This window comes from Nonomuraea sp. NPDC049637, assembly GCF_040675235.1.
Taxonomy (GTDB): Bacteria; Actinomycetota; Actinomycetes; order Streptosporangiales; family Streptosporangiaceae; genus Nonomuraea.
The window spans coordinates 1-55,900 of the sequence record NZ_JBFAOM010000003.1 but is presented as its reverse complement, the minus strand read 5'-3'; the positions used below and the strand labels follow the sequence as shown (position 1 = coordinate 55,900).

The 55,900-nt window shown below is 73.1% G+C and carries 50 protein-coding genes and 1 pseudogene (1 of these 51 cut by a window edge); 16 read left to right on the top strand and 35 right to left on the bottom strand.

Annotation, left to right across the window (positions count from 1 at the left end):
* The 3 genes in view from AB0J71_RS05005 to AB0J71_RS04995 are tightly spaced (at most 49 nt apart) and all read left to right on the top strand, a layout consistent with a single transcriptional unit that may run on beyond the window.
* On the top strand, window positions 1–353 hold the 3' portion of the coding sequence (locus AB0J71_RS05005; protein ID WP_352320700.1) for a hypothetical protein. The gene continues 25 nt to the left of window position 1, outside the view; the window shows 353 of its 378 coding nt (coding positions 26–378); its start codon lies beyond the left edge, outside the window; it ends in the stop codon at window positions 351–353.
* A gap of 49 nt (window positions 354–402) precedes the next feature.
* Entirely contained in the window at window positions 403–981 is a 579-nt protein-coding gene (locus tag AB0J71_RS05000; RefSeq protein WP_352320698.1) for a helix-turn-helix domain-containing protein, read from the top strand.
* A 42-nt stretch (window positions 982–1,023) separates the two neighbouring features.
* A complete protein-coding gene (locus AB0J71_RS04995; protein ID WP_364412834.1) occupies window positions 1,024–1,758 on the top strand; it encodes an SDR family oxidoreductase in 735 nt (244 codons plus the stop codon).
* A gap of 1 nt (window position 1,759) precedes the next feature.
* Here AB0J71_RS04995 and AB0J71_RS04990 read toward each other — a convergent pair whose 3' ends face one another.
* The 7 genes from AB0J71_RS04990 to AB0J71_RS04960 all read right to left on the bottom strand — a co-directional run bounded on the left by AB0J71_RS04990 (window position 1,760) and on the right by AB0J71_RS04960 (window position 9,629).
* Complete coding sequence (locus AB0J71_RS04990) at window positions 1,760–3,055, bottom strand: MFS transporter (RefSeq protein ID WP_352320694.1); 1,296 nt, start codon at window positions 3,053–3,055, stop codon at window positions 1,760–1,762.
* 67 nt (window positions 3,056–3,122) lie between these two features.
* Window positions 3,123–3,512, bottom strand: coding sequence for a D-ribose pyranase (gene rbsD, locus AB0J71_RS04985; protein WP_352320692.1), 390 nt, complete (start codon window positions 3,510–3,512; stop codon window positions 3,123–3,125).
* Window positions 3,509–4,453 carry a substrate-binding domain-containing protein gene (locus AB0J71_RS04980; RefSeq protein ID WP_352320690.1) on the bottom strand — a complete coding sequence of 315 codons (945 nt, stop codon included), beginning with the start codon at window positions 4,451–4,453 and terminating at the stop codon, window positions 3,509–3,511. The genes rbsD and AB0J71_RS04980 overlap by 4 nt, the downstream gene beginning before the upstream one ends.
* An 18-nt stretch (window positions 4,454–4,471) precedes the next feature.
* Window positions 4,472–5,449: an ABC transporter permease gene (locus tag AB0J71_RS04975; RefSeq protein ID WP_352320688.1), complete on the bottom strand. Its 978-nt coding sequence runs from the start codon at window positions 5,447–5,449 to the stop codon at window positions 4,472–4,474.
* Window positions 5,439–6,941: a sugar ABC transporter ATP-binding protein gene (locus AB0J71_RS04970; protein WP_364412832.1), complete on the bottom strand. Its 1,503-nt coding sequence runs from the start codon at window positions 6,939–6,941 to the stop codon at window positions 5,439–5,441. The genes AB0J71_RS04975 and AB0J71_RS04970 overlap by 11 nt, the downstream gene beginning before the upstream one ends.
* Window positions 6,938–7,945, bottom strand: a complete 1,008-nt coding sequence (locus AB0J71_RS04965; protein WP_364412829.1) for a LacI family DNA-binding transcriptional regulator — start codon at window positions 7,943–7,945, stop codon at window positions 6,938–6,940. The genes AB0J71_RS04970 and AB0J71_RS04965 overlap by 4 nt, the downstream gene beginning before the upstream one ends.
* A gap of 163 nt (window positions 7,946–8,108) precedes the next feature.
* Window positions 8,109–9,629, bottom strand: a complete 1,521-nt coding sequence (locus AB0J71_RS04960) for an N-acetylmuramoyl-L-alanine amidase (protein WP_364412826.1) — start codon at window positions 9,627–9,629, stop codon at window positions 8,109–8,111.
* A gap of 228 nt (window positions 9,630–9,857) precedes the next feature.
* Between AB0J71_RS04960 and AB0J71_RS04955 the strand changes: the two genes are divergently transcribed.
* Window positions 9,858–11,831 carry a family 10 glycosylhydrolase gene (locus AB0J71_RS04955; RefSeq protein WP_364412823.1) on the top strand — a complete coding sequence of 658 codons (1,974 nt, stop codon included), beginning with the start codon at window positions 9,858–9,860 and terminating at the stop codon, window positions 11,829–11,831.
* Between the two features lie 4 nt (window positions 11,832–11,835).
* Here AB0J71_RS04955 and AB0J71_RS04950 read toward each other — a convergent pair whose 3' ends face one another.
* The 3 genes from AB0J71_RS04950 to AB0J71_RS04940 form a co-directional block, all read right to left on the bottom strand.
* A complete protein-coding gene (locus tag AB0J71_RS04950) occupies window positions 11,836–12,324 on the bottom strand; it encodes a cupin domain-containing protein (protein ID WP_352320678.1) in 489 nt (162 codons plus the stop codon).
* Between the two features lie 4 nt (window positions 12,325–12,328).
* A complete protein-coding gene (locus AB0J71_RS04945; protein ID WP_364412820.1) occupies window positions 12,329–12,934 on the bottom strand; it encodes a TetR/AcrR family transcriptional regulator in 606 nt (201 codons plus the stop codon).
* A gap of 76 nt (window positions 12,935–13,010) precedes the next feature.
* Complete coding sequence (locus tag AB0J71_RS04940) at window positions 13,011–13,415, bottom strand: ATP-binding protein (protein ID WP_364412817.1); 405 nt, start codon at window positions 13,413–13,415, stop codon at window positions 13,011–13,013.
* 119 nt (window positions 13,416–13,534) lie between these two features.
* Between AB0J71_RS04940 and AB0J71_RS04935 the strand changes: the two genes are divergently transcribed.
* Entirely contained in the window at window positions 13,535–14,383 is an 849-nt protein-coding gene (locus AB0J71_RS04935; RefSeq protein WP_364412814.1) for a helix-turn-helix transcriptional regulator, read from the top strand.
* Window positions 14,376–14,594, top strand: a complete 219-nt coding sequence (locus AB0J71_RS04930; protein ID WP_364412812.1) for a DUF397 domain-containing protein — start codon at window positions 14,376–14,378, stop codon at window positions 14,592–14,594. The genes AB0J71_RS04935 and AB0J71_RS04930 overlap by 8 nt, the downstream gene beginning before the upstream one ends.
* Window positions 14,595–14,599: 5 nt before the next feature.
* Here AB0J71_RS04930 and AB0J71_RS04925 read toward each other — a convergent pair whose 3' ends face one another.
* The 6 genes from AB0J71_RS04925 to AB0J71_RS04900 form a co-directional block, all read right to left on the bottom strand.
* Window positions 14,600–16,021 (bottom strand): aspartate aminotransferase family protein, encoded by a 1,422-nt coding sequence (locus AB0J71_RS04925; protein ID WP_364412809.1) that lies wholly within the window; start codon window positions 16,019–16,021, stop codon window positions 14,600–14,602.
* Complete coding sequence (locus tag AB0J71_RS04920; protein ID WP_364412806.1) at window positions 16,018–17,388, bottom strand: MFS transporter; 1,371 nt, start codon at window positions 17,386–17,388, stop codon at window positions 16,018–16,020. The genes AB0J71_RS04925 and AB0J71_RS04920 overlap by 4 nt, the downstream gene beginning before the upstream one ends.
* Window positions 17,385–18,137, bottom strand: a complete 753-nt coding sequence (locus AB0J71_RS04915) for a TetR/AcrR family transcriptional regulator (protein ID WP_352320664.1) — start codon at window positions 18,135–18,137, stop codon at window positions 17,385–17,387. Before AB0J71_RS04915 ends, AB0J71_RS04920 begins: the two co-directional genes overlap by 4 nt.
* A 61-nt stretch (window positions 18,138–18,198) precedes the next feature.
* The gene (locus AB0J71_RS04910) at window positions 18,199–18,618 is read right to left on the bottom strand and encodes a hypothetical protein (protein ID WP_352320662.1); all 420 of its coding nucleotides are present in this window, start codon (window positions 18,616–18,618) and stop codon (window positions 18,199–18,201) included.
* 31 nt (window positions 18,619–18,649) lie between these two features.
* Window positions 18,650–19,306 (bottom strand): response regulator transcription factor, encoded by a 657-nt coding sequence (locus AB0J71_RS04905; protein ID WP_364412803.1) that lies wholly within the window; start codon window positions 19,304–19,306, stop codon window positions 18,650–18,652.
* Window positions 19,307–19,353: 47 nt separating this feature from the next.
* Window positions 19,354–21,441 (bottom strand): sensor histidine kinase, encoded by a 2,088-nt coding sequence (locus AB0J71_RS04900; protein ID WP_364412801.1) that lies wholly within the window; start codon window positions 21,439–21,441, stop codon window positions 19,354–19,356.
* Between the two features lie 177 nt (window positions 21,442–21,618).
* Between AB0J71_RS04900 and AB0J71_RS04895 the strand changes: the two genes are divergently transcribed.
* Window positions 21,619–22,263, top strand: coding sequence for a hypothetical protein (locus AB0J71_RS04895; RefSeq protein WP_352320656.1), 645 nt, complete (start codon window positions 21,619–21,621; stop codon window positions 22,261–22,263).
* Here AB0J71_RS04895 and AB0J71_RS04890 read toward each other — a convergent pair.
* The 9 genes from AB0J71_RS04890 to AB0J71_RS04850 form a co-directional block, all read right to left on the bottom strand.
* Window positions 22,260–24,452, bottom strand: coding sequence for a sensor histidine kinase (locus tag AB0J71_RS04890; RefSeq protein ID WP_364412798.1), 2,193 nt, complete (start codon window positions 24,450–24,452; stop codon window positions 22,260–22,262). The genes AB0J71_RS04895 and AB0J71_RS04890 overlap by 4 nt on opposite strands.
* Window positions 24,449–25,702 carry a histidine kinase gene (locus tag AB0J71_RS04885; RefSeq protein ID WP_364412796.1) on the bottom strand — a complete coding sequence of 418 codons (1,254 nt, stop codon included), beginning with the start codon at window positions 25,700–25,702 and terminating at the stop codon, window positions 24,449–24,451. Before AB0J71_RS04885 ends, AB0J71_RS04890 begins: the two co-directional genes overlap by 4 nt.
* Window positions 25,703–25,732: 30 nt before the next feature.
* Window positions 25,733–26,911 carry an ABC transporter permease gene (locus AB0J71_RS04880; protein WP_352320651.1) on the bottom strand — a complete coding sequence of 393 codons (1,179 nt, stop codon included), beginning with the start codon at window positions 26,909–26,911 and terminating at the stop codon, window positions 25,733–25,735.
* Window positions 26,911–27,597, bottom strand: a complete 687-nt coding sequence (locus AB0J71_RS04875) for an ABC transporter ATP-binding protein (RefSeq protein ID WP_352320649.1) — start codon at window positions 27,595–27,597, stop codon at window positions 26,911–26,913. The genes AB0J71_RS04880 and AB0J71_RS04875 overlap by 1 nt, the downstream gene beginning before the upstream one ends.
* A complete protein-coding gene (locus AB0J71_RS04870; RefSeq protein WP_364412793.1) occupies window positions 27,590–29,350 on the bottom strand; it encodes a peptidoglycan-binding protein in 1,761 nt (586 codons plus the stop codon). The genes AB0J71_RS04875 and AB0J71_RS04870 overlap by 8 nt, the downstream gene beginning before the upstream one ends.
* 7 nt (window positions 29,351–29,357) lie before the next feature.
* On the bottom strand, window positions 29,358–30,242 hold the full coding sequence (locus tag AB0J71_RS04865) for a hypothetical protein (RefSeq protein ID WP_364412790.1): 885 nt from the start codon (window positions 30,240–30,242) through the stop codon (window positions 29,358–29,360).
* A 33-nt stretch (window positions 30,243–30,275) separates the two neighbouring features.
* On the bottom strand, window positions 30,276–31,181 hold the full coding sequence (locus tag AB0J71_RS04860) for a hypothetical protein (protein WP_352320644.1): 906 nt from the start codon (window positions 31,179–31,181) through the stop codon (window positions 30,276–30,278).
* Window positions 31,178–31,501: a PadR family transcriptional regulator gene (locus tag AB0J71_RS04855; protein ID WP_189651648.1), complete on the bottom strand. Its 324-nt coding sequence runs from the start codon at window positions 31,499–31,501 to the stop codon at window positions 31,178–31,180. The genes AB0J71_RS04860 and AB0J71_RS04855 overlap by 4 nt, the downstream gene beginning before the upstream one ends.
* 75 nt (window positions 31,502–31,576) lie before the next feature.
* Complete coding sequence (locus AB0J71_RS04850) at window positions 31,577–34,105, bottom strand: glycoside hydrolase family 9 protein (protein ID WP_364412787.1); 2,529 nt, start codon at window positions 34,103–34,105, stop codon at window positions 31,577–31,579.
* Between the two features lie 184 nt (window positions 34,106–34,289).
* On the opposite strand from AB0J71_RS04850, the gene AB0J71_RS04845 reads away from it, so the two are divergent.
* Entirely contained in the window at window positions 34,290–35,495 is a 1,206-nt protein-coding gene (locus AB0J71_RS04845) for a helix-turn-helix domain-containing protein (protein ID WP_352320639.1), read from the top strand.
* Window positions 35,496–35,540: 45 nt separating this feature from the next.
* Here AB0J71_RS04845 and AB0J71_RS04840 read toward each other — a convergent pair whose 3' ends face one another.
* Together AB0J71_RS04840 and AB0J71_RS04835 are read right to left on the bottom strand one after the other, a co-directional pair.
* Window positions 35,541–36,395 (bottom strand): SGNH/GDSL hydrolase family protein, encoded by an 855-nt coding sequence (locus AB0J71_RS04840; protein ID WP_364412784.1) that lies wholly within the window; start codon window positions 36,393–36,395, stop codon window positions 35,541–35,543.
* Between the two features lie 108 nt (window positions 36,396–36,503).
* Window positions 36,504–37,634, bottom strand: coding sequence for an alkaline phosphatase PhoX (locus AB0J71_RS04835; protein ID WP_352320724.1), 1,131 nt, complete (start codon window positions 37,632–37,634; stop codon window positions 36,504–36,506).
* Between the two features lie 229 nt (window positions 37,635–37,863).
* Here AB0J71_RS04835 and AB0J71_RS04830 point away from each other — a divergent pair, with 229 nt between their 5' ends.
* Window positions 37,864–39,834: a hypothetical protein gene (locus AB0J71_RS04830; RefSeq protein WP_364412781.1), complete on the top strand. Its 1,971-nt coding sequence runs from the start codon at window positions 37,864–37,866 to the stop codon at window positions 39,832–39,834.
* Here AB0J71_RS04830 and AB0J71_RS04825 read toward each other — a convergent pair.
* From AB0J71_RS04825 to AB0J71_RS04810, 4 genes are all read right to left on the bottom strand, one after another.
* Window positions 39,824–40,432, bottom strand: a complete 609-nt coding sequence (locus tag AB0J71_RS04825; protein ID WP_364412779.1) for a GNAT family N-acetyltransferase — start codon at window positions 40,430–40,432, stop codon at window positions 39,824–39,826. The two genes, AB0J71_RS04830 and AB0J71_RS04825, sit on opposite strands and share 11 nt — an antisense overlap.
* Window positions 40,429–41,913, bottom strand: coding sequence for an APC family permease (locus AB0J71_RS04820; RefSeq protein WP_352320632.1), 1,485 nt, complete (start codon window positions 41,911–41,913; stop codon window positions 40,429–40,431). The genes AB0J71_RS04825 and AB0J71_RS04820 overlap by 4 nt, the downstream gene beginning before the upstream one ends.
* Window positions 41,914–41,968: 55 nt before the next feature.
* Window positions 41,969–42,601: a GPP34 family phosphoprotein gene (locus tag AB0J71_RS04815; protein ID WP_364412776.1), complete on the bottom strand. Its 633-nt coding sequence runs from the start codon at window positions 42,599–42,601 to the stop codon at window positions 41,969–41,971.
* A gap of 201 nt (window positions 42,602–42,802) precedes the next feature.
* The gene (locus AB0J71_RS04810) at window positions 42,803–43,312 is read right to left on the bottom strand and encodes a hypothetical protein (protein ID WP_352320628.1); all 510 of its coding nucleotides are present in this window, start codon (window positions 43,310–43,312) and stop codon (window positions 42,803–42,805) included.
* Window positions 43,313–43,535: 223 nt separating this feature from the next.
* Here AB0J71_RS04810 and AB0J71_RS04805 point away from each other — a divergent pair, with 223 nt between their 5' ends.
* Together AB0J71_RS04805 and AB0J71_RS04800 are read left to right on the top strand one after the other, a co-directional pair.
* Window positions 43,536–45,155, top strand: a complete 1,620-nt coding sequence (locus tag AB0J71_RS04805) for a carbamoyltransferase C-terminal domain-containing protein (RefSeq protein ID WP_352320626.1) — start codon at window positions 43,536–43,538, stop codon at window positions 45,153–45,155.
* Window position 45,156: 1 nt separating this feature from the next.
* Complete coding sequence (locus AB0J71_RS04800; protein ID WP_352320624.1) at window positions 45,157–45,951, top strand: N-acetylmuramoyl-L-alanine amidase; 795 nt, start codon at window positions 45,157–45,159, stop codon at window positions 45,949–45,951.
* Here AB0J71_RS04800 and AB0J71_RS04795 read toward each other — a convergent pair.
* Window positions 45,948–46,577, bottom strand: coding sequence for a TetR/AcrR family transcriptional regulator (locus AB0J71_RS04795; RefSeq protein WP_364412773.1), 630 nt, complete (start codon window positions 46,575–46,577; stop codon window positions 45,948–45,950). The genes AB0J71_RS04800 and AB0J71_RS04795 overlap by 4 nt on opposite strands.
* A 100-nt stretch (window positions 46,578–46,677) precedes the next feature.
* Between AB0J71_RS04795 and AB0J71_RS04790 the strand changes: the two genes are divergently transcribed.
* The gene (locus AB0J71_RS04790) at window positions 46,678–47,778 is read left to right on the top strand and encodes a serine hydrolase domain-containing protein (RefSeq protein WP_364412770.1); all 1,101 of its coding nucleotides are present in this window, start codon (window positions 46,678–46,680) and stop codon (window positions 47,776–47,778) included.
* A 32-nt stretch (window positions 47,779–47,810) separates the two neighbouring features.
* On the opposite strand, the gene AB0J71_RS04785 is transcribed toward AB0J71_RS04790, so the two are convergent.
* Window positions 47,811–47,996, bottom strand: coding sequence for a hypothetical protein (locus AB0J71_RS04785; RefSeq protein WP_352320620.1), 186 nt, complete (start codon window positions 47,994–47,996; stop codon window positions 47,811–47,813).
* Between the two features lie 197 nt (window positions 47,997–48,193).
* Here AB0J71_RS04785 and AB0J71_RS04780 point away from each other — a divergent pair, with 197 nt between their 5' ends.
* From AB0J71_RS04780 to AB0J71_RS04770, 3 genes are all read left to right on the top strand, one after another.
* The gene (locus tag AB0J71_RS04780) at window positions 48,194–49,153 is read left to right on the top strand and encodes a nitronate monooxygenase (RefSeq protein ID WP_364412767.1); all 960 of its coding nucleotides are present in this window, start codon (window positions 48,194–48,196) and stop codon (window positions 49,151–49,153) included.
* A 33-nt stretch (window positions 49,154–49,186) separates the two neighbouring features.
* Window positions 49,187–50,071, top strand: a complete 885-nt coding sequence (locus AB0J71_RS04775) for a hypothetical protein (protein WP_364412764.1) — start codon at window positions 49,187–49,189, stop codon at window positions 50,069–50,071.
* Between the two features lie 67 nt (window positions 50,072–50,138).
* Window positions 50,139–50,957, top strand: a complete 819-nt coding sequence (locus AB0J71_RS04770; protein WP_352320612.1) for an SAM-dependent methyltransferase — start codon at window positions 50,139–50,141, stop codon at window positions 50,955–50,957.
* Here the strand turns inward: AB0J71_RS04770 and AB0J71_RS04765 are convergent.
* On the bottom strand, window positions 50,951–52,108 hold the full coding sequence (locus tag AB0J71_RS04765; protein ID WP_364412761.1) for an FAD-dependent monooxygenase: 1,158 nt from the start codon (window positions 52,106–52,108) through the stop codon (window positions 50,951–50,953). The genes AB0J71_RS04770 and AB0J71_RS04765 overlap by 7 nt on opposite strands.
* Window positions 52,109–52,206: 98 nt before the next feature.
* Complete coding sequence (locus AB0J71_RS04760; protein ID WP_352320609.1) at window positions 52,207–55,296, bottom strand: BTAD domain-containing putative transcriptional regulator; 3,090 nt, start codon at window positions 55,294–55,296, stop codon at window positions 52,207–52,209.
* A 293-nt stretch (window positions 55,297–55,589) separates the two neighbouring features.
* On the opposite strand from AB0J71_RS04760, the pseudogene AB0J71_RS04755 reads away from it, so the two are divergent.
* Window positions 55,590–55,900: pseudogene (locus AB0J71_RS04755) on the top strand (hypothetical protein); the annotation flags it as partial.

The window sequence follows — 55,900 nt, the reverse complement described above, 5'->3', positions numbered from 1 at the left end:
AACTGCAGGAAGCTCTGGACGAGGCGTTCCGCGGACGGGACCGGGTGGCGATGCGCGAGGTGTACGCACGGGTCTCCGCGCACGTGCACATCCCCGCCGACATGCTGGCCCATCTCAACGAGCTGCCCGAGGGCAGCTACTCCAGGGAGGAGATGGCCGAGGCGATCAACGACGTCATCAGGCGGCGCGGCGAGCAGGACAGCCTGGGCCTGCTGAGCATCCCGCGGCAGCGGCCGGTGGAGGAGACCGCCGCCGCCGAGCGGGCCGTCGCCGACGACACGCCGCTGGAATCCCTCAACCCGCCCGGCAACCCGCCGGACGACGGCCAGGCCCCGGAGTTCCGTGAACCGTAGAGGCTCATCAAACTAGACCGTTCGTTCTCAAATGTGGTAGCTTCGCCGCGTGGCACGGAGCAAGGAGTTCGATCCCGAGGTCGCGCTCGACCGCGCGCTCGACCTGTTCTGGGAGCGCGGTTACGAGGCGACCTCGATGGCCGACCTGGTGGAGCGGCTGGGGCTGGCGCGGGCCAGCATCTACGGCACCTTCGGCGGCAAGCGGGAGCTCTACGTCAAGGCGCTGGAGCGCTACCTGGCCCGGCGCAACGTGGTCGAGCCGCTGGCCCAGCCGGGGCCCGCGGTGCCGGCCGTACGCGCCTTCCTCGACGCGTACGTGGCCGAGATCCTCGCCGACGAGCTGCGGCGCGGCTGCATGGTCGTCAACACGGCCGTGGAGTTCGCCTCGCGCGACGCCGAGCTGGCCCGCCGGGTGACGGCGAGCTGGGCCGAGCTGGAGACCGCGCTGGCCGCCGCGCTGGTGCGCGCCCGCGCCCAAGGGGAGATCCCCGAGTCCAAGGACCCCTACGCGCTGGCCAGGTTCCTGCTCGTGCTGCTCCAGGGGCTGCGCGTGCTCGGGCGGGCCGACCCCGACCCGCGCCGGCTGCGCGACGCGGTCGAACAGGCCATGGTCGCCGTACAAATTTGAGACCGATCGTTCTAGGAGTTTGTGGTGTTCGAAGGAAAAGTCGTGCTTGTCACCGGGGCCACCGGGGTCGTGGGCCGGGCCGCCGCGCTGGCGTACGCCAGGAAGGGCGCGTCCGTGCTGGCCGCCGGGCGGGACACCGCGCGGCTCGGCGCGGTGGTCAAGGAGATCGAGGCGGCGGGCGGCCGGGCTTCCGGCTTCACCGCGGACGTCACCGACTCGGCCTCCGTCGCCGCCATGGTGCAGGCCGCCGTCACCCGCTACGGCGGGCTGGACGTGGCGCTGAACGCCGCGGGCGTCTTCGGCATGCTGGCCCCGGTGGCCGACTACGACGAGGACACCTGGGACACCGTGCTCGCGGTCAACCTCAAGGGCGTGTTCCTGTCGATGAAGCACGAGATCGCCTACATGCGCGATCACGGCGGCGGCGTGATCGTCAACGTGGCCAGCAACCTCGGCGCCCACTGGCGTCTGCCCGGGGCCGCCGCCTACGCCGCCTCGAAGGCCGCGGTGAGCCACCTGACCCGCACCGCCGCCCGCGACCACATCGCCGACGGCGTGCGCGTCAACGCCGTCAGCCCCGGCCCCGTCGACTCGCCCATGTCCACGCGTCCCGGCGAGACGCCCGCCGAGCGCGACGAGCGCATGCGGCACGCCCTGCCCATCGGCCGCGTCGCCGCCCCGGAGGAGATCGCCGCCGCCGCGCTGTGGCTGTCCTCGCCGGAGTCCAGCTTCGTCGTCGGCCAGGACCACGTGATCGACGGCGGCGCCACGGCCTGACTCAGCCGGCGGCCACGGGCGGGCGGGTCTCCTTCATGGCCAGCACCGCCACCAGGCTGATCAGCCCGACGCCGGCCATGTACGCCGACACCGACAACGACGTGCCGGTCGCCTCGTGCAGGGCCGTCGCCACCAGCGGGGCGAACCCGCCGCCGAGCAGCGCGCCGACCGCGTACGAGAAGGAGACCCCGCTGTAGCGGTAGCGCGGCTCGAACATCTCGGCGAACAGCGCCGACTGCGGCCCGTACGTCGCGGCCAGGCCCACGTTGAGCACCACCACGGCGACCACCATCAGCGCCGCCACCTTGGTGTCCACCAGCAGGAAGAACGGCACGGCCCAGACCACGAGAAGCACCGAGCCGGCCAGGTAGACCGGCTTGCGGCCGATCCGGTCCGACCAGATCGCCGTGGCCACGATCCCGGCCAGCCAGGTCAGGCTGCCGACGATCACCACGACGAGCATGAGGTTCCTGCTCACCTTCAGCACCTGGGTGCCGTAGGACAGCAGGTAGGCGAGGAACACGTAGCCGATCGCGGTGTTGGCGACGAAGCTGGCCGAGGCGATCAGCAGCGACCGCGGCCGCTCGCGGAAGACGTCGAGGACGGGCCGCCTGCTGCGGGCCTGCTCGGCGGACAGCGCCCGGAACACCGGCGTCTCGGTCACCCGCAGCCTGATGAACAGCCCGACCGCGACCAGCACGACGCTGAACAGGAACGGCAGCCGCCAGCCCCAGCTCGCGAACTGCGCCTCCGACAGCCCGGCCGTCACCGCGACGTACACCAGTTGCGCCAGGATCAGCCCGGCGGGCACGCCCACCTGGGAGTACAGCCCGTACCGGCCGCGCCTGCCGGGCGGGGCGTGCTCGACGGCGAGCAGCGCCGCGCCGCCCCACTCGCCGCCCGCGCTGAGCCCCTGGAGCAGCCGCAGGACCAGCAGCAGGATCGGGGCCGCCACCCCGATCCGGTCGTAGGTGGGCAGCAGCCCGACGCCGACCGTGGCCGCGCCCATCAGCAGCAGGGACGCGACCAGCATCGCCTTGCGCCCGAGCCGGTCGCCGAAGTGCCCCCACACCAGGCCGCCCACGGGCCGGGCCAGGAACCCGACGCCGAGCGTGGCGAACGCGGCCAGGGTGCCCGACGCGGGCGAGAGCGGGGAGAAGAACTGGGAGCCGAAGACCAGCGCGGCGGCCGTGGAGTAGATGAAGTAGTCGTACCACTCGATCGTGGTGCCGACCGCGCTCGCCATGGCGACGCGACGGAGTTGGGCGGGGTCCGGCTCTGCTGCCTCGTGGGTCATGGCGCCTCCCTCGACGCCAGAGTAGATCTTCCTCCGCCCGCTTCCCAGCGGCCCGGGGCAGGCGTCCCTAGAACGCCACCCCGCACCGCAGGATCACGTTCGCGTACGGCGTGGCCTCTCCGGTGCGGACGGCCAGCCGCACCCCCGCCGACAGCCGCTTCAGCTCCTCGTGCGGCACGTACGCCAGCCCCGGCAGCCGGGCCGCGAGCAGCTCGGCGCAGCCGGGGTTGCCCGCGCGCACCTCCTCGGCCGCCGTGGCCCCCTCGACGACGAGCTCGGCGAGCAGCCCGCCGAGCACGTCGGCGAAGGCCGGGATGCCCGGCAGGAAGGCCAGGTCGACGACCCGCACGCCGGGCGGCACGGGCATCCCGCTGTCACAGACCAGCACCTGGTCGGTGTGGCCGAGCCGGGCCATGGCCCCCGCCAGCTCGGCGTTCAGAATCCCCGCGCGTTTCACTGGAAGTCCGCGACGTTCTCCTTGGTCGCCACCTTGACGGGCACGGCCACCGTCTTGTCGATGGTCTCGCCCTTGGCGGCCTTGACCGCGGCCTGCACCGCCTGCTGGCCGAGCAGCGACGGCTGCTGGGCGACGCTGGCGGCCAGCGTGCCCGCCTGCACCGCCTTCAGGCCGTCGGGGGTGCCGTCGAAGCCGACGACCTTGACCTGCCGGCCGGCCTTGGCGCCCAGGGCCTTGATCGCGCCCAGCGCCATCTCGTCGTTCTCGGCGAAGACGCCGGTGATGCCGGGGTTCGACTGGAGCATGTTGGTCATGACGTCGAGGCCCTTGGTGCGGTCGAAGTCGGCCGGCTGCTTGGCCACGACCCTGATGTTCGGGTACGCGGCGATGCCCTCGGCGAAGCCCTGGCCCCGGTCGCGCGAGGCCGACGTGCCCGCCGTGCCCTGCAGCACGACCACGCTGCCCTTCTCGCCGAGCTGCTTGGCCAGCTCCTGGGCGGCCAGCTTGCCGCCGGCCACGTTGTCGGAGGCCACGGTCTGGGCCACCTCGGCGCCGTTGACGCCGCGGTCGGCCGCGATCACCGGGATCTTCACCCGGTCCGCCGCCTTGACCGCCGGGGCCGCCGCGTCGGAGTCGACCGGGTTGACGATGATCGCCTTCATGTTCTGGCTGGTGAAGTTCTGGACCTGGTTCACCTGCTGGGAGGCGTCGTTCTGGGCGTCGGTGACGGTCAGCGTGACGCCCTCCTTCTTGGCCTCCGCCTCCGCGCCGCTGCGCAGCTGCACGAAGTAGGGGTTGTTCAGGGTCGACACCGACATGCCGATCTTGATGTCCCCGCCCCCCGAGGACGAGCCTCCGGAGCCGCCGTCGCCGGAGGAGCCGCAGGCGGCCAGGCCGAGCGTGAGCGCGGCGCCGGCCATGACAATCGCGGGAATCCGCATGATCTTTACTTCCTTTTCCTAGTTCGTTCCCCTGCGCCGCAGGGTGTCGACGAGGACCGCGAGCGCGATCACCACGCCGATCACGACCTGCTGCCAGAACGCCGAGACGGACAGCAGGTTCAGCCCGTTGCGCAGCACGGCGAGGATGAGCGCGCCGACGAAGGTGCCGAGCGCCCTGCCCTTGCCGCCGGACAGGCTCGCGCCGCCGATGACGACGGCCGCGATCGCGTCCAGTTCGTAGCCCGCCGCGGCCTGCGGCTGCGCCGAGGCCAGCCGGCTGGCCAGGACGATCCCGGCCACCGCCGCGAAGGCGCCGGACAGCGCGTACGTGATGAGCTTCTGCCGGTTGACCTTGATGCCGGACAGCCGGGCGGCCTCCTCGTTGCCGCCGATGGCGTACATGGCCCGGCCCGGGTACGTGCGGTTGAGCACCACGGCCGCGATCACGCCCATGACCAGCATCACCAGCACCGGGATCGGCAGGTAGTCGCCGAGCGTGTCGCCCAGGTGCGAGACCGAGTCGGGCATCGCGATCGGGCTGCCCTGCGAGATGACCAGCGCCAGGCCGCGGGCGATGCCCAGCATGGCCAGCGTGGCGATGAACGGCGGCAGCTTGCCGTACGCGATCAGGGCGGCGTTGACCAGGCCGCACACGACGCCGACGGCCAGCGAGACCACGACGGCGACCGGCCAGGGCAGCCCGGCGCTGGTGGCGGTCCAGGCCAGCACGATCGCCGACAGCGCGGCGACCGAGCCGACGGACAGGTCGATGCCGCCGGTGACGATCACGAACGTGGCCCCGAAGGCCAGGATCGCGGTGACGGCCGCCTGGACGCCGACGTTGAGCAGGTTCGTCACGCTGAGGAAGTCGGAGGACAACAACGACAGCGCCACGACCAGCACGACGAGCGCGGCGAGCGCGCCGTTCTCGGCGAACCAGGCCGCGGCGGGCGACCGGCGGCCGGTGAGCTTGTTCGGAACGGTGCTACTTGGCACGGGGACCCTCCACATCCGTGACCGCGAGGGCCATGACGTCGTCTTGCGTGGCCCCGGCCGCGGGCAGCTCGCCGACGAGCCTGCCGCGGGCCATGACCAGAATGCGGTCGCTCATGCCGAGCACCTCCGGCAGGTCGCTGGAGATCATGAGCACGGCGTGCCCGGAGGCGGTGAGCGCGTTGATGAGCTGGTAGATCTCGACCTTGGCCCCGACGTCGATGCCGCGGGTCGGCTCGTCGAGGATGAGCACGCCCGCGTCGGCGACCAGCCACTTGCCGATGACGACCTTCTGCTGGTTGCCGCCGGACAGCGTGCGGACCTCCTGGTCCAGGCCGGTCATCCGGATGCCGAGCTGCTCGGCCACCTTCCCGGCGGCCCTGCGCTGGCCGGCGCGGTCGACGAAGCCGGCGCGAGTGGCGGCGCGCATGGTGACCAGGCCCAGGTTCTCGGCCACGTCCGCGCCGAGCACCAGGCCCTGGCCCTTGCGGTCCTCGGGGACCAGGCCGAGCCCGGCCTCCATGGCGGCGTGCACGTCGCCGGGCGCGAGGCGGGTGCCGCGGACGACCACCTCGCCGGTGTCGTAGCGGTCGGCGCCGAAGACGGCCCGCGCGACCTCGGTGCGGCCGGCGCCGACCAGCCCGGCGACCCCGACCACCTCGCCCGCGCGCACCTCGAACGAGACGTCGTCGAAGACGCCCCTGCGGCCGAGGCCGGAGACCTTGAGCAGGGCCTCGCCGCGTTCGGCGGCCTGCCGCGGGAACTGCTGGCCGATCGGGCGGCCCACCATGAGCCTGACCAGCTCGTCCTGGGCGGTGTCCGCGGGGATCTCGGTGACGGACCGGCCGTCGCGCAGCACGGTCACCCGGTCGCCGATCTCGGCGATCTCCTCCAGGTGGTGGGTGATGAACACGATCGAGACGCCCTCGTCGCGGAGCTGGCGGACGATCGTGAACAGCTTGGCGACCTCGCCGGAGGTGAGCACGGCGGTGGGCTCGTCCATGATGAGCACGCGGGCGTCGAGCGCGAGCGCCTTGGCGATCTCCACCATCTGCATGCGGGCGATGCCGAGCCGGGAGATCGGCGTCGTCGGGTCGACGTCCACGCCGACGCGGTCGAGCAGCGCCTTGGCCTGCCGTTCCATGCGCTTCTTGTCCACCAGCCCGAAGCGGCGCGGCGGGCGGCCGAGCGCCAGGTTCTCCGCGACGGTGAGCTGGGGGACCAGGTTGAACTCCTGGTAGATGGTGGCGATGCCGAGCCGCTGGGCGTCGCCCGCCGACCGGATGTCCACCGGCTGCCCGTCAACGGTGACGTGCCCGCCGTCCGGCCGGTACGCGCCCGACAGGATCTTGATCAGCGTGCTCTTGCCCGCGCCGTTCTCGCCGAGCAGGACGTGCACCTCGCCGGCGCGCAGGCTCAGATCGACGCCGTCGAGTGCCACGACGCCGGGGAAGACCTTGCGCAGGCCCTCGGCCTTGAGTATCTCCGCGCTCACTCCATGATCCCTTTCCGCTCGCATGATCGGCGAATCACCAGGCGCGCCGGCAGGACGTGCGAGTCGGCCGCCTGCCCGCTCTGGATCCGGCCGATCACGAGCCGCACGGCCAGGCGCCCCATCTCGGCCGTCGGCTGGGCGATGGCGGTGATCGGCGGGGCGGTGTGCTTGAACCAGGTCACGTCGTCGAAGGAGGCGACGGCCACGTCGGCGGGGATGCGCAGGTTCCGGGCCTGGATCTCCTCCAGGCCGCCGAGCGTCATCAGGTTGTCGCCGAAGAAGATCGCCTCGGGCGGCTCGGGCAGGTCGAGCAGCTCGGCGGTGATGCGCCGGCCGCTGCCCTCGCGGAAGTCGCCGGGGCGCACGTACTCGGGGCGCACCTCCAGGCCCTCGGCGGCCATCGCGGCGGCGAAGGCGGCCGTGCGCTCGCGGCCGGTGGACAGGGTGGCCGGGCCGGAGGCCAGAGCGATCCGGCGGTGGCCCTGCTCGCGCAGGTGGCGGACCAGCTCGGCGATGGCGGCGGCGCCGTCGGAACGCACGGAGGGCACGTCGAGCCCGGAGATCGTGCGGTCGAGGAACACCACCGGCCGGCCGGCCTCGGCCAGCTGCTGCACCAGCGGGGTAACCTCGGCGGTCGGGCAGATCAGCAGCCCGTCGACGCGCTGCTCCAGCAGCGTGCGCACGTAGTGGTCCTGCTGGTCGGCGCGCTCGTCGGCGTTGCCCATGACGACCGTGAAGCCCTCGCGCCTGGCCTCGTCCTCGACGCTCCTGGCCAGCTCGGTGAAGAACGGGTTCAGGACGTCGCCGATGATCAGGCCGATCGTCCTGGTCGCGGTGGTGCGCAGGGAGCGGGCGACGGCGTTCGGCACGTAGTTGAGCGCGCTCATCGCGTCGTAAACCCGGCGCCGGGTCTCCTCGTTGACCGAGGGGTTGTCGTTGAGCACGCGGGAGACCGTGGCGACGGAGACACCGGCCTGTGCGGCGACGTCCTTGATCCTTGCCATCGTTCCTCCGTGTAATCGATTACACGGCAGCTTATGAAATCGATTACATGATTGGCAAAGTGAAATGGCTCACACCCCCGGGGGAGAGGGTGTGAGCCGGTTTCGGTGGCTCGGGCCTTCCGGACCTGCCCGGACCGCGCCCGGACCGCCGGGCCCGGGCCCGTCAGACCTTGCTGATGCGGACCGCGTCGGCGATGACGAGGCCCGTGCCGGCCGTCCACCGGCTGACGCCGACGACGTTGTAGGTGCCGGCGTTCAGCGAGAAGGTGCCGATGCTGCGCCAGCCTCCGCCGCCGGAGCGCTGGTCCACGAAGACGGTCTGGTTGCCGCCCGAGGCCGCCACGATGTACGGCGCCGAGCTGTTGTAGCCCGGATCCGACGGGTACCAGACCTCGACCTTGTACGTGCCCGCGCTGGGGATCGCGGCCTGGTACCAGGCGGGGTCGCTGGCGGCGACCGGGTCGGAGAATCGGTAGTCGGCGCCGTAACGCTGGCTGGAGTAGGCGGAGGTGCCCCAGTTGCCGCTGGCGGTGAACTGGCCGGAGGTGGCGTTGTCCACCGTGGTGGACCACGAGGGCGTGCCGCCGCCGGTCACGTAGTTCATGTACGTGGTCCAGTTCCAGTACGGCCCCGGATCGGTGTGGTCGGCTCCGGGAACCTCGTTGTGCCCGATGATGTGGGCGCGGTCCTTCGGGATGCCGTACTTGTCGCAGATGGCCTTGGTCAGGGCCGCCGACGCGCGGTACATGGCGTCGGTGAACCACGAGGACTCGCTGACGTAGCCCTCGTGCTCGATGCCGATCGACCTGGTGTTGTACGTCCAGTTGCCGGCGTGCCAGGCGATGTCCTTCTCGCGCACCATCTGGGTGATGGCGCCGTTGGAGGACTTCACGACGTAGTGCGCCGACACCTGCGCGGCCGAGTTCTGGAACCAGGAGATCGTCCCGGCGTACGAGCCCTGCGTCACGTGGATGACCACGCGGTCGATCGCGTAGCTCGACGGCCGGCTGGAGGCGGTGTAGTTGCTGGAGCTGGCCGGGACCCAGGCGGCCGGGCCGTAGTCGGTGCTGAGCACGCCGACGTCGCCCTGGGCGCTCAGGTCGCGGGCCTTAGCGTAGTCGCCGCGGTCGGCGGTGACCTCCTGGGGCTTGACCGTCACGCCGCGGGCCGTGATGCCGAGGCCGAGCTGCTCGTAGACCGAGTCGGCGTACAGCCGGGCGATCTCCGGCGAGGAGGCGTTGCCGTACTTGGCGACGGCCTGGTACCAGCGGCCGGCGTCCTTGCGGCCGGCGTCGTCGAGGCCGAGCTCGTCGGCGTAGGAGCGGAGCAGGGCGGCGCCGCCGAGGATGTTGGCGGCGTTGTCGGAGCGCAGCTTCTCGACCGGCAGGCTGGTGAGCTGGGCGGCCTTCTCCAGCGCGTGGGTGGTGGGGTTGCTGACCAGGTGCATCAGGCCGTAGCCGCCGCTGGCGCTGGGCTTGCCCTGGTGGTCGTCGAGGTGGGTCTCGGCGTAGGCGAGCGCGACCAGCAGATCGCGGGGTACGTCGCTGGCCGAGGCGGCCTTGGCGAACGCGGCAGGCAGCGCGGGCTCCCGGGCGGCCTGGGCGGCGGGCTGGCCCGCGGTGATCAGGGCGACGGTCAGGGCGGAGGTGGCGAGGGCAGCTAATCGCGTGCGGGCGAGAATCATGGGGGTGCTCCTCGTTGGGGGGTGACGGGTGGAACGCGGGCGCGGGTCCGCGGCCCCGCGTTTGGCCGCCGAATGCGGCCCAAGGTATGTCACCCCTGACACAATGTCGATAATTGACATTACAGACGTGTTAGGTGAAACTTTCCGCCCGCCGACCGGAGGGTGGCCGGAAAGTTGGGTCCCTGAAAACTATTGCGCTCCGCGATCAGGGGACTGAAACTTCCTTTCGTGACCGCGCTCCTGCGTACCGTCCTGGCGGCGCTCACCGCCGCCGCCGTCACCGCTGTCGTCACCGCCGTGGCTCCCGTCCCCGCCTCCGCCGCCCCCACCTCCTCTTCCGCAGCGGCCGCCTGCGCGACCGACCCCGCGACGCCCAAGCGGCAGCTCCGGGCCATGTGGATCTCCTCGGTGGCCAACATCGACTGGCCGAGCCGCACCGGGCTCAGCGTCTCCGCCCAGCAGGCGGAGTTCCGGGCCTGGCTCGACCTGGCCGTCGCCAAGCGCATGAACGCCGTGATCGTGCAGGTCAGGCCGACGGCGGACGCGTTCTGGCCGTCCCCGTACGAGCCGTGGTCGCAATGGCTGACCGGCACCCAGGGGACGAACCCCGGCTACGACCCGCTGGCGTTCATGGTCGGCGAGGCCCACGCGCGGAACCTGGAGTTCCACGCCTGGTTCAACCCGTACCGGGTCGCCAACAACGACGACCCCACCAAGCTGATCTCCACGCACCCCGCGCGGCAGCACCCCGACTGGCGCTTCGCCTACGGCGGGAAGCTCTACTACAACCCGGGCATCCCGGCGGTACGCGACTTCATCGAGGACGCGATCATGGACGCCGTCACCCGCTACGACGTGGACGGCGTGCACCTCGACGACTACTTCTACCCCTATCCCGTCAGCGGCCAGGCCATCCCGGACTCGGCCGCCTACGCCCAGTACGGCGGCGCGTTCCCGAACGTCGCCGACTGGCGGCGCGACAACGTCAACCTGCTCGTCCGCGAGCTCGGCCAGCGCATCCACACCGCCAAGTCGTGGGTGTCGTTCGGGATCAGCCCCTTCGGGATCTGGCGCAACTCCTCGACCGACCCGCTCGGCTCGCGCACCTCCGGCCTCCAGTCCTACGACGCGATCTACGCCGACAGCCGGCAGTGGGTCAAGCAGGGCTGGATCGACTACCTCGCGCCGCAGATCTACTGGCACATCGGGTTCTCCACGGCCGCCTACGAGGTGCTGACCGCGTGGTGGTCGGACGTCGTGCGCGGCACCCGCGTGCAGCTCGTCGTGGGACAGGCCGCCTACCGGGCCGGCGCCTCGGGCCAGGAGGCCGCCTGGCAGGACCCGGCCGAGCTGAGCGACCACCTGTACGACAACAGGAAACATCCCGAGATCGCCGGTGATGTGTACTTCAGCGCCAAGGACGTCAAGGCCGACCGGATCGGGGCGATCACCAAGCTGGTCGCCGACCACTACGCCAAGCCCGCCCTGCTGCCCGCCCGGGGCTCCGCGGCCGCGCCCGCCGCGCCGGTGATCACCGCGGCCACCGCGGGCTCGAACGGCGTCCAGCTCACCTGGACCGGCTCCGGCACGGCGTACGCGGTCTACCGCGTGGCCGGCACTCCGCCCTCGGCCGATCCGTGCTTCTTCGCCGACGCCCGCAACCTGATCGGCACGACCAGGCAGAAGTCCTACACCGACCCCGGCGGCGGGGCGTCCACCTACTACGTGACCGCGCTGAGCAGGACCCACCAGGAGAGCGCACCGAGCGAGGGCCGGTCGGCGGGCGGCACGGGCGGCTTCAGCGTCGTGATCGACAACGCCGACGCCGGTTTCACCGCCTCCTCCTCCTGGGGCACCTCCAGCTACTCCACCCAGGCCAACGGCGCCGACTACCGCTTCGCCGACCCGGTCGCGGCCAGCGATCCGGCCTGGTTCCGGGCGGCGATCCCGAGCGCGGGCAGCTACCGGGTGGAGGTCTGGTACCCGGCCAACGCAGGCTACAACGGCTCCGCGCCGCACATCGTGGCGGCCTCGGGCGGCAACCAGACGGTCAACGTGGATCAGCGCACCGGCGGCGGGACGTGGCGGGTGCTGGGGACGTACACGCTGGCGGCCGGGACGTACAACGTGGTCGGGGTGAGCCGGTGGACCTCGGCGACCGGCTACGTGATCGCCGACGCCGTGCGCATCACCAAGGTCTGACCCTTCAGGAACGGGCCTTCGCCCAGGCGGGGCTGTCGATGAAGTGGTTGTCGAAGCGGTCCTGCGAGGCCAGCAGCTCTTCGAGCGTGGCCTCGCCGGCCTTGAGCCGGGCCAGCAGGCGGAAGTACTCGAACCGCTCGACGCCCGGCGTGATGACGATCAGCAGGTCGGCCTCGGCGCCGGGGGCCGCGGCGAAGGCGTGCGCCACGTGGGGCGGCACGACGGCGACGTCGCCCTGCTCCAGCGTGATCACCTCGTCGCCGGCCAGCACCTGCGCCCGGCCGTCGAGGACGTAGAACATCTCGGAGGCGGTGGTGTGGGTGTGCGGCACGGCGCCGTCGGCGCCCTCGCCGAGCGTGATGCGCACGGTGCTCAGGGCGCCGCCGGTGGCGCTGGAGTCGAGGAGCATGCGGCCCGTGCTGGGCGGGCCGCCGATGACCTCGGCGTCGACGGAGCGGATGACGGCGGTGCTGCGGGGGTCGATGAGCGACATGGTGTTATCCGTTCTCGGAGAGGGCGCCGCGGAGTGCTGTCTCCACGAGGCGTTCGGCGTAGGCGCGGTCGACGGGGGAGCCGGTGATCAGGACGCGGTAGTACAGGGCCCCGGCGAGCTGGTCGAACAGGGCCTCCACGTCGAGGTCGGCGCGTAGCTGGCCGCGGTCCCTGGCCCGTTCGAGCAGGGCGCGGGCCAGGGTGTTGCGGCGGGCGTACATCTGCCGCTCCAGCTCGCCGACGTCGGCGTGGCGGGCAGCGGCGGCCACGAGCTCGGCCACCGTGCCCGCCGACCCGTCGTCGTCGCCGGGCGCGCGGCCGGCCGCGCGCATCCGGTTGAGCCCGGCCGCGATCTTCTCCAGGTACGCGGGCAGGTCGCGGCGGATGTCGCCGGTGTCGGTGATCTCGTCGTGGTCCTGGAGCCGGTTGACGACGGCCAGGGCCAGGTGGTCCTTGGTCGGCCAGCGGCGGTAGAGCGTGGTCTTGGCGATGCCGGCCCGCTCGGCGACCTCGTCGGGGGACAGGCCGGCGTAGCCGCGCGCGAGCAGCAGCTCGGTGGCGGCCCTGAGCACACCCTCGTCGACGTCACTCCTGCGCGGCCGTCCCACCATGCCCTGCCTCCTTTTCGCTACCTGAGTAGCGTAATCCCGGACAGCAGCATTTCGCAACCCGAGTATCGAAACTCCGCTATCGCGGCAGCAACGCCCACACGACCCGCTCCCCGGCCCTGTCCTGGTAGGTCCCCCACAGTCCGGCGGTCAGCTCGTGCACCAGCCGGAGTCCGCGTCCCGACTCGTCCGCGTACGCCGGCACGCGGGGACGTGGAACGAGACCGTTCCGGCCCGGATCGGTCACGGCCAGCCGCCAGAACCCCGCCTCGGGGGCGAGGGACAGCCGGACCCGCTGTGCCGCCGCGTGCTGCAACGCGTTCGTGACCAGCTCCGAGGCGATCAGCCGCAGGTCGTCCAGGGCGTGGTGATCCGCCCCCAGCCACGCCGCCAGTTCGGTACGCGCCAGCCGGGGCAACATCGCCGGGTCGTCGAGCTCGCCGACCGTCCACACCTTGACGCCCGCATGCAGGGAACTGGACATGATCACCTCCGGGATGGGCGTACAGGCAGAGGTCGCGTGTACGCGGGTTCTCAGGATGCGGTTGATTCGGCTGACCAGCCTCCGGGATCGGCCGTACAGTTCCTTACAGTGAGTACGCCATGGCTCAGCGTGAACGGATGCGGGAAGGGCGTGACATGCCGAAGGAAGAAGAAGCGGAAGCGTGGGCAGAGTACGCCAGACGCCTGCGTGCCTTCCGTACGGACCATGGCTTGAGCCAGGAGCGTCTGGCGGACCGGCTGGCCTACAGCGAGAGCGCGGTCGGGCACGTGGAACGTCTCCTGCGCAAGCCGAGCGAGGACTTCACCCGCGAAGTGGAGAAGGCCCTCGGCCTCAAGGGCCAGTTGACGGAGCTGCTGCCGCAGATCCACGGCGCGCTGGGCCCGCGCTGGTTCCGCGAGTGGCCCAAGGTCGAGGCGGCGGCCCACACCATCAGGACGTCGGAGCCCATGCTGATCCCCGGCCTGCTCCAGACGGAGAGCTACGCCAGACATGTGTTCCTGGGCGAGCCAGGGGTCGTGGAGCAGGAGGCCGAGGAGGCCGTACAGTTCCGGCTGCACCGGCAATCCGTCTTCAGCCGCGCGTCCCCGCCCATGTACTCGGCCCTCGTGGACGAGAGCGTCCTGCATCGGCCGGTCGGCGGCCCGGAAGTGATGAGAGAGCAGCTTGCCAAGCTGCTCGACGTGCTCAACCCGCCCTACGTCACGCTCAGGATCATCCCGTTGAAGGCGGGGCTCACCGTGGGGTGTCTTGGAGCCTTCGAAGTGGCCACCCTCCTGGAGGGAGGCCCCGATCACGCCTACCTGGAAAGCGCCGAGGAGGGGCGGGTGACCAATCGCGCCAGGACGGTTCAAGCGCTTATCGTGCGATGGGAGGCCCTGTCCGGCATGGCGTATCCCGTGGACAGGAGCCGCGAGATCATCCGTGAGGTGATGGAGAGCAATGAGTGACGCGAGCGGTCTCCGTACGGGCGTATGGGTCAAGGCGACGGCGTCGGGGGGAAACGGCGGGAGCTGTGTCGAGGTGATGCGGCGGGCGGATGACGGCGTTCTCGTCAGGGACACCAAGGACCGAGGTGAAGGCCCGGTTCTGGCCTTCACCCGGGAGGAATGGCTCGCCTTCCTCGACGGGGCCGTCAAGGGGGAGTTCGACCTGTCCTGAGCCCGTCAGGAGGCGTACATCACCGACAGGAAGCGGAGCAGGAGGGCTTCCCTGGTCTCGGCGGGGAGGGCGTCGAGGACCGCGTTGACCGTCGCCATCCCCGGCTGGCCCGCGCCCGGACGCAGGTCCACGCCCACCGAGGCGGCCAGTTCGGCGAAGGTCGCGTCGTCCAGGGCGTCCAGGTCGAGGCCGGCGATCAGTTCGACCAGGCCGTCCGGCACCGCCGCGGGGCCGCGACGGCGGGCCTCCGCAGCCGCCTCCGCGATCACCCGCAGCATCGCCTCCACGCCGTTCAGCGTCACGCCGGTGACCGTGACGTGCAGGTTCGCGGGGATCCCTGCGTAGGAGAGCTGCGGCTGCAGGAACCAGCCGCGCTCGCGGGCCGCGTCGGCCAGCACGAACACGTCGAGGTCGTCGCCGGCGAAGGCCACCAGCGAGGACTCGGGCGCGCCCAGGACCCGCAGGCCGGGGATCGCGGCGATGCCCTCCCTGAGCCGGGCCGCCGCCTTGAGGGTGGCGTGGCCGAGCTCCACGTAGCCCTCCCGGCCGAGCGCCTGGAGCGTGGCCCACGCGCCGCCGAGCGGCCCGGCCGACCTGGAGCTCTGCACGGTGGCGTTGATGATCGTGTAGCCGGGCCAGGCGGCCGAGGCGAAGTACGCCCTGCGCCGCGTCGCCGGGTCGGCGAACAGCACCACCGAGGCGCCCTTCGGCGCGTAGCCGAACTTGTGCAGGTCGCAGGAGAGCGACGTGACCCCCGGCACCGACAGGTCGAACGGCGGCACGTCGGCCCCCGCCTCCCGCAGCCAGGGCAGCAGCCAGCCGCCCACGCACGCGTCCACGTGGCAGGGCACGCCCGCCTCCGCCGCCACGGCGGCGACCTGCGCGACCGGGTCGATCACGCCCTGCGGGTACGACGGCGCCGAGACCACCACCAGGACCGTGTCCTCGTCGATCGCCGCCGCGACGTCCTCCACCCGAACCTTGTACGTCTCCAGGTCCACCGGCACGGCCTTGACCCGAAGGCCCAGGTAGTGGGCCGCCTTGTGGAAGGCCGGATGGGCGGTCACCGGCAGCACGAGGTTGGCGCCGGGCCGCCCGGCCGCGTCCCGCGCCGCCTTGACCGCCAGCATGATCGACTCGGTGCCGCCGCTGGTGAAGACGCCGTGGCCGCCGCCGAGCAGGTCGGCGACCGCGCCCACGACCTGCTTCTCCATCTCGACGATGCTCGGGAACGCCGTCGGGTCCAGGCAGTTGACCTCCAGCATCTCGGCGTACGCGCGGGCCGCCGCCTCGTGCACCTCGGGCCGTCCGGTGTCGTAGACGTACGCGGTCACCTGCCCGCCCCGCACCGGCAGGTCGTGCTGTTTCATCCTGGCCACCTCGGACAGCAGGTCCTCGGCGGTTCTTCCGGACAGGGGGAGGGTCACACGGTCTCCTTGGCGGGGGCGGGGGCGGGGTCGAGGGCGAGCCTGCCGTAGCGGACCACGAACGGCAGGCTGATCAGCATGAGCGCGGCGGGCAGCGCGGTGAAGCCGAGCAGCAGCCCGGTCAGCGCGCCGGCCGGCTGGGCGACGGGTGACTCCACGGGCGCGGAGACGAACCCCGACAGCGCCAGGACCAGCGCGAACAGGCCGGGGCCGAGCGCGAGCCCGGCGGTCTCGCCGGCCGTCCACAGGCCGGTGAACGCGCCGGCCTGTGCGTGGCCGGTACGGGCGGCGTCGGCGTGCACGGTGTCGGGCAGCAGCGACAGCGGCAGCAGTTGCAGCGCGGCGTAGCAGACCCCGGCCAGCGCGGTCAGCGCCAGCGTGGCGGCCAGGCTGCCCGCCGCGATGGCGGGGACCAGGGCGAGCGCCACGGCGGCGAACCCGGCCGAGGCGGCCAGGTAGCAGCGCACGGTCCCGTACGCGCGGGCCAGGCGGGCCCAGGCCGGCACGGCGAGCATGCTCGGGCCCACCAGGCAGACGAACATCACCGAGGTCAGCCCGTAGTCGCCCAGCCGGTACGAGGCCACGTACGGGGCGCCCGCCAGCATCACCGCCACCCCGAGCGCCTGCGTGACGAACGCCGCCAGCAGCGCGAAGAACGGCCGGTTGCCCCGGGCCAGCCGGAAGGCCGCCGCCGGGCCGAGCTGCCGGGGCCCCGGACGCGACGACACCCACCGCGTGCCCAGCGTGGCGGCCACCAGGGCGGCGGCCATGACCAGGCCGATCGCGACGCCCATGACCGCGTACCCCGGCCGGCCGCCGCCCGCCAGGTCCACCACGGCGGGGGCCAGGCCGCCCGCGACCAGGATGCCGACGGTCAGGCAGACCACCCGCCACGACATGATCCTGGTCCGCTCGGCCGGGCTCGCCGACATCTCGGCCGGCAGCGCCACGTACGGCACCTGGAAACTCGCGAAGGCGGTCGCGGCCAGCAGGAACGCCACCCCGGACCAGGCGGCCCCCGTGATGCCGCCCGTGATGCCGCCCGTGACGCCGCTGGGCACGGCGAACATCAGCGCGAACGTCACCGGCAGCGTGGCCGCGCCCACCGCCAGCAGCCGCGTCCGGCGGCCGGTGCGCACGGCCTCGCGGTCGCTGGCGGCCCCGACGAGCGGGTTGAGCAGCACGTCCCAGATCTTCGGCGCGACCAGGACGGCCCCCGCGACGGCGGCGGGCACGCCCAGCATGTCGGTCAGGTAGTAGAGCAGCAGCAGGCCGGGCACGGCGGAGAACACGCCGGTGCCGACCGAGCCGACGCCGTAGCCGAGCAGCCGTCCGCGACCGAGCCGGCCGATGTCCGCCGCGGTCATCGCGGGTCGCCGGGCAGGGGGTTTCTGGGCAGGGGGTTTCCGGGCAGGGGGTTTCCGGAGGCGCCAGGCAGAGGGCTTTCGGGGGTGTCGGGTAGGGCGGTTCGCGGGGCGTCTGGAAGGGTTCGCGGGTCGCCGGGGAGGGCGAGGGTGCGGTGGAGGGTGAGGTGGAGGTGGGCGCGGAAGCGGCGCAGCGCGGCCCGGTCGCCCGCGCCCCTGCGGTGGCCCTCGGCGTCGAGCACGCCGCCCTTGGCGAAGCCGTGGATCGACCAGATGACCGTCCACATGGTGTACTCCAGGTCGACCGTGCCGTCGATCACGCCGGCCTCGACCGCCGGGCGCAGCGCGCCGGTGACGGCGGAGACCAGGGGCTGGACGTACTGGCGTTCCAGCTCGGTGATGTCGCTCGCGTCGGAGAGCCAGCGGTGCATCCACAGCGCGGGGATCTCGGGGTTGTCCGCGCAGAAGTCGAGGTAGTCGTCCACCAGGCGGTGGATGGCGGCGACCGGGTCGTCACCGGGCAGACGGGCGAGCGCCTTGTCCAGCGCCGCCTTCTCCGCCCGGTGCGCACGTTCCATGACCGCCAGGTACAGCTCCCGCTTGCCGCCCACGTGGTAGTTGACGGTGGCGATGTTCATCCCCGCCGCGTCGGCGATCTGGCGCGTGGAGGTGCCGTCGTAGCCGAGCGCGGCGAAGAGCTGGGTGGCCGCCTTGAGGATCACGGCCGGCTGTCCGCTGTCGGCAGGTCTCATACGACCGACCGTAGTTCCGTCCCGTCCCCTTGGTCAATCGCTTGATGGAGACGGTTTACGGTCAGTCCGGAGCCCAGTACTTGACGAGGACCTTGTCCAGGTGCGCCACCACCGGCTTCCACGTGCGGGGCAGCGTGTACCGCGTGGCGTGGTGGCCCTTGTGGGTCAGCGTGTACTTGAGGAAGTCCGCGCCCTGCGGCGGGCGTTCGGACCGGCCGATCCTCAGCTCCTTCAGGTAGCTGCGCAGCTGGCGGTGTTCCCTGGCCGTGAGGCACCTGGTCACCACCGGCCCGGTACGGCGGCTGAGCCGGAAGCAGCCGTCGGTGTAGACCGTCACGCGGTTCAGCAGCCCCGCGAAGCCGCCCTCCTCGCGCAGGTCGACCAGCACCTTCCGCTGCGTGGTCACCGCCTCGGCGGGCAGCGCGGAGGCCGTGACGGCCAGCGCGAGCGCCGGCAGAAGCACGATTCGCCAGATCTTCATACCTCTATGACGTACGGGAGCCCCGAACGGCTCACTTCCCGAGCCCCGCGTTGCGGGCGCGGACGATGGCCTCGGCCCGGTCGGCGACGTGGAGCTTGGCGAAGATGTTGGAGACGTTGTTGCGCACGGTCTTCGGCGACAGGAACAGGGCCGAGGCGATCTGCGCGTTCGAGCGGCCGGCCGCCACCAGCGACAGGATCTCCCGCTCGCGCGGCGTCAGCTGCGGGAAGACCGGGTCGCCCGAGGCCGCGGCGGCCCCCTGGAAGAACTCGGCGACGCGCAGCGCCACCGCCGGGCCGAAGATCGCCTCGCCGTGCGCGACCGCGGTGATCGCCCGGACGATCTCGCCCTGGCCCGCGCCCTTGAGCAGGTAGCCGCGGGCCCCCGCGCGCATCGCGGCGAACAGCGTGGCGTCCTCCTCCGACATGGTCAGCACGACGACCGCGACGTGCGGGCTGTCGGCCACGATCCGCCTGGTGGCCTCGATGCCGTCGAGCCCCGGCATGCGGACGTCCATCACCACGACGTCCGGCTGGAGGTCGGCGGCGCGCTCGACCGCCTCGGGGCCGTCGGCGGCGGTTCCGGCCACCTCGATGCCCGGGATCGAGCCCAGCAGCAGCGCGAGCCCGTCGCGGTAGACCGGGTGGTCGTCGGCCAGCAGGACCCTGATCGGCTCCTGGTCAGACATCGGCCGCCTCCACCCGCGTCGGCTCCCGGCTGGACATCGGCTCCCGGCTAGACATCGGCGGCCTCCACCCGCAGCGGCAGGCGGGCCAGGACCAGGGTGCCGCCGCCGGGCGGGCAGCTCACCCGGCAGTCGCCGCCCAGCTCGGCCGCGCGCTCGCGCAGCGAGAGCATGCCCACGCCCGCCGCCACGTCGGGGCCGATGCCCGAGCCGTCGTCGCGTACCGACACCTCAAGCGCCCCCTCCCGCGCGGTGAGCGTGATGTCGCAGCGTGCCGCGCCCGCGTGCCTGGCCACGTTGGCCAGCGCTTCGGACACGATACGGTAGGCCGCCACCTCCACCGCCGCGGGCAGCGCCCCCAGCGCCCCCAGCGTCCCCGGCGCTCCCGGCGCTTCCGGCGGGCCGTCGCCGGTGACGCGGACGTCCAGGGCGGCCGTGCGGAACCGGCCGGCCTGCTGCTCGATCGCGCGCAGCAGGCCCAGCTCGTCGAGCGCGGGCGGGCGCAGGTCGTGGACCAGCCTGCGCACGTCCGCCAGCACCCCGCCGACCTCGGCGGCCGTCTGCTCCAGGATGCGGTCGGCCTGCTCGGGCGCGCCGGCGGCCAGGTTGCGGGCCGCCTCGATGCGCAGTGCCACCGCGCCCAGGCTCGGGCCGAGCCCGTCGTGCAGGTCGCGCCGGAGCCTGCGGCGCTCCTCCTCGCGGGCCAGCACCAGCCGGGCGCGGATGCGCTGCAGGTCGGTGCTCAGCTCGACGGCCCGCGCCGCGGCGGCGGCCTGGCGGACGAGGTCGCCGAGCAGCCGCTGGTCCCGCTCGGCCAGATCGGTACGGCACAACACCAGCCGCCCCACGGTCTCGCCCCGGTAGGCCACGGGCAACGACACCGACGGCCCGCGCGGCGACCCGTGCTCCACCACGGAACGTTCGCCGCCCGGCCGCTCGATCTCCACCCGCACGTAGGCCAGCCGGAACGCCTCCGCCAGCGTCGTGGCCACCGCCAGCAGCTGCTCGTCCGGGTCCGTGGCCAGCTCCAGCCGCTCGGCCAGCGTCGAGACCGCGGCGTACGGGTCATCCCTGGAGCCGCGCACCAGCCGGCGCACCGCCCGCCAGAGCCAGGTGCGCAGCGGGGCGTACAGGACGGCGACGATCGCGATGGCGGCCAGGGCCGAGTCCCGTTCCCCGAGGACGCTGCCCACGAGCGTGAACACCACCACGTCCATGACCACCACGAGCGCGGCGAGCAGGCCGTAGGCCACGGTGGCCGACAGCAGCCGGTCGATGTCGTACAGGCGGTACTTGGTGACCGCCACCACCACGGCCGCGGCGGTGAACGCGATGGCCAGCGTCAGCAGCGCCGCCGGGATCTGCGGGGACAACGACAGCGGCAGCAGGAGCACGATCATGTCGACCAGCGCGGCCCACATCAACCAGCGGATCTGGGCCCGCCGCTCGGCGTCGGCGACCACGTACCTGCGCACCATCGACGCGAACGGCACCACCAGGCTCACCAGGACGGACGCGTACGCCAGCGCCAGCGCCGGCTCCCAGAACCCGTACGGCAGGTCCACGGACAGGAAGTCGAGGCCGAGCCGCGCGATCTCCGGCGGCATCGCCCGGTCGTGGTAGCGCTCCATCACCGCCGTCGGCGCGGTCACCAGCAGGGCCGTGAGCAGCCCGGTCAGCACGAGGCTCGTCACCGACAACGCGCGCCACACCCGCCCCGGCGGCAGCCGGCCGTCCGGGAACAGCAGGATCAGCAGCGGCAGCCCGAGCAGCAGCGACGCCCCGAACCGCGAGTAGGACCAGTACGCCGCCGCGGCCCCCGGCAGGCCGGGCGAGACGTAGGCGGCGTACGTCGCCCAGCTCCCCGTCAGCCCGTCCAGCAGCCACAGCAGCCCGAACACCGCCAGGACCCAGGCCACCGGATGCCGCGGCAGCCGGCGCAGCAGCAGCGCGCCGGGGATGAGCTGCGCCAGCCCGGTCAGCGCGGCCGGCCACCCGGGCTCCAGCTCGGACGTGGGCGGCAACCGCACGTCCGAGGCGGCCACGTCCAGCGCCACCGTGGCGACCGCGATCCCGGCCCCGGCCACGGCGACCCCGACGGCCCACCACCCGCGCGCCGCGGCGGCGGGGGACGTCACTGCCGCCAGAGGGGCGGAAGGTCCGGTTTGTGTCACGGGACGTATTACACCCGACGCCGTGTCCTGGTGTCCCGGGACAGGGGTCCCGTCAGAGGCGGGACCGGTGGCTCTGCCGGCCCGGGGCGGCCCGCCGGAAACCTGGAGGCACGACATCCCCGCAAGGAGAGAGGACCTCCCGTGGACGGCAAGATCACCACCACCCCGGCCAGGGCCCGCACCGACGTGCCCGCCGGCCCGCCCCCGACCGCAGACGCCGCCCTGGCCCCGGCCGCCGTCCGCAGGCTCGGTCTCGCGCTGAGCGCCGGCACGCTCGCCTGGACCGCCAGCATCTTCGTCTACGGCACGCAGGCCCAGGGGTTCGGCGAGCGCGTCGGCGACCTGACCGGCCTGCTCTTCCAGCTCGGCCTCTTCGCCCTGCTCGCCGTGCAGATCCCGACCCGCGCGACGGGCACGTCCGGCTTCGCCAGGATGATGCTCAAGGTCGAGCTGGTGCTGCTCGGGGTGGCCAGTGTCTGGTCCCTGCTGCACGGCGTCCTGCCCGACGACCTCCAGGACGGGCCGGTGATGCAGGTGCTCGACGTGTTCTGGCCGGTGTCCATGCTGGGCATGATGGCCATCGGCATCAAGATCGCCTTCGCCGGGCGCTGGCGCGGGGCGCTGCGGTGGTGGCCGCTCGTCGCCGAGAGCTGGGCCGTGGTGACGGTGCCGGCGTACATCGTGTTCGGCGAGTCGATCTCGAACTGGATCGGCGGCATCCACCTGGTCGTGGGGTACGCCACCCTCGGCGCGCTGCTCGCGCTGCGTCCGCGGCTGACCTCCTAGGCCTGCGGCGTGAGCGGCAGGACGGCGGTCACCTCGGTGCCGCCGCCCGCCCGGGGGCCGATCGCGCAGGTGCCGCCGATCTCGGCCGCCCGCTCGCGCATCGACGTCAGCCCCACGCCCGGCGACGGCTCGCCGGGCAGGCCGGTGCCGTCGTCGGCGACCGACACCCGCAGTTCCCCGGCCTCCCGCCGCAACGTGACCAGCGCCGACGTGGCCTGGGCGTGGCGGCGCACGTTCGTCAGCGCCTCCTGCACGATTCGGTACGCGGCCGTCTCCACCGCCGCCGGCAACCCGTCGAGGGCCCTGTCGGACCCGTCGAGGACCCTGTCGGCCCCGTCGAGGACCCCGTCGGACCCGGCGGGCAGCCCTTCGGACCCGTCGGCGGCCGGCGGCACGGTGACCTCGACCCGGGGGCCCGGGGCCTGGCCGAAGGCGCGCAGGGCGCCGGCCAGGCCCAGCTCGTCCAGCACCGGCGGGCGCAGGCCGTCCACCAGCTCGCGCACCGACATCAGCGTGCTGGTCATCTCCTCGCGCACCCGGACCAGCAGCTCCTCCACCGACTCGGGGTCGCGCTCCAGCCGCCGCCGCGCCTCGTCCAGGGTCATCGTCACGCTGGTCAGAGTGGGGCCGAGCCCGTCGTGCAGCTCCCTGCCCAGCCGGCGCCGCTCCTCGTCGCGGGTGGCGCTGATCCGCTCGTGGGAGTCGCGCAGGTCGGTGCTCAGCCGTACGGCGTGCGCCAGCTCGGCCAGGTGCTTGGCCATGACGTCCAGCGGCTCGCGGCCCGGCCGCGCCCCGGCGATCCGCAGCCGCCCGACCGGCTCGCCGTGCCAGGTCAGCTCGACGGACCGAGGCCGGGCGCCCAGCTCGCCGTCCACGAACGACAGCGCGGGCTCGCCCGGCACCTCCACGCCCACCCCGCGGGCGACCAGGGACGTGCGCACGACGGAGATCGCCTCGGCCAGCGCCCCCGCCGGGTCACCGGCCCCCTGCACGGTACGGCTGAGCAGATCGGCCGCCCGGTACGGGTCGCGTTCCACGTTGAACAGCCGGTCCACCGAGCGCTGGAGGCGCAGGCGCACGGGATGGAAGGCCGCGCCGGTGACCATCGCGGAGGCGAGCCCGGCCGCCGCGCCGTAGCCGTCGGCCAGGCTGTTGGACGTCCAGATGAGCGCCGAGTACGTGAGGCCGGCCCCGACCGCGAGCGTGCCGTACACCAGCGTGCGGTTGAGGATGAGCCGGATGCCGTAGAGCTGGTGGCGCAGCACGGCGGCGATGATCGCGATGGGGATGCCCGCGGCCAGGAAGACCCGTACGGCGATGATGAAGGTGTCCTGGTTGCCCGCGCTGGCGATCCAGTAGCCGACGAAGATCACCATGGCGTAGAAGTACCAGATGATCTGGCGGCGCACCTCGGGCGTCGCCGCCCGGTACCTGAAGCCCAGCGAGACCACGCCGAGCAGGCACAGCAGGATCATCGGGGGCCCGATCCACGACTCCACGACCTCGGGGACCCTGCCCAGCGCCGCCACCCCGAACGGGTTGCCCACCGGCACCCCGAGCTCGAACGACGGGTCGGGGGACAGGCCGAGCAGCAGCGAGTGCCCGGCCATGAGCACCAGATTGCCGTAGAGCACCGGCCGCCAGCGCCGCGACGGCAGCCGCCCGTCCGGGAAGAGCAGCGGCATGATGCCCGTGAACGCGGGCACCGGCAGCAGCCACAGCCAGATGGCCGGCCAGGCGACGTAGGGCAGGAGCGGGCCGGGCGCGTGGAAGTACATCCAGCCGGTCAGCGCGAACAGCAGCGAGTACGCCGACCAGACCACGCCCGTCGCCCACATGAGCCACGGGATCAGCAGCCGGGGCCGCCTGCTGATCAGGAACGCGCCGGCGAGCGGGAACATCAGCCCGATCGGGTCGAGCCCCTGCGTATCGGCCAGCCCGCCGAGCTGCGCCGCCAGCACCGCCGCCGTCACCACGGCCGCGAGCGAGGCCACGGCCGCCGTCCACACGACCGCCAGCACGAGCCGCCGCCGCCACACCCGCGCGCGGCCGGGCCCGTCCGCGCCGCGACCGTTCGCGCCGGGCCCGTTCGCGCCGGGGCCGTTCGCGCCGGGGCCGTTCGCGCCGGGCCCGTTCGCGCCGGGGCCGTCCGCGCCGGGACCGGGGTCGTCGTGGTCGGCAGGGGTCATCGTGGCTCCTTGACCGGCAGTTCCGCGACGACCTCGGTGCCGCCGCCGGGGCGCACGTCCAGCCGGCACACGCCGCCCACCTCCTCGGCCCGCCCGCGCATCAGGGCGGCCCCCTGGCGGCGCTGCTCGGGCAGCCCGATCCCGTCGTCGGACACCGTCAGCCGGAGCCCGGCGCGCCGCTCCACCCTGATCAGGGCGGTGGTGGCGCGGGCGTGCCGGCGCACGTTCGCCATCGCCTCATGTGCGACCTTGTACGCCGCCACCTCCACCGCGGCCGGCAGGTCGGCCAGCGAGCCCGAGACCACCACGTCCACCCTCGGGCCGGGCGCGTCGGCGAGCAGCCGTAAGGCGCCCTCCAGGCCGAGCTCGTCCAGTCCGGCGCCGTCGAGCGCGGGCGGACGCAGGCCGTACACCAGGTCGCGGACATCCACGATGGCCTCGGTCATCTGCCTGCGTGCCGTGCTGAGCAGGGGCTCGACCGAGCCGGGGTCGCTGGCCAGGCTGAGCCGGGCCTGGTCGACGCTCATCGCCAGGTTCGTCAGCGCCGGTCCGAGGCCGTCGTGCAGGTTGCGGCGGAGTTCGCGGCGTTCCTCCTCGCGGGTGACCAGCATGCGCTCGCGCGAGCGCTGCAGGTCGGCGCTGAGCCGTACGGCGTGGGCGACCTCGGCGAGCTGCCTGGCCAGCATGTCCAGCAGCGCCCGGTCGCGCGGCTCGCCGCTGACCGACAACCAGCCCATCGACTTGCCGTGCCAGACCAGGCGTTCGACCGAGGGGGCCGGGCCCATCTCCCCGGCGATGACGCTGCGCACCCGTCCGCCGGGCAGGACGACCTCCACCGCGACGCCGGTCGCCCCCAGGGCCAGCCGGACGGCGTGGGCCGCCGACGCCAGGGCCTCGGCCGGCCCCCTGGCCTCCTGCACGCTCCGGCTCACCCGGTCGGCCAGCCGGTACGGGTCGCGCTCCCACCGGAACAGCCGGTCCGCCGCGTTCTGCAGGCGCAGCCGTACGGGCTGGAACAGCGCGCCCGCGGCCAGCGCCGCGATCAGGTCGGACCACGAGCCGAACAGGCCGTCGAGCGCGCCGACCCCGAAGTAGACGGCGCCGACCACGGCGGTCAGCGCGAGGTAGACCAGGGCGCGGTTGAGCAGGAGGAGGGTCCGCTCGCGTCCGCGCAGCCCGGACAGGACCGCTGCCTTGACGAGCAGCGGTCTGACCGCTCTGAGCAGCATCCGCTGGGCTTTTTTCGCCATATGTCGGGCACATCATAAGTGGCGGGACCGCTATCGCAGAGAGTCCACCGGCTGCATCTTCGCCGCCCGCAGCGCCGGATAGAGCCCGGCCAGCAACCCCACCACCGCCCCGGCCACCGGCGCGGCCAGCGCCAGCCGCGCGTCGAGGAGCGGCGTCCACTCCCTGGCGGCCGAGACGGCGACGACGGCGACCACGCCGAGGCTCGTGCCGATCACGCCGCCGGCCAGCCCGACCAGCGTCGACTCCAGCAGGAACTGGGCGGCCACGTGCCGCCGCGCCGCGCCGAGCGCCCGCCGCAGCCCGATCTCGGGCACCCGTTCCATCACCGTGACGAGCGTGACGTTGGCGATGCCGACCGCGCCCACGACGAGCGAGACCAGGCCGAGGATCAGGAACAGCGCGTTGACGTCGTCCTGGGCGGCGTCGCGGGCCCGGGTGGGGCCGGCCGGCGCGACAACCTGGAGCAGGTCCTCGTTGCCGGGGCTGAGCGCGACCGGCGTCTGGCCCGCGACCAGCGCGGTGGCGCCCAGGCCGGTGTTGACCAGCACTCTGGTGACCGTCCGCAGCCCGAACCGGGCCCCGGCGGTCGGCGGCACGAACACGGCCGCGCCCAGGTCGCGCTCCCGGCGCAGCCCGCCGAGCACGCCGATCACCGTGTACGCGTGTCTGCCGATGAAGACCGCGGGCGCCCCGTCGAGCCGGGTGATCCCGAGCAGCCGGGCGGCCTGGTCGCCGAGCACGGCCACCCGGTCGCCGCGCCGGACGTGCCCGGCGTCGTAGAACCTGCCGTGCAGCATCGTGCCGCGCAGGGCCCCGGGAAGGCCGGTGGTCGCGGCGACCACCGGCAGCGACTGCGTGGTGATGCGCGCCGGATCGACGATGTCGTTGGAGCGCACGGACAGGTTGGCGGTGTCCTCGCTCTCCGACAGCGCGGCGGCCGACTCCACGCCGCGCAGCCTGGTCAGCCGGTCGACGGCGTCCCAGGTCACCAGGGGCGCCTTCGGCGAGGCGGGCACCTCGACGGTGATGGCCGTGGCCACCAGCGCGTCGAAGTGGCCCACGACCTGGTTGCCCGCGGTGGCGGCCACGCCGAGCGTCACGACGAGGGTGGTGATGCCGAGCACGGTGCCGAGCGTGGTGAGCGCCGTGCGCAGCGGCCGGGCCAGCAGGCCGGCGACGGCCTCGCCGGCCAGGTCGCGCAGGTCCATCACTCCTCCACCAGGACGCCGTCGGTGATCCGCACCCGCCGCTCGGCGCGCGCGCCGACCTCCTGCTCGTGCGTGATGACGACGATGGTCAGGCCCTGCCGCCGCAGCTCGTCGAACAGGTCGAGCACCGCCTCGGTGTTGCGGCTGTCGAGGTTGCCGGTCGGCTCGTCGCACAGCAGCAGCGACGGGGAGCCCATGAGGGCCCTGGCGATGGCCGTGCGCTGACGTTCGCCCCCGGACAGCCGGCCGGGCGCGAACGCCGTACGGTGTCCGAGGCCGACGCGGTCGAGCGCCGCCAGGGCCCGCTCCCGCCTGCCCTTGCGCGGCCGCCGGGTGTAGAGCTCGGCGAGCATCACGTTCTCCACCACGGTGCGGTGGGCGAGCAGGTGGAAGGACTGGAAGACGAAGCCGATCCGCTCGCCGCGCAACCTGGTCCTGACGCCGTCGGGGAGCGTGGTGGTCTCGGCGCCGTCGAGGCGGTAGCTGCCGGAGTCGGGCCGGTCGAGCAGGCCCAGCACGTTGAGCAGCGTGGACTTGCCGGAGCCGGACGGCCCCATGACGGCCACGTGGTCGCCGCGGCCCACCCGCAGCGAGACGGCGTCCAGCGCGCGGACCGGCGGCTGCGCGGCGTACCGCCGGCACACCCCCGTCAGCTCGATGACCGGCTCGGCCCCCCGCTCAGGCATCGCCGACCACCACCCGGTCGCCCTCCTTGAGCGCGCCGGTGACCTCGACGTTCCCGTCGGCGGACAGGCCCGTGCGGACCTCGACGTCCCTGGTGCGGTCGGCGGCGTACTCGACGCGTACGCGGGCCCGGCCGTCGGCCGAGGTGATCACGGCCGCCACGGGCACCACGAGGACCGGGTCCTTCGTCGCCCCCACGGTGATCCGCGCCGTCACCGCGGTCCCGGCCTTGAGCCCCTTGGCCGGGCCCGGCGTGATCAGGACGGGCTGTCCCCCGCCTTCGACCGCCGCGGAGCCCGGCACCTTCGCCTTGTCGCCCACGGCGGTCAGCCGGGCCGGGTACGACCGGCCGGTGTCCAGCTCGACCGTCGCCGGCATGCCCGCGCGCAGCAGCTCCGACTCCGCCGCCTCGACCGACGCCGTGACCGCGAACGACGAGCTCGTCACGGTGGCGACCTCGCCCTCGACGCGCTGCCCCGCCTTGACCGACACCTTGCGAACGCGGGCCGGCAGCTTCGGCAGGAACACCACCTCGCCGGGCGGGATCGAGACCCCGTACGTGCGGGAGTACTCGGCCAGCATCTCCTCGGCCGCCGCCACGTCCGCCCGCGCGCCGGTCACCTTGAGCCGGGCGGGGGAGAGCTGCCTGGCCTGGCGCAGCGCCTGCTCGGCGGTCGCCAGCGTCTCCTGGGCGGTGCGCACGGCCGCGCGCAGCTGCTCGATCCGGGCCGCGCGGGTCTGCCCGGCCTCCTTGACGATCAGGTCGCGGGCCTCCTGGGCGGCCGACAGGTCGGCGCGGGCGTTGGCCACCCGCAGCTCCAGCAGCCGCGTGTCGGCGGGTGAGGTCGTCGGTCGGGGAGCGGCCGTGCCGGTGGGCGCGGGGGTGCCGGTGGCGGCCGCCGTTGGTGCGCTCGTGGGCGCGGTCGTGGGCCGGGTGCGGGCGGCTTCCAGGGCCTGCTCGGCCTCCAGCAGCCGCTCCTCGGCCGCCCGCACCGCCGAGTCGGCGGCCGACAGCCGGGCCTCGTCGGCCGGCGGCAGCTCCTCGGACCGGGCCTCGGCCAGGGCGCGGCGGGCCGCCGTGAGCCCGGTCCTGGCGTTCTTCAGCCTGAGCTTGAGCGGGAGCACGTCACGTCCCCGGTCGAGCGCCTGTTTCTCGGCCGCCAGGGTCTCCTTGGCGGTCCGTACGGCCTTGCGCAGGGTCTCGTAGGTCTGCCGGTCGGCGAGGGCGGGCCGCTGGGCCTGGTATCCCTTGGCCGCGTAGAGCCGGGTGAGCGCGGCGACCGTGGCCGGGTCGAAGACGCCGGTGGCCGGCGCGCGGTGCCCCAGCCTGCGCAGCGCCCGCTGCACCTGGGCGACGTCGTCGCCCTCGCTGCCCGGGGTGATCGTGCGGTGCATCGGCACCGAGCCGCGCAGGACGAACACCGGCCGGCCGTTGACCTCCATCAGCACCCCGCCCTCGGCGATCCGGCCGGGACGCGGCGCCCTGGTGGCCCGCTGCAGCTCGGACGCGCCGCCGACGGCCCCGGCCAGGCCGACCGGCAGCGGCGAGCCGTATTCGAGGGTGCCGTTGACCACGACGGTGCTGACGAGCCTGCGGCGCTCGACGGCGGCGGTCACGAGGGAGGGCTTGGGCGCGGCGCGCCTGGCCGCCTCATCGGCGGGGGAGCGCAGCCGGGTGCCCACCACCCATCCGGCGCCGGCGACGATCAGGACGCCGGCGATCACGACGGCGAGGAGCCTGCGTGGGGATCTCATGGGCTTGTCAGAAGGCGAACTGGTCGTTGATCTTCTGTTCGAGCGCCGCCTCCTTCGGCACGTACGTCGCGTAGAAGTCCTTGCCGCACTCCAGGTCGTCGAGCGCGGCCTTGATCTCCTTGGCGAGGTACGGCTTGGCCGCCTCGGGGGTGAGCTCCGGCATGATGAACGACCCCGACGTTCTCTTCTCGTCGTCGGGAAGGTTCTTCTGCTGTGCGCGGCCCAGCTTGTCCTGCTGCCGTCCGAACTCCTCGTCGCCGCGCAGGTTCATGGCCGTCGGCTTGGTGTCGGTGACCGAGTAGCCCTTGCCCTTGAGGCAGGTGGCCATGGGACCGGTCAGCTCCACCAGTCGGGGGTCGCCGTCGAGCTCGGCGGCCTTCGCCCGTTTGCGGGCGAGGCCCAGCTGGTTGTAATAGTCCATGCGCGACTTCAGGGTGAGGCCGAGGGCCTGCTTGCCGGCCGTGACCATGCAGACGTTGATGGCCTTGTTGTAGGCGTCGTTCTGGGCGGGGGAGAGGTCCTCCTGGATCTTTACGTTGGGGTCCATCTCGGCCTGGGCGTCCGGTCCCTCCGTGGGGTAGACGTGGATGGCGAACCTGCCGAATCCGTATTTAGCGCGATATTTCCGCATCGCCTGGTAGTCGCCGGAGTTGCGCTTACGCGTGTCCTCGCTCTTGTCCTCGGGCTTCACGTACGGCACGTATTTGAAGCCCTTCTGCTTCATGCAGTCGGCCTTGGCCGCCTCGAACTGGTGCTTCTTGTCCTTGGCGGCGGCGGCCCGCGACGGCTGGGCGGTCTCGGTGCCGCCGGTCGGCTCGGCGGCGCCCCCGCAGCCGCAGAGCACGGCCGCCGAGAGCGACATGGCGATGGCCAGGCGGGATCTCTTGAGCATGGCGGAGACCATACTCCGTTCCACGAAGTATGGTCAATCCAGGCAGTGCCGCCGCTGACGGAAGGGCGCGAAGGCGGCCCCCATGATCAGCAGCGCGAGCACCCCCCAGTAGGCCAGGTGCTGCCGGGTCAGGGCCTCGGAGTGCAGCACCAGCTCGCCCGACGTCGTCGCTAGGTAGATCGCCGCCGCCAGCGTCCACCGGTGGTCGCGGGCCAGGTAGGCGCTCCCCGCCGCCAGCCCGAACGCCACCGCCTCCACGACCAGCCTGCTCAGGCTGAGCGGGAACGACGTGGAGTCCTCCATCCACTCGGGGCCGGCCCACGCCGCCGCCACGGCCGCCGCCCACCACCACCACGACCTCGTGCGCGGCGCCCGCCGCAGCACGAGCAGGCCGGTCAACGCCACCGCGTAGGTGCCCGCCACCAGGTAGGGGTCGCTGTCCATGAACAACGGCCGGACCTGGAGGAACGTCGGATAGACCGGTAACAGCGTCGTGTCGAACGGCTGCCACCACCCGCCGGCCAGCGCCACCGCCTTGGCCCCGGTGAGCAGGGTCAGCGCCGCCGCCGTGCGCAGCCACCCGCGAGCGGTCGCCAGCAGCGTGAGCGCCGACAGCAGCGTCCAGAGCGGCAGCGTGCCGGCGTAGGGCAGCAGCGCGGCCAGGTTCGCCGCCGCGACGGCGGTGACGGCGAGGTGCACGCCGTCCGCCCACGGGCTGCCGGTCGCCAGGTGGACGATCCGGCTGCGCACCCCGCCCCTGAGCAGCCCCCACGCCTCGCGCGGCACCGGGACGCGCCGCCCCGGCTCGGCCGATTCGAGCAGCACGTCGAGCAGCTCGTCACCATGGGCCGCGCGGTACGTCCTGGGATAGGCGAGCAGGAGCCTGCGGTAACGCCGTTCGAGCGCGGACGCGGCTCGCGCGGACCCGACGGCCGTCATCCGGCCGACGGCCGCAGGACTAGCGAGGCGGCCGCCTGCATGCGTCTCGCCTCCGCCTCCACCAGCGCCTGGCCCTCGTCGGTGATCCGGAAGTAGCGCCGGTTGCGCCCGTTGACCGTCTCCTCACGGTCGACGGTGATGACGCCCCGCTCGTTGAGGCGTTCCAGGATGCCGTAGAGCGTGCCGACGGAGGGCTGCACCCGGCCGCCGGACAGCTCCTTGACCGACTTGCTGATCGCGTGGCCGTGCAGCGGGCCGGCGCGCAGCGCGGCGAGCACGAAGTACATCGGCTCGCTGACTTCTGAGGTTCCCCTGGGCATGGGGGAGACAGTATTCCGTTCAACGGAGTGTGGGCAACGCGGGCGGACCCCCGCAAGGGCCGCCCGCGTCGCGCGTCACCGGCAGCGGTCGCCGTCGAGGCGGAAGACCTCCGGGGCGGGGTTGGGCCCCGAGGCGTGCGTGCCGACGAAACCGAACGTCACGGACCCGCCGGGCCTGATCCGGCCGTTGTAGCCGAGGTTCCGCGCCGTCACCACCGCTCCGGACTGGACGAGCTCGGCCCCCCAGCCTTCCTTGATCCGCTGGCCGCCGGGGAACGACCAGCTCAGGGTCCAGCCGTTCACGCTCTCCTTGCCGGTGTTCTCGATCACGATCTGGCTGGTGAAGCCGCCGGGCCACGAGCCGTGCGCCGAGTAGCGCACCCGGCAGGCGGCCTGCTCGCCCTTGTCCGCCAGGAACGCCGAGACCCACGCCAGCGGCGAGTTCCAGTTGATGGTCAGCTCGTTGGTGGACCAGGACTCGATGTCGTCGACGTAGCAGAACTGGGGCTTGCAGCCGCGCAGCAGCCGCTGGGCGACCGGGTCCTGGATGGCCGAGTTGGGGCCGCCGGCCAGCGAGCCGCGCGGCGGGCGGGGCAGCGCGTGGTCGAGCTGGTGGGCGTACCAGCGGCTGTGCTGGTTCTGGGCGGAGACCTCGCCGTAGCCGGTGACGTAGGAGATGTTGAGCGCGTTGCGGCCGAGCAGGTAGTCCATGCCCTCCCGGACGGCGGCCCGGTACTTCTCCTGGCCGGTCAGGTCGTAGGCGGTGGCCAGCACGACCAGGTTGTTGAGTACCAGGTTGTTGGAGCCCCAGTCGAAGTCCGCCGGCGCGTACGGCAGCCCGTACGGGTGCGCCCGCTGCACCGCCAGGTACTTGTCCGCCCCCTCGACGACCGACTGCCGCACCTTGTCCCGGCCCGGCAGCGCGTTGGGCACGGTCGCCAGGCCCAGCCGGCCGAGCTGGGCGGTGTTGCCCCAGTCGAAGCCGCGCTCGCGCCAGATGTCGCCGGTGTGGTGCGGCGAGGCCAGCACGAAGTCCGCGAACTCCTTCTCGCCCGTCGTCAGGTAGAGCTCGGCCGCCGCCCAGTAGAACTCGTCGGTCACGTCCGCGTCGTCGTAGGCGCCGCCGCCCACGCCGTCGGCGGGGTCGGCGTACCGGGCCGGGTTCGCCTTCGCCGCCGCCCACGCCTTGCGCGCCGCCTTGAGGTTCCTGGCCGAGAACGCCGGGTCGTAGGGCGCGAACAGCCGGGCCGCCTGCGCCGCCGTCGCGGCCAGATTGAGCGTCGCGGCCGTGGACGGCGGGTGCAGCTCGCGCTTCTGCGGGTCGAGGTGCGGCAGCAGCGGCAGGCCGGTCCAGTTCTGGTCGTGCACCTTGTGGTGGGCCATCCCCGCGTACGGCTTGCCGTCCGGCACCTGCATGCTCAGGATGAACTCCTGCTCCCAGCGGGCCTCGTCCAGCACGTCCGGGACGCCGTTGCCGCTCTCGGGAATCTCGAGCTGGCCGTCGGTGAAGGCGGCCCGGTCGCGTTCGTAGGCCGCCATGAGCTGGTGGACCGCGATGCCGCCGTTGACCACGTACTTCCCGTGGTCGCCGGCGTCGTACCAGCCGCCCTTGACGTTCAGGGTGTAGTCACAGCCGCCCGCCTGGCAGGGCACGGCCGTGTCGCCCTGGTTGGGGGACGTGCCCGCGTGGCCGGCCGGGCGTCCGTAGCCGGGGCGCAGGCTGTCGAGGATCTCGATGCCGCTGCGCTGGGTGTAGTAGAACTTCAGCGCGTCCGTGGGGAGGGAGTCGTACACGTCGGCGTCGATGTCGAACGGCCTGCTGGTCTCGCCGTCGGCGGTCAGCGTGTAGCCCTCGCCGGGCTTGGCGTAGGCGCCGAAGTCGATGGTGTGCACGTTCTGGCCCGAGCTGGCGTCCAGGCCCTTGGGGGCGGTACGTCCGTTCGCGACCGTTTCGTGTGCCGCGTTGCGCAGCTCCCAGTCCAGGGGCGTGGTGGCGTCGGTGACCAGGGTGGCCTTCTTCGGGCCCGAGGGCAGGTAGCCGACCATGTTCACCCGGACGCGCGGGCCCGTGTCCGGCTCGTAGACCTCGGGTTCGGCGCCGCCCTTCAGCGACACGTCGTCCATGCAGAACCTCCAGGGCTCGGCGCTGCCGCCCAGCTGGAACGCCACCTGGGCGTTCGGCAGCGAGACCGGGGCGGTGAAGGTGTAGGAGTAGTCGTTCCCCGAGACGCTCAGCTCCGGGGCGGCCGACAGGTACTGCGTCCACGGGTCCACGGGGAGCTGGATCAGGGCCTTGCCGACCTTGGCGGGGGTGGCGGAGGCCGAGAACCTGTAGGCGTAGGTGTCGCCGGCGACCAGCGGGACGCCGTCCTGGCCGATGATGACGTCCCAGGGGTTGGCGGTGCCGCCGGGGACGTCGGCGCACAGCCTGCCGCCGTCGATCGTCAGGGTGGTGTTGCCGGTGCTCCACCAGGGGGCGGTGCCGGCGTCGAAGGTGCCGTTCACGATCTGCTCGGGTCCCTCGTCGGCGGCGCGGGCGGACGCGGCGGGGGACAGGGCGACCATGGTGAGGAGGGCCAGCAGCGCGGCCCGGCATCGGGTCATGGAGGTCCTTCAGGGGTTGGGAGCGCTCCCAGTGGAGCGCTCCCGATCCTCCTTGCCCACCGCCGCCCCGTCAACGGATGCCCGCCATCGGTGCTGGAAGACGCTGAAACTTTCACGCCCCGGCCCGGACCGAGCCTGTCGGCCGCCCTTCACTGACGGCTCATGTTCTGGGAGGGTTTCGAACGTGGTCCCTGCCCTCACCCTGGCCGGGTGCGCCGCGCACGAGTTGCTCGAACGCCAGACCGCCAAGCTGGCCAGGCAGCTCGTCCGCGGCTTCGCCGAGGAGATCCCCCTCTACCGGCGGCTGCCGAAGGAGGAGCTCGACGGCGAGATCACCGTCATCACCGAGCACAACCTGCGGCTGATCGCCCGCATGTTCCGCGACCGCCGCCCGCCCACCAGGGCCGAGCTGGCCCCGCTGCGCTCGTCGGCGGCCCGCCGGGCCCAGGAGGGCGTGCCGCTGGAGGCCCTGCTGGCCGCCTACCACCTGGGCGCGCGCAAGGTGTGGGAGCACCTGTTCGCCGCGGCCACGCCCGCCGACTTCGAGGACGTGCTGACGGCCAACCGCCTCATCCTCCTCTACACGGAGTCGGTGACGGCCGCCGTGTGCACCGCGTACCTGGAGGAGCGCGAGGGGATGCTCAGCCACGAGCAGCACGCGCTGCACGCCGCCGTGTCCGCGCTGCTCGGCGGCGACCGGGCGGCCCTGGCCGGGGTGCGGCTGGCCCCGCGCTACCTGGTGCTGGCGCTGGCCGTCGGCCGGCATCCCGACGAGGAGAGCGACGAGCCGGGCGGGTCGATCGCGGGCCGCCGCAAGCTCCACCGGATCAGGACGGCGCTCCAGCGGGGCGCGGCCGAGCCGGTGCTGTCGGTGCTGGACACCACGGGCGGCCTGGTGTTCGTGCCGATCACCGGCGAGGACCCCGACTGGTACGAGGTCGGCGAGACGGCCGTCGCGATGGCCAAGGCGGCCGGCGTGCCGGTGTGGGCGGCGGCCGAGATCGCCGCGCCGCCCGGCGTGCCGGAGGCGGTCAAGCTGGCCGAGGAGGTCCTGGAGGTGGTGCGGGTCTTCGAGCAGCCGCCGGGCGCCTACCGGCTGGCCGACGTGCTGCTGGAGTACCAGCTCACCCGGCCGACCCAGGCCACCGCCGTGCTCGCCGGGCTGCTCGACCCGCTGCTCGACAACCCCGACCTGCTCAGGACGCTCACGGTCTACCTGGACACCGGCCTCGACCGCCGCCGTACGGCCGAGCTGCTGCACGTGCACCCCAACACGGTCGACTACCGCCTGCGCAGGGCCGTCAGCCTGACCGGCCTCGACCCCGTGGACCCGGCCCACCTGCAACGCATCGGCGCCGCGCTCGCCGCCAGACGCCGGCACCGCAAGTGAACGGGAGCCGCCCCCGGCAGGGACGGTTCCCGTGATCTCAAGCGGTCAGACCGCGGACACCGCGGCGGTCACCACGGTGGCGAAGTTCCGCATCCCGAGGCCGTTGGGGTGGAACGGGGCGGCGGGCGAGGCCGGCACGTACGGCTCGATCCAGCGCACGCCGGGGGCCTTGCACGGGTCGTGGCCCACGCTCGGCGTCTGCAGGTCGACGAACGACACGCCCGCGGCGGCGGCCTGCTCGGCCAGCATCCGGTTGAAGTACTGGAGCGTGGCGCGGATGTAGTTGGCGTCGGCCTTGATGATCGGGACGGTCGGATAGCAGCCGTTCGGCGGCGCGTAGGTGGCGTAGCCGACCATGAAGATCCGGGCGCGCGGGGCGCGGGCGCGGATGTCGGTCACCAGCGTGGCCAGCTTGGGCCGCAGCGCGTCGGTCTTGACCCGCCAGGAGTCCTGGCCGTCGACGACGTAGTCGTCGTTGCAGGCGTCGCCGACGGGCGGGGGCAGCAGGTTGAGGCAGTCCTCGATGAAGCCGGTCAGGCCGACGTCGTTGGCGCCGATCTGCACCGTGACCAGGGTGGTGTCCGAGCTGAGCGCGTCGAGCTGGGGCGCTACGCTGCCGAGGTCGGTGCTCTGGGAGTTGTACATGTCGCGGGTCTTGGCGCCGGAGCAGGTGACGTCCCTGAAGGTGGCGGCGCCGATGGCCTGGGCGGTCAGGTGGGCGTAGTTGTGGTCGGAACGCCAGCACCCGAGGTCGGGCACGACCTGGTTGGGCACCAGGGGACCCGACGCGGCGGAGTCGCCGAGCGCCACGTACACCTCGCCCTGGGCGGCGTGTGCGGGCGGCGCGACGCCGAGCGCCAGGGCGGTCGCGGAGAGCAGGACGAGCAACCGTCGGACCATGGAGGACTCCTTCGGCGGAGGTGGGGGGTGCGATGGCCGTGCCGGTCAGCGGTCCCGGTGAGGGAGGGCGGGCCGGTCAGCGGCTCGGGTGGGGTGAAGCCGTGCTGGTCAGCGGCGGAAGGGCCCGGTCACCTCGTACGTGATCCCCCCGGTCCCGGCGGTCTCGCCGCTGGTGCCGCGCTGGGAGGAGAAGTAGAGCCGGGTGCCGTCGGGGGAGAACGCGGGGCCGGTGATCTCCGACTTGGCCTGGCCGTCCAGGCGCATGACGGGGGCGACCACGCCGTCGGGGGTGATGATGTTGATCTCCATGTTGCCGCCGTCCTCGGCCACGTACAGGTCGCCGGACGGGCGGCCGGTGATGTTGTCGACGCCGTCGAGGGTGCCGCCGCCCTCGTAGATCGCGGTGACCGTCTGCCTGGCGGTGTCGTAGGCCCAGACCTTGCGGTCGCCCTTGGCGGTGAAGTAGCAGATCCCGGCGGCGTAGTGGCAGCCCTCGCCGCCGCTGAAGTGGCGGGCCGCCGAGACCTGGTGCCTGGTCTGGGTGTCGAAGACGCCGGGCGTCGCGTCGGGCACGGGCCGCCACTCGACGTCGTCGCCGCCGAGTCCGCAGAGCACGTCGAGCCGGCCGCTGGACAGGTCGCCCCAGGTGGTGGGGGTGAACCGGTAGAAGCAGCCGTCGCCCTCGTCCTCGGTCAGGTAGACGACCTTGTGGTCGGGGTCGCAGGCCGCGGCCTCGTGCTTGAACTTGCCCATCGCGGGACGCTGCTGGGCGGAGCGGTTGCCGTACGGGTCGGTCTCGTAGACCTTGCCGCGGAAGATCTCCTCGCACGACAGCCAGGTGCCCCACGGGGTCGCGCCGCCCGCGCAGTTGAGGTTCGTGCCGCTCAGGATCCGGTACGCCCGGTCGATCGAGCCGTCGGCCCTGAACCTGATCGCCGAGGCCCCGCCCACGAGCGGCACCTCGGAGTTGGACACGTAGATCCAGCCGGAGCCGTCGGCGAAGCACGCGCCGCCGTCAGGAGCGGGGTGCCACAGCGTGCCGCCGACGACCCGGCCCGACCTGGCCACCACCCGGCTGGTGAAACCGGCGGGCAGCGCCATGCCGTTGGCGTCCGGGGCGCCGAGCGGCCCGTACGGGCTCACGCCCGCGCCCGCCGCGGAGGCGACGGCGTCGTGCCACATCGCCCCGGAGAACGCGACCGCCGCGGAGACGGTCCTGATGAACGTACGACGGCGCATCATCACTCCACGTGGCTCGCGTCGTTCGAGGTCGTTTGAATTCGCAGACATGACGATGAGCCCTGCTCGTCCTTCTGTGAACTGGACAGGGCGGTAAATCCGGACGGTCAAATCTGTGACGCCTCACAAATCTGGGCGGCATTCCGTGAAGCCGATTGACGGCGGCCCCGGCGCGATCCACCATGGCCCGAACCCCCGGCCTCGATCAGCCCCCGAGGTGCCCGTGCGCGTGCTTCCCCGTCTCCTCACCGCCCTCGCCCTGGCCTGCGCGACGCTCGCGGCCCCGCCGGCGTCACCGGCCTCGGCGGTCCCGCAACCGTCCGGCTGCGACCCGATCGACCCGGCGGCCTGCCTGCTGCCGTTCCCGAACGACTGGTACACCGTCGCCGACCGGGGCACCGACACGGGCCGCCGGGTGGCCTTCGCGGCCGAATCCATGCCGGTCTCGGTCGCCGGCGTGCCGATCGCGCCCGCCGAGTGGAACAGGAACGACGGCTTCTCGCCGGGCTCGATGCTGCTGGCCAGAGTGCCGGGCCTCGACCTGGCCAGGACGGGCGCCGCGCCGATCACCGACATCGGCAGGTCGCTGGACCGGGACGCGCCCGTCGTGCTGCTGGACACCGTGACCGGGGAGCGGTGGCCGTACTGGGCCGAGCTCGACGCGAACGCGCCAGCCGGCCGCCAGGCCCTGATCGTCCGCCCGGCCCGCAACCTGAGCGAGGGCCACCGGTACGCCGTCGCCCTGCGCGACCTTCGCGACGCCGCCGGCGCCCCGATCCCGCCGAGCCCCGCCTTCGCCGCGGTCGCCGGGCCGCCCCTGCCGCCGGACCACGAGCTGCACGACCGCCAGCGCCGCCTCCAGCCCGCGCTGTCCGCGCTGCGCCGCGCCGGCGTCGGCACCCGCGGCCTCTACCTGGCCTGGGACTTCACCGTCGCCAGCGCGCGCGGCCTGGCCGGTCCCGCGCTGGCCATGCGCGACGACGCCCTGCGCACGCTGCGCGGCCGCGCGCCCGCCTTCGAGGTCACCTCGGTCACCGACCTCACCCCCGAGCAGGACGCCCAGATCGCCCGCCGGGTCGAGGGCACCTTCCGGGTGCCGAGCTACCTCGACCGGCCCGGCGGCCCGCCCGGGTCGGCGCTCAACCGCGGCCCCGACGGCCTGCCGGCCCGCCTGCCCGGCAACGAGCAGGTGGCGCCCTTCCGCTGCGAGATCCCCCGTGTCGCCTTCGACCGCCCCGCCCGGCCATCCCTGTACGGCCACGGCCTGCTCGGCAGGCACTCCGAGGTGGGCGCGTCGAACGTGAAGACCATGGCGCAGGAGCACGGCTTCCTCTTCTGCGCCACCAAGTGGATCGGCATGGCCGACGAGGACATCCCGAACGTCGTCTCCGTCTTCACCGACATCTCCCGGTTCGGCACGATCCCGGACCGCACGTTGCAGGGGTTCCTCGACTTCATGTTCCTGGGCCGCGCCATGACCGCCCCCGACGGCTTCGCCGCGCACCCCGCCTTCCGCACCGCCCGCGGCCGCCCGCTGATCGACCTGCGCCACGGCCTGGTGTACGACGGCAACAGCCAGGGCGGCATCCTGGGCGGCGCGCTGGTCGCGCTGTCGAAGGACATCGAGCGCGGCGTGCTCGGCGTGACCGGCATGAACTACAGCACCCTGTTCAACCGCAGCGCCGACGCCGCCCCCTTCCAGGCCGCCTTCGACCGGGCCTACCCCGACAAGCTGGACCAGCAGATCGTCCTGGCGCTCATGCAGATGTCGTGGGACCGCGGCGAGGCCGACGGCTACGCCGCCCACCTGACCGACCGCCCCTACCCGGGGACGCCCCGGCACCGGGTGCTCATGCACGTGGCCTTCGGCGACCACCAGGTGGCCACGGTCACCGCCGAGGTCGAGGCCCGGACCGTCGGCGCCCGGCTGCTGACCCCGGCCCTCGCCCCGGGACGCAGCCCGGACGTCGTGCCGTTCTGGGGCATCCCCGGCATCCGCGGCCGGGCCCATCCCGGCTCGGCCCTGGTGATGTGGGACAGCGGCGCCCCCGCGCCGCCGCTCACCAACACCCCGCCCACGCAGGGCGAGGACCCGCACGAGAAGCCGCGCAGGACCCCGGCCGCCCAGTTGCAGAAGTCGGTGTTCCTCAAGACCGGCGTGGTCGCCGACGTCTGCGATGGGCCCTGCGTCACCCAGTGAGGCCGGGCCGCCACATGGGCCAGAACAGGGCGCCGTCGGGCAGCGCGAACGGCTCCTCGGCGTGGTAGCCGTGCCTGGCGTACAGGTCGCGGCTGCGGGCGCTGCTGGCCTCCAGGTAGGCGGGCGCGCCGTCCAGCAGGGCGTGGTGGCGGCGCAGCAGCGCCGATCCGAGGCCCTGGCCCTGGTGGTCCGGGTGCACGGCCAGGAACGCCAGGTGGTGGTACGGCGGCTCCGGGTGGTGCCGTTCGAACAGCTCGTCCAGCACCCGGAAGCGGTCGGCCCACCTGCCGGTGGCGGCGGCCAGGCGGCGGTCGTAGTCGGGCGGCTCGGGCAGCGGTGCGTCGGCGGTGTGCCGCAGCCAGACCGCGACCGCGCGGTCCTCGTCGAGCAGGTCCACCTCGCCGTGCTCGATGGCGTGCGAGACGAGGATCAGGAAGTCGGCCACCATGATCTCGTGCCGCCCGGCCGGCTCGGGCACCAGGTACGACACGGCGGGCAGCCGCGCGAACGCGGTCGCGATCAGCTCGGCGACCGCGCCGGCGTCCTCGGGCGTCGCCCGGCGGACGTCGTGCGCCGCCACGTCCTGGGCGCGCCTCAACGGACGGCCTCCGGCGTGGCGGCGGCCTTGGCGCCCATGCCCACCAGCGAGTACACGCTCGGCTGTCCCGCGCGCAGGACCAGCGCCCAGCCAACGCCGAACAGGGCGGCCGCCGCGTACACGACCGGCAGGATCCAGGCCAGCGGATCGCCCTCGGGCACCCCGAGCAGCGTCGCGAAGTTGTCCAGCGCCAGCCACACCATCACCGCCAGCGCCAGCGCGGCGGGCACCGGGGCCAGGAACCGCCGCGCCAGGCTCTCGCCGCTCGGCTGCCGGGCGAAGAAGGCGACGATCGCGATCGAGGTCACGAATACCAGCAGCAGCACCCCGAACCCGCCGAACGAGCCGCCGTAGAAGAAGAGCTGCACCAGCGGGTCGAGCCCCAGGACGGCGTAGACCACGATGACGACCAGCCCGAGCACGGTCTGCGCGATCGAGCCCGACCGGGGCGCGCCGCTGCGCGGCCGGGTGCGGCCGAAGAAGGCGGGCAGCACCCGCTCGCGGCCGAGCGCGAAGAAGTACCGGGCGGTGGTGTTGTGGAAGGAGATCATGGCGGCGAACACGCTGGTGACGAAGAGCACCCGGGCGATGTCCACGACCGCGCCGCCGAGGTGCTGGTTCGCGATGACGAAGATCGTCTCGGCCTGGTCGCGGCGGGCGGCGGCCACGATGTCGGCCGGTCCCGTGGCGACCGTCATCGCCCACGACGACAGCGCGTACAGCCCCGCGATGATCGCCACCGACGCGTACGTGGCCAGCGGCACGGTCCGCCGCGGATCCCGGCTCTCCTCCGAGAACACCACCGAGGACTCGAACCCGACGAACCCGAGCGTCGCGATGACCAGCAGCGCCCCCACCCCCGGCACGAACAGCGCCGCAGGCGACAACGTCTCGGCCGAGAACCCCGACCGCGCCGGGTTGACCAGGTCCGCCAGGTCGAACAGCAGGATGACCGCCACCTCGGCGGTGAGCAGGACGGCCAGCAGCCGCCCGTTGACGTCCACCCGCATCAGCCCGAGCACGCCCACCAGCGCCCAGGCGACCAGCGAGATGGCCCACCAGGGCGGCGCGCCGCCGAACCAGCGTTCCAGCAGCGGGGTGGCGGCCGCGCCGAAGGCGCCGTACAGGCCGACCTGGAGGGCGTTGTAGGCGATCAGCGCCACCCAGGCCGCCGCGATGCCCGCCGGACGGCCGAGCCCCCGGCTGATGTAGGTGTAGAACGCGCCGGCGTTGGCCATGTGGCGGGCCATGGCGACGTACCCGACCGCGAACACCGCCAGCACCGCGCCCACGACCAGGAACGCGATCGGCAGCCCGGTGATGCCGGTGACGGCGTAGCCGGTGGTGATCACACCGGCGACGACGGTGAGCGGCGCGGCGGCCGACAGGACGAAGTAGACGACCGAGGGCGCGCCGAGCCGGTCGGCGGCCAGGGCGCCGGCGATCGGGTCGGGCGCGGCGCCGGATCTCGCGGAGGGCATCGCGTTCCTTTCTGGGGGGTTCAGGTGCGGTGTGGCCGGGCCGGTGGTCCGGGGCTCACGTCCGGTAGGTCAGGACGGCGTCGCCGACGGCCGCGCTCACCTGGCGGCCGAGGTCGCTGAGCGGCTGGGGCATCGCGGCCAGCACCGTGGTCAGGTACTGGTGGGCGCCGCGCCGGTCGGCCGGGTCCTCGACGACGACGTCGGTCAGGTCGCAGGCCTCGGCCAGCGCCGCCAGCGCCATGTCGTGCGGGGGCAGCGGCTGCCACTTCACCAGCGCGAGCCGCAGCCGGGCGGAGGGCCACATGGCCCGGTTGAAGTCGGTGGAGAAATAGCGGAATTGTTTACGCTTGAGCAGCCTCGGGGTTTCGCGTTCGAGCAGTCCATTACCCATCAACCGGGCGGTGACTTCGGTGACCGAGCGTTGTGCGAGGTAGGCCAGCCAGGTGCGCACGTCGGTGTGCTGCGGGGAATTGCCTATTTCGGTCAGCACCTTTCCGGTCAGCTCGTCCGGGACCCGGCGGCGGTCGACCACCCGCAGCCGGACCCCCTCGACGGTGATCCGCTGCTCCAGCACCAGCTCCGCGAGCAGCGCCCCGGCCAGGCCGAGCGCCACGCCCGGGACGTGCAGCCGAGGCTTGCCCGAGCCCGTCGCGTCCCAGCAGACGAAGAAGAAATCATCGGCAAGCAAAAATCGGCCCGCTCACTATAGGAATTGGTGGATGACCGGTTCGGGAAGCAGCGTGTAGCCGCCAGCGGCAATTTCTACCAAAAACCCGCATCTCCGGGCTAGACCCTATTTATCGGGAAATAAAAAAACACCGGCTTCATGGAGAAGCCGGTGCCGCCCGATCCGGGCCCGTCAACCGATGGTCGCCGGGGTTCCGGATCGTCAGTTCGCGCAGTCCTGCTTGTCGAGGGCCAGGCCCATCTCGTAGATCTTGCCGTTGCGGAGCAGGAAGTAGTAGTGCGCCTTGGCGTTGCCCGGCGCGGCGACGTACGGGAAGCCGCTCGCGGCCGTCCGCAGCTTGGTCGCGTAGGCGCGCTTGAGCTGGACGTTGGTCGAGCCGATGCCGATGCCCTGCGGCGTCTTGACGCCCTTCGGGGCGAAGATGATCGCCACGCCCTGCTTCTTGGAGATGAAGAGGCCGACCGTGTCGCGGCCCGTCCTGTGGGCCTTGAGGTCCCAGCCGGAGCAGGAGGGGGAGTCGAGGCCGGACTTGTGGACGATCTTCCCGGTGGCCTGGGCGGCCTTGGCGCTCATGCCCAGCGTGACCCCGCCGTACCCCTGGGGGCCGAAGGCGGGGGCGGCCAGCGCGGGGGAGGCGGTCCCGGCCAGCGCGACGCCCGCCGCGAGGGCCGCCGTGAGGGTCGCCGCCGCGATGATGTGCTTCGTCGTCATGCAGGGTTTGACTGCGCGCCCGGCGCACAAGTTCGCCCGGTTCGCGGGCGGCTCCGGGCTGACGTGTCCGTTACGCGGTTGAGGGATGGTCTTGTCCCGGGCCCGGGTACTGGTGCCGGTGATCACAGCCCAGGAGGCACCAGAGATGACGGATGTTCCTATCGTTGTCGGCATAAATCGTACTCAGGATGGTTCTGTTGCTGTCGCTGTGGGCGAGTCGGGCATGTACAGCCTGCAGAAGGAGCGCATCACCCGGCGCAGGCACCACTGGGGCCGGCTGGGCGACCTGCCGGACGTGTACCTGCCCGAGATGCCGCTGCTCAAGGAGCCCGTGGACCTCGTGGTCGAGGGATACGCCGCCGACACCGAGATCGAGCACAAGGACGCCTACGAGGAGGAGCTGCGCGAGACGCTGAGCCTCAAGGAGAACGCCCGGCTCGTCCTGGTCTCCCACCATCTCAGCCACCTCTACAGCGCGTTCCCGCCCTCGCCGTTCGACCGGGCGGCGGGCCTGGTGATCGGCGCGCAGGGCAGCCGGGTCAGGGACCTCACCGAGCCGGCCCCGCTGCCGAAGGGCACCCGCGACGACATGCTGGAGGTCGCCTCGTTCTACCGCTGCGAGCGCGGCGGCCCGGTCGAGTGCCTGGCCAAACAGCTCTGGGACGGCGACTGGGCCCGGCCGGCCGGCCTCGGCTGCTTCTACACCTTGCTGACCAGGCTGCTGTGGCCCGAGGGCGAGGGCAACGAGGCCAAGGTCATGGGCCTGGCCCCCTTCGGCGACGCCTACGTGTACGGCCTGCCCGACCTCGACGTGCGCGGCCACGAGGTGTTCATCCCCGAGGAGTGGATCGAGACCTTCGCCCAGCGGGACGCCTACGTCTACGAGCCCGGCGGCGAGCGCTTCTCCCGGGCGGCGGACCTGGCCGCGGCCGGCCAGCGGGTCTTCGAGAACGCCCTCGCCCAGGTGGTCGCCTGGCTGCACGGGCAGACCGGCCTGGACCGGCTGGTCTACGCCGGCGGCGCCGCGCTCAACGCCACGGCCAACGGCCGGATCGTCCGCGAGTCGCCGTTCCGCGAGGTGTTCATCCCGCCGAGCCCGCACGACGGCGGCACCGCCGTGGGCTGCGCCCTGTACGGGCTCATCGAATGCCTCGGCGTCGAGAGCCGCTTCCGCTGGACCGACGACTTCCTCGGCCCCGACCCGGACGAGACCGAGATCGCCGCCGCGGTGCGGAGCCTGCCGGACGGCCTGGTGGCCGAACAGCCGGCGGACCTCGTCGGCGCGACGGTGTCGCTGCTGGAGAGCGGCCGGGTCGTGGGCCTGCACCAGGGCCGCAGCGAGTCGGGCCCGAACGCGCTCGGCAACCGCAGCGTGCTCGCCGACCCGGCCAGGCCGGATATGCAGGACTACGTCAACTTCGAGGTCAAGGGCCGCGAGTGGTTCCGCCCGCTGGCCGCGCTGGTGCTGGCCGAGCACGCCGAGCGCCTGTTCGGCGTCGACCGCCCGGCCCCGTTCCTGCAGTGCGTCGTGGACGTGCGCCCCGAGCACCGCGCGAGCCTGGCGGGCGTGACCCACGTGGACGGCACGGCGCGGATCCAGACCGTGGAGGAGCGGGCCACCCCGTTCCTGCACGCCCTGCTGACCGGGTGGCACGCGGCCACGGGCTCCCCGGTGCTGGTCAACGCCTCGCTCAACGGCCCCGGCGAGCCGCTGACCGAGACGCCGGAGCAGTCGATCGACACCCTGCTCTCGACGAGCCTGCACGCCCTGGTCATGCCGCCGTACCTGATCCGCAAGCGCGAGGAGCCGCCGGTGCCCGGCCTGAACTGGGACCGCGACTAGCATGCGCGTTCACCCAGCCGTCCCCGTGGTGCTGACCGTCCTGGCCACGCTGTCGGCGGCCTGCGGCGGCGGCCCCGTGCGCACCACCCAGGGGGTGGTCGTGACGTCCGCCTCGCCGTCGCAGAGCACGCGGAACGCGCTGGCCGGGAAGGTCGTCGTGCTCGACCCCGGGCACAACGGCGGCAACGCCTCCCATCCCAAGGAGATCAGCCGCCCGGTCGACATCATCACCGGGCGCAAACCCTGCAACACCACCGGCACCCAGACCGCCGCGGGCTACAGCGAGCACGCCTTCACCTGGGACGTCGCGAACCGCCTGAAGCCGCTGCTCGAGGACATGGGCGCCAAGGTGGTGCTGACCAGGCCGGACGACACCGGCGTCGGCCCCTGCATCAACGAGCGGGCGGCCATCGGCAACAAGGCGCGGGCGGACGCCGTCCTGTCCATCCACGCCGACGGCGCGCCGCCGGCGGGCCACGGCTTCCACGTGATCCTGCCGGGCCTGGTGCCCGGGCACAACGACGCGATCATCCAGCCGTCCAGAAGGCTCGGCGTGGCCGTCCGGAACGCCTTCCGCGACGGCACCGGCATGCCGTACGCCACCTACGTCGGCGAGCAGGGCCTGCAGACCCGCACCGACCTGGGCGGGCTCAACCTGTCCACCCGCCCGGCGGTGTTCATCGAGTGCGGCAACATGGCCAATCCGGGCGACGCCGCCAAGATGTCCGACGGCGAGTTCCGCGGGGAGATGGCCGGCTCCCTGGCCGCCGGGCTCAAGCAGTTCCTGACCGGCTAGGCCCCGTAGGCGCGGAGGAAGACCTCGACCGCGGCGTCGGCGAGCCGGTCGAGCTCGGCCTCGGTGTGGTGCTCGCCGCCGCCCGCGAACATGACCTTGTTCACCGGGATCCACAGCAGCAGGCCGACGAAGTGCTCGGCGGCCAGCCGCGGGTCGTCCATGGGACGCAGGCCGTGCCCGGCCAGCCGGCCGAAGGCCGTGGACATGCTCTCCAGCGAACGTTCGAAGCCCTGCTCGTACCAGGTGCGGCCGAGGTCGGGGAAGCGGTCGGCCTCGGCGATGATCAGCCGCCGCAGCCGCAGCACGTCGGGTTGCATGATCGAGGCCAGGAACTCGTGGGCCAGCTTGCGCAGCCCCTTGTCCAGGTCGTCGTCGCCCGCCAGCGACTCGGTGATCAGCTTGGCCAGGCCCTCGATCTGCGCCGTGGTGTCGAGGATGATCGTGGTGAAGAGCTGTTCCTTGTCGCTGAAGTGCTTGTAGACGGTCTGTTTCGAGACCGCGGCGATCGAGGCCACCTCGTCCATGCTCGCGCCCACGTAGCCGTTGCGCAGGAACACCGCGCGCGCGGCGTCCAGGATCTGCCTGCGCTTGCGGGCCGTCCGGCCCTCCTCGTCGGTCAACGTCACGCCACCTTTTCGATCATGAGTTCGCATAGTACTGGACAGTTCCGTACCGATGTGAGTACTGTACCGTCCAGTTCCCGAAACGAACAGGAGTGACGACCTCATGAGCGACCTTCAGCAGCAGGTGCAGCAGACCGCCGACAAGCTGGTCGAGTCAGGCGCCGAGCGCGGGTTGCAGGTGGCCGTCTACCGCGACGGCGTGCAGATCGTGGACGTGGTGGCGGGCGTGGCCGACCCGGAGACCGGCCGTCCGGTCACCTCCGACACCCCGTTCTACAACTTCTCCATCGGCAAGGGCGCGACCTCGACGGTCGCCCACATGCTGGCCGAGCGCGGCCTGTACGACTACGACACCCCGGTCGCCGACCTGTGGCCGGAGTTCGCCAGGAACGGCAAGGGCGGCGTGACCGTCCGCCACGTGCTGACCCACACGGCCGGCGTGCCCGGCGTGCCGCTCGACACCACGCCTGAGGACGTCTGCGACTGGGACAAGATGGTCGCCGCCCTGGAGAACGCCGAGCTGTGGTGGGAGCCGGGCACGAAGATGGGCTACCACGCCTACACCTTCGGCTTCCTCGTCGGCGAGATCGTCCGCAGGGTCACCGGCAAGCGCATCTCGCAGGTGCTGCTGGAGGAGGTCTCCGGCCCGCTGGGCGTGGCCCGCGAGCTCTACTTCGGCATGCCGCCGGCCGAGCAGCACCGCCTGGCCCGGCTGGAGGACGAGCCGATGGACCCGTCGGCGTTCGGGGACCTGCCGGCCGACCTGCCGATGTTCAAGGCCGGGCCGATGGAGCTGATGCCCAATGCCGCCCTCGGCAGCAGGCCCGACTACCTGACCGCCGACATCCCGGCCGGCGGCAAGACCTCGGCCAGGGCCATCGCGCGCATGTACGCCGCCCTGCTCGGCGAGGTGGACGGCGTGCGGCTGATCTCGCCGGAGCGGCTGCGCGAGGCGACCACGGTGGCCTACAGCGGCCCGGACGAGGTCTTCGGCATGCCCTCGACGTGGGGGCTCGGCTTCACCATCGGGCTTCCCGGCGGCTCGCCGCAGGAGAGCGCGACGGCGTTCGGCATCGGCGGGGCGGGCGGCAGCTACGCGTGGGCCGACACCGCGACCGGCACCGCCGTCGCCCTCACCAAGAACCGCCTCACCAACGACTTCGCCGCCGTCGGCGAACTGGCCGCCCTGGTCGCCCGGTCCTGAGGGCGCGGGGGGCTCACCGCCTCCGCGGCGGCTCAGCCGTCGCGGCACAGGGGCCGGCCGCCGACCACGCAGGCGATGCCGTCGAGGTCGCAGCTCAGCAGGGTGCCGTCCATGCCGAGCACGAGCACGAGATCGCTCCTCGACCGGTGGGCCAGCATGATCCGGCCGACGACACCGTTGTCCAAGACCACGGTCGGGCGGCTCGCAGCGCTGTCCATGTCCTGGCGACTCCTCTCGGGTTCACAACAGGCCACGCGCCGGACCCGTCCCCACCAGGATGCACAGCCTCCGCCTCCGGCGCATCGGTCATCCGGCTCTACTTTCGTACGGATCCTGCGTTGTCGCCCTCCCGCCATGCTCGCGGGAGGCGTGGTGCGAGACTGGCAGCGGCAGGCGACGTGCGAAGGAGGCCGGCGTGCGGACGTGGTTGACCGAGCGGTTCGGGCTGACGGTGCCCCTGGTGGGCGCGCCCATGGCCGGAGTGGGCGCGGGCCGGCTGGCCGCCGCCGTCTCCGCGGCCGGCGCGCTCGGCGTGATCGGGGTGTCCTCCGCCGCCCCCGCCTCCTGGATCGAGGCCGAGGCCGCCGTCGCCGCCGGGAGCGGGCGGCCGTACGGGATCGGGCTCATGGCCTGGGCGCTGCCCGGCAACCCGGCCCAGTTCGAGGCCGTGCTCGCGGCCCGGCCGCGGCTGGTCTCGGTGAGCTTCGGGCCGTACGAGCGGTACGTGGAGGAGCTGCGGCAGGCCGGCATCACGGTCGTCACGCAGGCGGGCACCACCGACGAGGCCCGCGCCGCCGAGCAGGCCGGCGTCGACGCGGTCGTGGCGCGCGGGGCCGAGGCGGGCGGTCACGGCCGGGCCGACGTCGGCACGCTGCCGCTGCTCCAGAGCGTGCTCGACGCCGTCCGCGTCCCGGTGCTGGCTGCGGGCGGCATCGCCACCGCGCGCGGGCTGGCCGCCGTGCTGGCGGCCGGGGCCGCGGGCGCGTGGGCCGGCACGGCGTTCATGGGCTGCGCGGAGACGGCCCTGCCGGAGACGGCGGCGGCCCGCGTGCTGGCCGCCGCCGAGACCGACACCGCCTACGGCCGCGTCTTCGATGTGGCCCAGCGCCTCGACTGGCCGGCCGAGTACGGCGGCCGGGCCCTGCGCAACCCGTTCTTCGACCGCTGGGCCGGGCACGAGGAGGAGCTGGCGGCCGACGAGGAGGCCGCGGCGCGGATCGCCGCCGCCCGCCGCGACGGCGACTTCGACACCGCCTGCGTCTACGCGGGCCAGGCCGTCGGGATGGTGCGCGAACGGCGCACGGCCGCCGACGTGGTGGCCGGCTTCGCCGAGGCGGACGCGCTGCTGCGCCGCTTCGCCCCGCCCGGTGGATGACGCCCACCCTGGCCTGATGCATCCTCTTGTGTCATGACAAATCAGACGCTCCCCCCAGCGCCCCCGGCGCCCTCCGTCGCCACGGCACCGGGGACCGCGTCCGCCAGGGGCAGCGTGCTGGAGGTGATGGAGAAGATCGGCACGGTCGTCGTGCCGATCGCCGTCGCCGTCTACGCCCTGCTCTACCTGGGCTTCGAGAGCGTCTACGACACCTTCGGCATCACCCCCGAGCAGGCCGGGCTCACCCAGGCGAGCATCTTCGGCCACCTGGTGGCGACGCTGGTGCTGCTCTTCCTGACCCTGCTGCCGCTGCTCGGCCTGGTCGTGGGCGCCTGGTGGCTGCTCGACCGGATCACCCGCGGCGCCGCCGGACGCGTCCTCGACCGGGGGCGGGAACAGCCGTGGCTGGCCGCCGCGGTGGGCGCGGCGCTGTCGGGCGTCGCGTACTGGGGGCTGCTCGGCATCCTCGACGTCGCCGGCACGCCGGTGCTGATCACGGTCGTGGTGGTGGGGCTGTTCTGCCTGCTGGTGCCGTACCGGTTGTTGCGGGCGCGGCCGACCGGGCGGGCCGCGATGCGGGTGCTGACGGGCGCGCTGGTGGGGGTGGGCCTGGGGTTCGTGCTCGTCGGCTGGATGACCCAGGGGGCCGAGGCGGTGCACGACCGCGGCGAGGCCAACCTCGTGCTCCAGCTCACCGGCTTCTCCAACCAGTGGGCCGAGGTGCGCGACGACTCCGGCAAGCTCCTGTCGAAGGGGCAGCGCTGGCTGGTGCTCGGCCAGGACTCCGGCGCGTACGTGTTCTACGACTGCGCCACGGCCGGCACGATCCGCCGTCCGATCGACGCGACGGTGCTGAGCAGGATCGAGCTCGACCCCGAGTTCGACGCCCCCCGCCCCTGCGGCTATGCGGCCAAATAGAACACGTTCCGGTAAGTTACCGATTAGTATGGCCACCGAACAGTGGCAGGCGAGGAAATGGGTCACCATGTCTGAGCTAGAACGTGTTCCGCCCGGAGTCGATCCGAACGTGCCGAGCTCCGCCCGGGTGTACGACTACCTGCTCGGCGGCAAGGACAACGTCGCCGTCGATCGCGCGGTCGCCGAGAGGCTGCTGGCCGTCGCGCCCGACGCCCGAGCCGTCGCCAGGGCCAACCGCCGCTTCCAGATCGAGGCCGTGCGGCACGTCGCCCGCCAGGGCGTGCGCCAGTTCATCGACCTCGGCACCGGCATCCCCACCTCGCCCAGCATCCACGAGACCGTCCGCGAGGTGAGCCCGGCCTGCCGGGTGGTCTACGTGGACCACGACCCGATGGTCCGCCTGCACGCCCAGGTGATGCTCGCCGACCAGCCCGGCGTCGCCGGCATCCAGGGCGACCTGCGCAGGCCCGCCGACATACTCGCCGACCCGCACGTCACCGGCCTCATCGACTTCGACCAGCCGGTCTGCGTGCTCATGGCCGGCGTGCTGCACTTCGTCATGGACGACGAGGACCCGCCCGGCATCGTGGCCGCCTTCAGGAAGCCCATGGCGCCCGGCAGCCATCTGGTGCTCTCCCACGCGATGGCCGAGAGCTCTCCCGAGGCCGTCGCCCAGCTCCGCCTGGCCACCGCCGGCTCGCCCGCCCAGGGCGCGTTCCGCAGCCACGCCGAGGTGCTGCGGCTGTTCGACGGGTTCGAGCTGATCGGGCCCGGCCTGGTGCCCGTCCAGGACTGGCGGCTCACCGACGACGACCACCTCCCGCTGCTGGACGGCACGCCCCGGCTCCGGCTCGACGCGGGCGTGGGCCGGGTGCCCGTTCAGTAGTCCTTCAGCGCGATGTTGGTGGCGAACTTGTCGGTCACCTTCATCATCAGGCCGAGCAGGAAGCCGAACTTGAAGGTCCAGTTCCGCATCCGGATCCCGGCGGGGGAGCCGGGCGCCAGGAACGTGCCCGCGTTGTTGCCGCTCCTGGTGACCTTGGAGTAGCGGCGCATCTGGCGCTCGTACTCGGCGAAGGCCACGCGGTGGTCGCCGCCCGCCGCGGCCAGTTCCTCGGCCAGCACGTACGCCCCCACCAGCGCCAGCCCGCTGCCGAACCCGCCCAGCGTGCTGCCGTACGCCGCGTCGCCCAGCAGCGCCACCCGGCCGGCGACGTACCGGTCGATGTTCACCCTGCTGATCGAGTCGAGGTAGACGTCCTTGGAGCCGCGCACCGCGTCGAGGACCTGCGGGGTGCGCCAGCCCATGCCGGCGTAGGCCCGCTCCAGGATCGCCTTCTGCTGCTCGACGTCGTAGCGGTCGTAGTCGAGCCGCTCGGAGGCGAAGACGAAGAACGCCGGCGCCTTCGGCCCGCCGACCGCGACCATCCTGCCGGGCTCGTTGTACATCTGGCCGTGCGGGCCGAAGTCGGTGTCCAGCTCCACCAGCGCGTAGTAGTGGCCGAGGAAGTCCACGCACTCGGACTCGGGGCCGAAGGCCAGCCTGCGGACGTTGGAGTGGATGCCGTCCGCGCCCACGACCAGGTCGAACGTGCGGGGGGCCGAGCGTTCGAAGGTGACGTGCACGCCGCCCGGGGCCTCGGTGAGCGAGGTGATGGAGTCGCCGAAGACGTACTCGCAGGTGGCGGCGGTGCGCTCGTACAGCAGGCGGGCCAGGTCGCCGCGGCGGATCTCGAGGTCGCCGCCGGTGAACTCGCCGGGCATGACCCCGAGCGTGCGGCCGTCGGCGTCCACGAAGTGCTGGTCGGTGCCGCCGGTCTGGAGGCGGCGCACGTCGTCCAGGATGCCCATGCGGGTCAGGACGGTGTGGTGGGTCTCGCCCTTGAAGTCCACCGCCTGGCCGCCCTCGCGCAGGGCCGGCGCCTTCTCCACGACGGTGACGTTGCAGCCGCGGCGGGCCAGGCAGTGGGCCAGCGCGGGGCCGCCGATGCTGGCGCCGGAGATGAGTACGCGGGTGTTCTGCAGGTTGTCTCTCATGCCGGCAAGCCTCGCCGGGAGCGCTGACAACCCGGCGACGACCGGCTGACAGTCCCCGGCGCGGGCGTCCCCGACTGTCAGGGGCCGGGGCCGGGCTGTCAGGTGAGGATCGTGGAGCGGGCCTCGTCCCTGGTCATCGCGGCGCCGCGGGCGTACAGGGCGGCGAAGCGCTCCGGGCCGAGCGCGGCCGTGGCGGCGGCGGCCGTCGCGGCGACGTCGTGATCGCCGGTGACCGCCGTCCCGCGCAACGCGACGCCCACGCCGAGCAGCAGCGCCGCCCGTTCCGGCGGGTCGTCGAGCAGGGCGGCCCCGGCCAGGCCCTCGACGGCGTCGGCCAGGTCACTGTCGATCGGCGAGCGCAGCGCGACGGCCACCGCCTCCCGGTGCCGGGCCACGGCCTCGGCCGCCTCGCCCCTGGCCTGGGCCAGCCGGGCCAGCGCCGTGAGCACCTGCGGATCCGTGCTGCCGGCCAGCGGGGAGCCCGGAGCGGTGGCGGCCAGCGCGTCCCGCAGCCGTTCGGCGGCCTCGCCGAGATCCCCCTCGATCCTGGCCAGGTCGCCCAGCCTCACGTGCACGGCCGCCGTCAGCTCGGGCCGCCCCAGCTCGCGGGCCAGCTCGCGGGCGCGCAGGCAGTCGGCCCTCGCCGCGGCCAGGTCGCCCGCGCGCAGCCGGGCGTCGGCTCGCCGGCACAGCACGTCCACCAGCTCGTCCAGCGCGCCGAGCTCGTCGAGCAGGTCGAGCGCCTGCGCCCACAGCTCCGTCGCCCGCGCCCACTCGCCGCGCCAGCCCGCGATGACCGCCAGCCAGTCGAGCCCCTGCGCCTTCCCCCAGCGCTCGCCCAGCGCGCCGAACTCCGCCAGCACGATCTCCAGCTCCCGCTCGGCCGCCACGATGCCGCCGTTCAGCAGCATGAGCAGCGCTTCGCCGAGCCGGCCGAGTGCCCGGCTCCACGGGTCGCCGTCGAGCTCGCGCTGCCGCGGCCGTTCCACGTCGCGCTCGGGCGGCCCCGCGGTCATGCCCCACAACGCGGCGGCGAACGGGTGCCGTACCGGCCGGTCCGGGTCCGACGTGAGCTCGGCGGCCCGCCTCCAGTGCGGCGACCCGGTGCCGGGGGCGGCGTGCAGGACGGCGAGCACGTACTCGTCGGTCAGGCCCGCCGGCGGTTCGGCGCCGAGCACGTCGAGCAGCCGCCGGGCGGGCTGGACGGCCTGGCCGCGCCGCCCGCTCAGGTACCAGTACATGGCCAGGGCGGCGATCAGCCGCAGCGCGGCCGGCGGGTCGTGCTCGACGCTCCAGCGCAGCGCGGCCTGGAGATCGGCGTCGTCGGCCCCCAGGAGGGCCAGCCATTCGAGCTGCTCGGCACGGTAGAGGTGGGGTTCGGCGCGCTGGGCGTGCTCCAGGTGCCAGGCGGCGTGCGCGGCGCGCATCCGCTGCTCCTCACCCGCCTCGGCCAGCCGCTCGGCGCAGAACAGCCGGACGGTGTCGAGCATGCGGTAGCGGTCGCCGGCGGTCTCCACCAGCGACTTGTCCACCAGATCGGCCAGCAGCACGGCGCTGTCCTCGCCGCACACCCGCTCGACCGCCGCCAGCCGGGCCCCGCCGGAGAACACCGAGAACCGCCTGGCCAGCACCTGCTCGTCGGCGTCCAGCAGGTCCCAGCTCCACTCCACCACCGCGTGCAGCGTCCGGTGCCGGGCGGCGGCCGTGCGGTCGCCGCGCGAGAGCAGCCGGAACCGGCCGTGCTCGGCCAGCCGCGCGGCGATCTCCGCCACGGGGAACGTGCGCACCCGGGCCGCGGCCAGCTCGATGGCCAGCGGCAGGCCGTCCAGCGCCGCGCAGATGCTCAGCGTCGCGTCGAGGTCCAGCTCCAGCCCGGGCCGTACGGCGGCGGCCCGGTCGGCGAACAGCCTGACCGCCGGGTAGGCGAGCGCGTCCCCGGCGGGCGTGCCCGGGGGCGGGGTGGCCAGCGGCGGGAGCGGCACCAGGTGCTCGCCGGTGATGCCCAGCGGCTCCCTGCTGGTGGCCAGGACGCGCACGCCGGGACAGCCGGCCAGCAGGCGGCGGGCCAGCGTGGCGGCCTCGGCGACGACGTGCTCGCAGTTGTCCAGGATGAGCAGCAGGTCCTGCTCGGCGAGGGCGGCGACCAGGCGTTCGGCGGGATCGGCCGGGCCGGCGACGCCCGGGCTGAGCGCCGACTCGCGCAACCCGAGCGCGTTCAGCACCAGCAGCGGCACCTGCCCCTCCCCGGCCGCGGGCGACAGGTCGGCGAAGCACGCCTGCCGCTCCCGGTCGCGGGTGGCGGCCTCGACGGCCAGGCGGGTCTTGCCGGTGCCGCCGGGGCCGGTGATCGTGACCAGCCGCGCCCCGCGCAGCGCGGCCAGGCGGGCCAGCTCCTCCTCGCGGCCGACGAACGTGGTGAGCTGCGGCGGCGGCGCCGACCGCGTGGCGTGTGCGCGCCGCTGCTCGCCGCGCAGGATCGCCAGGTGCAGCGCCGCCAGCTCGGGCGAGGGGTCGGCGCCCAGCTCGTCGGCGAGCAGCCGCCGCGCCTCGTCGTAGACGGCCAGGGCCTCGGCCTGCCGTCCGGCCGCGTGCAGGGCGCGCATCAGCAGGGCGCGCGGGCGTTCCCGCAGCGGGTGGGCGGAGACCAGCTCGCGCAGCCCCGCCGCGGGCTCGGCCTCGGGCAGGTGCAGGTCGGCCTCGTACAGGTCCTCCAGGGCCGCCAGGCGCAGCTCCTCCAGCCGGTCGGCCTGCCCTGGCGCGTACGCGGCCTCGCGCACGTCCGCGAGCGCCGGGCCGCGCCACAGGTCCAGGCACTCCCTGAGGACGGCCGCCGCGGCCGCGTGCCGGCCCCCCGCGAGCAGCCGCCGGCCCTCGCGGGCCAGCCGCTCGAAGCGGTGGGCGTCGACGTCCTCGGGCGGGACCGCCAGCCGGTAGCCGGCGCCGTGGAACTCGATCAGGTCGGCGGGCAGGTTGCGGCGCAGCCGGGAGATCTGCGCCTGTACGGCGTTGGCCGCGCCGGCCGGCGGGCTCTCGCCGTACTGGGCGTCGATGAGCCGGTCCACGCCGACCGTACGACCGGCCTCCAGCAGCAGCAGGACGAGCAGGGCACGCGGCCGGGGGCCGCCCACGGCGATCGGGTCGCCGCCGGCCGATCGCACCTCCAACGGGCCCAGGATGCCGAACTGCACGTGCCCGATTGTCCAGCATCGCGGCTGTTATCCGCACGTGGATGGGTGTGACCAGCGGTAACAGAAATGTCGGTATGCCTACCGATGAACATACGTATTTTCGCGCCATCAACAAGCGCTTAGCGTCTGGCGGCAACAAGGCGAAACGGTCCGCTTGCTGTATCCGTCACCCTTTATCACCCCCCACATCCCCTCACGCCCCGCGACCCAGGACACCCCTGACCGCTCGGCGGCCCGCGCGCGCCCAAAGGCGGCAACGGCCGGAGGGAGCCCGCCGAAAGGAGCACCACAGCGTGAAACGCAAAGCCTTACTCGCGGCGGTCGCCGGCCTGGCCACGGCCGCGACCATGACGCTTCAGGCGTCACCCGCGAGCGCCGCCCCTCCCGGAGCCACCCCCGCCCAGCAAGGCTCCAGCAGCACCCGAGCGGCGGCAGACCCCGCCTCGCTCGCCGCGGCGGTCGCCGACAAGGCCGTCTCCAGCCAGCTCGACAACCTCAGCAGAGGCCCCGACGAGGCCTACAGCCGCCGCAGTGTCACTCCCGGCGCCGGTGACATGTTCTACGTCGCCTACGACCGCACCTACAAGGGCCTGCCCGTGATCGG

Bases quoted from the DNA above. Each gene is read 5' to 3' on its own strand.
- AB0J71_RS04990 (WP_352320694.1), bottom strand. From the start codon at position 3,055: ATGACCCACGAGGCAGCAGAGCCGGACCCCGCCCAACTCCGTCGCGTC.
- AB0J71_RS04980 (WP_352320690.1), bottom strand. From the start codon at position 4,453: ATGCGGATTCCCGCGATTGTCATGGCCGGCGCCGCGCTCACGCTCGGC.
- AB0J71_RS04965 (WP_364412829.1), bottom strand. From the start codon at position 7,945: ATGGCAAGGATCAAGGACGTCGCCGCACAGGCCGGTGTCTCCGTCGCC.
- AB0J71_RS04960 (WP_364412826.1), bottom strand. From the start codon at position 9,629: ATGATTCTCGCCCGCACGCGATTAGCTGCCCTCGCCACCTCCGCCCTG.
- AB0J71_RS04950 (WP_352320678.1), bottom strand. From the start codon at position 12,324: ATGTCGCTCATCGACCCCCGCAGCACCGCCGTCATCCGCTCCGTCGAC.
- AB0J71_RS04945 (WP_364412820.1), bottom strand. From the start codon at position 12,934: ATGGTGGGACGGCCGCGCAGGAGTGACGTCGACGAGGGTGTGCTCAGG.
- AB0J71_RS04940 (WP_364412817.1), bottom strand. From the start codon at position 13,415: ATGTCCAGTTCCCTGCATGCGGGCGTCAAGGTGTGGACGGTCGGCGAG.
- AB0J71_RS04935 (WP_364412814.1), top strand. From the start codon at position 13,535: ATGGCTCAGCGTGAACGGATGCGGGAAGGGCGTGACATGCCGAAGGAA.
- AB0J71_RS04930 (WP_364412812.1), top strand. From the start codon at position 14,376: ATGAGTGACGCGAGCGGTCTCCGTACGGGCGTATGGGTCAAGGCGACG.
- AB0J71_RS04920 (WP_364412806.1), bottom strand. From the start codon at position 17,388: ATGACCGCGGCGGACATCGGCCGGCTCGGTCGCGGACGGCTGCTCGGC.
- AB0J71_RS04915 (WP_352320664.1), bottom strand. From the start codon at position 18,137: ATGAGACCTGCCGACAGCGGACAGCCGGCCGTGATCCTCAAGGCGGCC.
- AB0J71_RS04910 (WP_352320662.1), bottom strand. From the start codon at position 18,618: ATGAAGATCTGGCGAATCGTGCTTCTGCCGGCGCTCGCGCTGGCCGTC.
- AB0J71_RS04905 (WP_364412803.1), bottom strand. From the start codon at position 19,306: ATGTCTGACCAGGAGCCGATCAGGGTCCTGCTGGCCGACGACCACCCG.
- AB0J71_RS04890 (WP_364412798.1), bottom strand. From the start codon at position 24,452: ATGACCCCTGCCGACCACGACGACCCCGGTCCCGGCGCGGACGGCCCC.
- AB0J71_RS04885 (WP_364412796.1), bottom strand. From the start codon at position 25,702: ATGGCGAAAAAAGCCCAGCGGATGCTGCTCAGAGCGGTCAGACCGCTG.
- AB0J71_RS04880 (WP_352320651.1), bottom strand. From the start codon at position 26,911: ATGGACCTGCGCGACCTGGCCGGCGAGGCCGTCGCCGGCCTGCTGGCC.
- AB0J71_RS04875 (WP_352320649.1), bottom strand. From the start codon at position 27,597: ATGCCTGAGCGGGGGGCCGAGCCGGTCATCGAGCTGACGGGGGTGTGC.
- AB0J71_RS04870 (WP_364412793.1), bottom strand. From the start codon at position 29,350: ATGAGATCCCCACGCAGGCTCCTCGCCGTCGTGATCGCCGGCGTCCTG.
- AB0J71_RS04865 (WP_364412790.1), bottom strand. From the start codon at position 30,242: ATGCTCAAGAGATCCCGCCTGGCCATCGCCATGTCGCTCTCGGCGGCC.
- AB0J71_RS04860 (WP_352320644.1), bottom strand. From the start codon at position 31,181: ATGACGGCCGTCGGGTCCGCGCGAGCCGCGTCCGCGCTCGAACGGCGT.
- AB0J71_RS04855 (WP_189651648.1), bottom strand. From the start codon at position 31,501: ATGCCCAGGGGAACCTCAGAAGTCAGCGAGCCGATGTACTTCGTGCTC.
- AB0J71_RS04850 (WP_364412787.1), bottom strand. From the start codon at position 34,105: ATGACCCGATGCCGGGCCGCGCTGCTGGCCCTCCTCACCATGGTCGCC.
- AB0J71_RS04840 (WP_364412784.1), bottom strand. From the start codon at position 36,395: ATGGTCCGACGGTTGCTCGTCCTGCTCTCCGCGACCGCCCTGGCGCTC.
- AB0J71_RS04835 (WP_352320724.1), bottom strand. From the start codon at position 37,634: ATGCGCCGTCGTACGTTCATCAGGACCGTCTCCGCGGCGGTCGCGTTC.
- AB0J71_RS04820 (WP_352320632.1), bottom strand. From the start codon at position 41,913: ATGCCCTCCGCGAGATCCGGCGCCGCGCCCGACCCGATCGCCGGCGCC.
- AB0J71_RS04810 (WP_352320628.1), bottom strand. From the start codon at position 43,312: ATGACGACGAAGCACATCATCGCGGCGGCGACCCTCACGGCGGCCCTC.
- AB0J71_RS04805 (WP_352320626.1), top strand. From the start codon at position 43,536: ATGTACAGCCTGCAGAAGGAGCGCATCACCCGGCGCAGGCACCACTGG.
- AB0J71_RS04800 (WP_352320624.1), top strand. From the start codon at position 45,157: ATGCGCGTTCACCCAGCCGTCCCCGTGGTGCTGACCGTCCTGGCCACG.
- AB0J71_RS04790 (WP_364412770.1), top strand. From the start codon at position 46,678: ATGAGCGACCTTCAGCAGCAGGTGCAGCAGACCGCCGACAAGCTGGTC.
- AB0J71_RS04785 (WP_352320620.1), bottom strand. From the start codon at position 47,996: ATGGACAGCGCTGCGAGCCGCCCGACCGTGGTCTTGGACAACGGTGTC.
- AB0J71_RS04775 (WP_364412764.1), top strand. From the start codon at position 49,187: ATGACAAATCAGACGCTCCCCCCAGCGCCCCCGGCGCCCTCCGTCGCC.
- AB0J71_RS04770 (WP_352320612.1), top strand. From the start codon at position 50,139: ATGTCTGAGCTAGAACGTGTTCCGCCCGGAGTCGATCCGAACGTGCCG.
- AB0J71_RS04765 (WP_364412761.1), bottom strand. From the start codon at position 52,108: ATGAGAGACAACCTGCAGAACACCCGCGTACTCATCTCCGGCGCCAGC.